Source organism: Streptomyces sp. NPDC086766 (genome assembly GCF_044746005.1).
Lineage (GTDB): Bacteria > Actinomycetota > Actinomycetes > Streptomycetales > Streptomycetaceae > Streptomyces.
In genome coordinates, this window is the sequence record NZ_JBIVBI010000001.1 from 115343 (window position 1) to 171040 (window position 55698).

The 55698-nt window shown below is 72.9% G+C and carries 50 protein-coding genes (1 of these 50 running past the window's edge); 24 read left to right on the forward strand and 26 right to left on the reverse strand.

The window, feature by feature from the left end:
• A protein-coding gene (gene era, locus ACIPM1_RS00500) for a GTPase Era (protein WP_356180936.1) crosses the window boundary here: on the forward strand, window positions 1-736 show its 3' portion. The gene continues 218 nt to the left of window position 1, outside the view; 736 of the gene's 954 nt are visible here — the last part of the coding sequence; the start codon falls outside the window, past its left edge; its stop codon occupies window positions 734-736.
• A 67-nt stretch (window positions 737-803) separates the two neighbouring features.
• Here era and ACIPM1_RS00505 read toward each other — a convergent pair whose 3' ends face one another.
• From ACIPM1_RS00505 to ACIPM1_RS00515, 3 genes are all read right to left on the reverse strand, one after another.
• Window positions 804-2108 carry a GH1 family beta-glucosidase gene (locus tag ACIPM1_RS00505; protein ID WP_402426931.1) on the reverse strand — a complete coding sequence of 435 codons (1305 nt, stop codon included), beginning with the start codon at window positions 2106-2108 and terminating at the stop codon, window positions 804-806.
• 108 nt (window positions 2109-2216) lie between these two features.
• Entirely contained in the window at window positions 2217-2483 is a 267-nt protein-coding gene (locus ACIPM1_RS00510; protein WP_402426933.1) for a protealysin inhibitor emfourin, read from the reverse strand.
• Window positions 2484-2504: 21 nt separating this feature from the next.
• Complete coding sequence (locus ACIPM1_RS00515) at window positions 2505-3575, reverse strand: M4 family metallopeptidase (RefSeq protein ID WP_402426936.1); 1071 nt, start codon at window positions 3573-3575, stop codon at window positions 2505-2507.
• A gap of 358 nt (window positions 3576-3933) precedes the next feature.
• Here ACIPM1_RS00515 and leuA point away from each other — a divergent pair, with 358 nt between their 5' ends.
• The 4 genes from leuA to ACIPM1_RS00535 all read left to right on the forward strand — a co-directional run bounded on the left by leuA (window position 3934) and on the right by ACIPM1_RS00535 (window position 7411).
• Window positions 3934-5655 (forward strand): 2-isopropylmalate synthase, encoded by a 1722-nt coding sequence (gene leuA, locus ACIPM1_RS00520; protein WP_356180949.1) that lies wholly within the window; start codon window positions 3934-3936, stop codon window positions 5653-5655.
• A 184-nt stretch (window positions 5656-5839) separates the two neighbouring features.
• Window positions 5840-6535 carry a TerB family tellurite resistance protein gene (locus ACIPM1_RS00525; protein WP_356180952.1) on the forward strand — a complete coding sequence of 232 codons (696 nt, stop codon included), beginning with the start codon at window positions 5840-5842 and terminating at the stop codon, window positions 6533-6535.
• 172 nt (window positions 6536-6707) lie between these two features.
• Window positions 6708-7088 carry a type II toxin-antitoxin system RelE/ParE family toxin gene (locus ACIPM1_RS00530; protein WP_402426940.1) on the forward strand — a complete coding sequence of 127 codons (381 nt, stop codon included), beginning with the start codon at window positions 6708-6710 and terminating at the stop codon, window positions 7086-7088.
• Window positions 7085-7411 carry a helix-turn-helix domain-containing protein gene (locus ACIPM1_RS00535; protein ID WP_402426943.1) on the forward strand — a complete coding sequence of 109 codons (327 nt, stop codon included), beginning with the start codon at window positions 7085-7087 and terminating at the stop codon, window positions 7409-7411. The genes ACIPM1_RS00530 and ACIPM1_RS00535 overlap by 4 nt, the downstream gene beginning before the upstream one ends.
• A 19-nt stretch (window positions 7412-7430) precedes the next feature.
• Here the strand turns inward: ACIPM1_RS00535 and ACIPM1_RS00540 are convergent, their stop codons facing one another.
• The 3 genes from ACIPM1_RS00540 to ACIPM1_RS00550 are packed head-to-tail and all read right to left on the reverse strand — an operon-like array spanning window position 7431 to window position 9503.
• Window positions 7431-8369 carry a dihydrodipicolinate synthase family protein gene (locus tag ACIPM1_RS00540; RefSeq protein WP_402426946.1) on the reverse strand — a complete coding sequence of 313 codons (939 nt, stop codon included), beginning with the start codon at window positions 8367-8369 and terminating at the stop codon, window positions 7431-7433.
• 37 nt (window positions 8370-8406) lie between these two features.
• Complete coding sequence (locus ACIPM1_RS00545) at window positions 8407-8688, reverse strand: DUF397 domain-containing protein (RefSeq protein WP_402426949.1); 282 nt, start codon at window positions 8686-8688, stop codon at window positions 8407-8409.
• Entirely contained in the window at window positions 8670-9503 is an 834-nt protein-coding gene (locus ACIPM1_RS00550; RefSeq protein WP_402426953.1) for a Scr1 family TA system antitoxin-like transcriptional regulator, read from the reverse strand. Before ACIPM1_RS00550 ends, ACIPM1_RS00545 begins: the two co-directional genes overlap by 19 nt.
• Window positions 9504-9617: 114 nt before the next feature.
• Between ACIPM1_RS00550 and ACIPM1_RS00555 the strand changes: the two genes are divergently transcribed.
• Together ACIPM1_RS00555 and ACIPM1_RS00560 are read left to right on the forward strand one after the other, a co-directional pair.
• The gene (locus ACIPM1_RS00555) at window positions 9618-9833 is read left to right on the forward strand and encodes a hypothetical protein (protein ID WP_402426956.1); all 216 of its coding nucleotides are present in this window, start codon (window positions 9618-9620) and stop codon (window positions 9831-9833) included.
• 32 nt (window positions 9834-9865) lie between these two features.
• On the forward strand, window positions 9866-10054 hold the full coding sequence (locus ACIPM1_RS00560; protein WP_402426959.1) for a hypothetical protein: 189 nt from the start codon (window positions 9866-9868) through the stop codon (window positions 10052-10054).
• 7 nt (window positions 10055-10061) lie between these two features.
• Here ACIPM1_RS00560 and ACIPM1_RS00565 read toward each other — a convergent pair whose 3' ends face one another.
• The gene (locus tag ACIPM1_RS00565) at window positions 10062-10892 is read right to left on the reverse strand and encodes an ABC transporter permease (RefSeq protein ID WP_402426962.1); all 831 of its coding nucleotides are present in this window, start codon (window positions 10890-10892) and stop codon (window positions 10062-10064) included.
• On the reverse strand, window positions 10889-11809 hold the full coding sequence (locus tag ACIPM1_RS00570; RefSeq protein ID WP_402426965.1) for an ABC transporter ATP-binding protein: 921 nt from the start codon (window positions 11807-11809) through the stop codon (window positions 10889-10891). The genes ACIPM1_RS00565 and ACIPM1_RS00570 overlap by 4 nt, the downstream gene beginning before the upstream one ends.
• A 134-nt stretch (window positions 11810-11943) precedes the next feature.
• Between ACIPM1_RS00570 and ACIPM1_RS00575 the strand changes: the two genes are divergently transcribed.
• The 6 genes from ACIPM1_RS00575 (at window position 11944) to ACIPM1_RS00600 (ending at window position 16815) form a co-directional block, all read left to right on the forward strand.
• Entirely contained in the window at window positions 11944-13146 is a 1203-nt protein-coding gene (locus ACIPM1_RS00575; protein WP_402426968.1) for a sensor histidine kinase, read from the forward strand.
• Entirely contained in the window at window positions 13143-13802 is a 660-nt protein-coding gene (locus tag ACIPM1_RS00580; RefSeq protein ID WP_402426971.1) for a response regulator, read from the forward strand. The genes ACIPM1_RS00575 and ACIPM1_RS00580 overlap by 4 nt, the downstream gene beginning before the upstream one ends.
• A gap of 102 nt (window positions 13803-13904) precedes the next feature.
• Complete coding sequence (locus tag ACIPM1_RS00585; protein ID WP_402426974.1) at window positions 13905-14573, forward strand: DUF1266 domain-containing protein; 669 nt, start codon at window positions 13905-13907, stop codon at window positions 14571-14573.
• 45 nt (window positions 14574-14618) lie between these two features.
• Window positions 14619-15368: a DNA repair protein RecO gene (gene recO / locus ACIPM1_RS00590; protein ID WP_402426977.1), complete on the forward strand. Its 750-nt coding sequence runs from the start codon at window positions 14619-14621 to the stop codon at window positions 15366-15368.
• Window positions 15369-15417: 49 nt separating this feature from the next.
• Entirely contained in the window at window positions 15418-16257 is an 840-nt protein-coding gene (locus ACIPM1_RS00595) for an isoprenyl transferase (protein ID WP_402426980.1), read from the forward strand.
• 24 nt (window positions 16258-16281) lie between these two features.
• A complete protein-coding gene (locus ACIPM1_RS00600; RefSeq protein ID WP_402426983.1) occupies window positions 16282-16815 on the forward strand; it encodes a YcxB family protein in 534 nt (177 codons plus the stop codon).
• A gap of 10 nt (window positions 16816-16825) precedes the next feature.
• On the opposite strand, the gene ACIPM1_RS00605 is transcribed toward ACIPM1_RS00600, so the two are convergent.
• The 4 genes from ACIPM1_RS00605 to ACIPM1_RS00620 all read right to left on the reverse strand — a co-directional run bounded on the left by ACIPM1_RS00605 (window position 16826) and on the right by ACIPM1_RS00620 (window position 20056).
• Window positions 16826-17242: a Fur family transcriptional regulator gene (locus ACIPM1_RS00605; protein WP_402426985.1), complete on the reverse strand. Its 417-nt coding sequence runs from the start codon at window positions 17240-17242 to the stop codon at window positions 16826-16828.
• A gap of 125 nt (window positions 17243-17367) precedes the next feature.
• Window positions 17368-18270 carry a metal ABC transporter permease gene (locus ACIPM1_RS00610; protein WP_402426988.1) on the reverse strand — a complete coding sequence of 301 codons (903 nt, stop codon included), beginning with the start codon at window positions 18268-18270 and terminating at the stop codon, window positions 17368-17370.
• Window positions 18270-19082, reverse strand: coding sequence for a metal ABC transporter ATP-binding protein (locus tag ACIPM1_RS00615; RefSeq protein ID WP_402426991.1), 813 nt, complete (start codon window positions 19080-19082; stop codon window positions 18270-18272). Before ACIPM1_RS00615 ends, ACIPM1_RS00610 begins: the two co-directional genes overlap by 1 nt.
• A gap of 17 nt (window positions 19083-19099) precedes the next feature.
• Window positions 19100-20056 (reverse strand): metal ABC transporter substrate-binding protein, encoded by a 957-nt coding sequence (locus ACIPM1_RS00620; RefSeq protein ID WP_402426994.1) that lies wholly within the window; start codon window positions 20054-20056, stop codon window positions 19100-19102.
• A 183-nt stretch (window positions 20057-20239) separates the two neighbouring features.
• On the opposite strand from ACIPM1_RS00620, the gene ACIPM1_RS00625 reads away from it, so the two are divergent.
• Window positions 20240-21622: a glycine--tRNA ligase gene (locus ACIPM1_RS00625; protein ID WP_356180989.1), complete on the forward strand. Its 1383-nt coding sequence runs from the start codon at window positions 20240-20242 to the stop codon at window positions 21620-21622.
• A gap of 135 nt (window positions 21623-21757) precedes the next feature.
• Here ACIPM1_RS00625 and ACIPM1_RS00630 read toward each other — a convergent pair whose 3' ends face one another.
• Complete coding sequence (locus ACIPM1_RS00630) at window positions 21758-22870, reverse strand: endonuclease/exonuclease/phosphatase family protein (protein WP_402426997.1); 1113 nt, start codon at window positions 22868-22870, stop codon at window positions 21758-21760.
• 216 nt (window positions 22871-23086) lie between these two features.
• On the opposite strand from ACIPM1_RS00630, the gene ACIPM1_RS00635 reads away from it, so the two are divergent.
• Entirely contained in the window at window positions 23087-24097 is a 1011-nt protein-coding gene (locus ACIPM1_RS00635) for an aldo/keto reductase (protein ID WP_356180994.1), read from the forward strand.
• 26 nt (window positions 24098-24123) lie between these two features.
• Entirely contained in the window at window positions 24124-24714 is a 591-nt protein-coding gene (locus ACIPM1_RS00640) for a TetR family transcriptional regulator (RefSeq protein WP_402427000.1), read from the forward strand.
• Window positions 24715-24727: 13 nt separating this feature from the next.
• On the opposite strand, the gene ACIPM1_RS00645 is transcribed toward ACIPM1_RS00640, so the two are convergent.
• Window positions 24728-26158: an MFS transporter gene (locus ACIPM1_RS00645; protein WP_402427003.1), complete on the reverse strand. Its 1431-nt coding sequence runs from the start codon at window positions 26156-26158 to the stop codon at window positions 24728-24730.
• A gap of 110 nt (window positions 26159-26268) precedes the next feature.
• Between ACIPM1_RS00645 and ACIPM1_RS00650 the strand changes: the two genes are divergently transcribed.
• Window positions 26269-27159, forward strand: a complete 891-nt coding sequence (locus ACIPM1_RS00650; protein WP_402428123.1) for a helix-turn-helix transcriptional regulator — start codon at window positions 26269-26271, stop codon at window positions 27157-27159.
• 16 nt (window positions 27160-27175) lie between these two features.
• Here ACIPM1_RS00650 and ACIPM1_RS00655 read toward each other — a convergent pair whose 3' ends face one another.
• A complete protein-coding gene (locus ACIPM1_RS00655; protein ID WP_402427006.1) occupies window positions 27176-28621 on the reverse strand; it encodes an MFS transporter in 1446 nt (481 codons plus the stop codon).
• 125 nt (window positions 28622-28746) lie between these two features.
• On the opposite strand from ACIPM1_RS00655, the gene dusB reads away from it, so the two are divergent.
• Complete coding sequence (dusB, locus tag ACIPM1_RS00660; protein WP_356181007.1) at window positions 28747-29901, forward strand: tRNA dihydrouridine synthase DusB; 1155 nt, start codon at window positions 28747-28749, stop codon at window positions 29899-29901.
• Window positions 29902-30006: 105 nt separating this feature from the next.
• On the opposite strand, the gene ACIPM1_RS00665 is transcribed toward dusB, so the two are convergent.
• From ACIPM1_RS00665 to ACIPM1_RS00675, 3 genes are all read right to left on the reverse strand, one after another.
• On the reverse strand, window positions 30007-31701 hold the full coding sequence (locus ACIPM1_RS00665; RefSeq protein ID WP_402428126.1) for a CDP-alcohol phosphatidyltransferase: 1695 nt from the start codon (window positions 31699-31701) through the stop codon (window positions 30007-30009).
• A gap of 853 nt (window positions 31702-32554) precedes the next feature.
• Complete coding sequence (locus ACIPM1_RS00670) at window positions 32555-34492, reverse strand: glycogen debranching N-terminal domain-containing protein (RefSeq protein WP_402427009.1); 1938 nt, start codon at window positions 34490-34492, stop codon at window positions 32555-32557.
• Complete coding sequence (locus tag ACIPM1_RS00675; RefSeq protein ID WP_402427012.1) at window positions 34489-35946, reverse strand: MGH1-like glycoside hydrolase domain-containing protein; 1458 nt, start codon at window positions 35944-35946, stop codon at window positions 34489-34491. The genes ACIPM1_RS00670 and ACIPM1_RS00675 overlap by 4 nt, the downstream gene beginning before the upstream one ends.
• Before the next feature lie 121 nt (window positions 35947-36067).
• On the opposite strand from ACIPM1_RS00675, the gene ACIPM1_RS00680 reads away from it, so the two are divergent.
• Complete coding sequence (locus ACIPM1_RS00680) at window positions 36068-37276, forward strand: ROK family protein (protein WP_402427015.1); 1209 nt, start codon at window positions 36068-36070, stop codon at window positions 37274-37276.
• A gap of 513 nt (window positions 37277-37789) precedes the next feature.
• A complete protein-coding gene (ppdK, locus tag ACIPM1_RS00685; protein ID WP_402427018.1) occupies window positions 37790-40537 on the forward strand; it encodes a pyruvate, phosphate dikinase in 2748 nt (915 codons plus the stop codon).
• Between the two features lie 134 nt (window positions 40538-40671).
• Here the strand turns inward: ppdK and nirD are convergent, their stop codons facing one another.
• From nirD to ACIPM1_RS00700, 3 genes are read right to left on the reverse strand one after another with little or no spacing between them, the layout of a single operon-like run.
• Window positions 40672-41022, reverse strand: coding sequence for a nitrite reductase small subunit NirD (nirD, locus tag ACIPM1_RS00690; RefSeq protein ID WP_402427020.1), 351 nt, complete (start codon window positions 41020-41022; stop codon window positions 40672-40674).
• On the reverse strand, window positions 41019-43631 hold the full coding sequence (gene nirB / locus ACIPM1_RS00695; protein ID WP_402427023.1) for a nitrite reductase large subunit NirB: 2613 nt from the start codon (window positions 43629-43631) through the stop codon (window positions 41019-41021). The genes nirD and nirB overlap by 4 nt, the downstream gene beginning before the upstream one ends.
• Entirely contained in the window at window positions 43631-44860 is a 1230-nt protein-coding gene (locus ACIPM1_RS00700) for an NAD(P)/FAD-dependent oxidoreductase (RefSeq protein WP_402427026.1), read from the reverse strand. The genes nirB and ACIPM1_RS00700 overlap by 1 nt, the downstream gene beginning before the upstream one ends.
• A 243-nt stretch (window positions 44861-45103) precedes the next feature.
• Between ACIPM1_RS00700 and ACIPM1_RS00705 the strand changes: the two genes are divergently transcribed.
• Complete coding sequence (locus ACIPM1_RS00705) at window positions 45104-45886, forward strand: sulfite exporter TauE/SafE family protein (protein WP_402427029.1); 783 nt, start codon at window positions 45104-45106, stop codon at window positions 45884-45886.
• A 148-nt stretch (window positions 45887-46034) separates the two neighbouring features.
• On the opposite strand, the gene ACIPM1_RS00710 is transcribed toward ACIPM1_RS00705, so the two are convergent.
• The 3 genes from ACIPM1_RS00710 to ACIPM1_RS00720 form a co-directional block, all read right to left on the reverse strand.
• Window positions 46035-46649 (reverse strand): class F sortase, encoded by a 615-nt coding sequence (locus tag ACIPM1_RS00710; protein WP_402427032.1) that lies wholly within the window; start codon window positions 46647-46649, stop codon window positions 46035-46037.
• 111 nt (window positions 46650-46760) lie between these two features.
• Complete coding sequence (locus ACIPM1_RS00715; RefSeq protein WP_356181033.1) at window positions 46761-47282, reverse strand: hypothetical protein; 522 nt, start codon at window positions 47280-47282, stop codon at window positions 46761-46763.
• Window positions 47283-47707: 425 nt separating this feature from the next.
• Window positions 47708-49351 (reverse strand): M4 family metallopeptidase, encoded by a 1644-nt coding sequence (locus ACIPM1_RS00720; RefSeq protein ID WP_402427036.1) that lies wholly within the window; start codon window positions 49349-49351, stop codon window positions 47708-47710.
• Between the two features lie 130 nt (window positions 49352-49481).
• Between ACIPM1_RS00720 and ACIPM1_RS00725 the strand changes: the two genes are divergently transcribed.
• Window positions 49482-49895: a gamma-glutamylcyclotransferase family protein gene (locus ACIPM1_RS00725; RefSeq protein WP_402427039.1), complete on the forward strand. Its 414-nt coding sequence runs from the start codon at window positions 49482-49484 to the stop codon at window positions 49893-49895.
• Window positions 49896-49920: 25 nt separating this feature from the next.
• Here the strand turns inward: ACIPM1_RS00725 and ACIPM1_RS00730 are convergent, their stop codons facing one another.
• Both ACIPM1_RS00730 and ACIPM1_RS00735 read right to left on the reverse strand, forming a co-directional pair.
• The gene (locus tag ACIPM1_RS00730) at window positions 49921-52314 is read right to left on the reverse strand and encodes a molybdopterin oxidoreductase family protein (protein ID WP_402427042.1); all 2394 of its coding nucleotides are present in this window, start codon (window positions 52312-52314) and stop codon (window positions 49921-49923) included.
• A gap of 103 nt (window positions 52315-52417) precedes the next feature.
• On the reverse strand, window positions 52418-53122 hold the full coding sequence (locus ACIPM1_RS00735) for a vancomycin high temperature exclusion protein (RefSeq protein WP_402427045.1): 705 nt from the start codon (window positions 53120-53122) through the stop codon (window positions 52418-52420).
• 248 nt (window positions 53123-53370) lie between these two features.
• Between ACIPM1_RS00735 and ACIPM1_RS00740 the strand changes: the two genes are divergently transcribed.
• A complete protein-coding gene (locus ACIPM1_RS00740; protein WP_402427048.1) occupies window positions 53371-54273 on the forward strand; it encodes a sirohydrochlorin chelatase in 903 nt (300 codons plus the stop codon).
• 62 nt (window positions 54274-54335) lie between these two features.
• Complete coding sequence (locus ACIPM1_RS00745) at window positions 54336-55682, forward strand: deoxyguanosinetriphosphate triphosphohydrolase (protein WP_402427051.1); 1347 nt, start codon at window positions 54336-54338, stop codon at window positions 55680-55682.
• Window positions 55683-55698: the final 16 nt, after the last annotated feature.

Genomic DNA, 55698 nt, shown 5'->3' on the forward strand with positions numbered 1-55698 from the left:
GCCGGGTCTGCACAAGCCGCGCACCCTGCTCGGCGAGCGCCTGAACGACGTGGTGCGCACCACCTGGGCGGAGGTCGACGTGATCGGCTTCTGCCTGCCGGCCGACCAGAAGATCGGCCCCGGCGACCGCTTCATCGCCAAGGAGCTGGCGGGGATCAAGAAGACCCCGAAGGTCGCGATCGTCACCAAGACCGACCTGGTGGACCCCAAGGCGCTGGCCGAGCAGCTCATCGCCATCGACCAGCTCGGCGAGGAGCTGGGCATCACCTGGGCGGAGATCGTGCCGGTGTCGGCGACCGCCGGAAAGCAGGTGGACCTGCTGGCGGACCTGCTGATCCCGCTGCTGCCCGAGGGCCCCGCGCTCTACCCCGAGGGCGACCTGACGGACGAGCCCGAGCAGGTGATGGTGGCCGAGCTGATCCGGGAGGCGGCGCTGGAGGGCGTCCGCGACGAGCTGCCGCACTCGATCGCCGTGGTGGTGGAGGAGATGCTGCCGCGCGAGGACCGCCCCGCGGACAAGCCGCTCCTCGACATCCACGCGAACGTCTTCATCGAGCGGCCCAGCCAGAAGGGCATCATCATCGGCCCCAAGGGCAAGCGCCTGAAGGACGTCGGCATCAAGTCCCGCAAGCAGATCGAGGCCCTGCTCGGCACCCCCGTCTTCCTCGACCTGCACGTGAAGGTCGCCAAGGACTGGCAGCGCGACCCGAAGCAGCTGCGCCGGCTGGGGTTCTAGACCGGTTCCGGACCGCCGGCGCGGACCGGGCCGGCGGTCGGCGACCCGCCGCCCGGCCGGCCCGTGGTCAGGGCTGCGTCCGCAGCACGTCCCGGTACCAGGCGTACGACGCCTTCGGCGTCCTCTCCAGCGTCTCGAAGTCCACGTGCACCAGCCCGAACCGGCGTGCGTACCCCTCCGCCCACTCGAAGTTGTCCAGCAGCGACCAGACGAAGTAGCCGCGCACGTCGACGCCCGCCTCGATCGCCCGGTGCAGGGCGCGCAGATGACCGTCGAGGTAGGCGATGCGCTCCCGGTCGTCGAGGCCCTCGTACGAGCAGCCGTTCTCGGTGATCATGAGGGGTGGGAGGCGGTCGCCGTAGCGGTCGGCGAGGTGGGTGAGCAGCTCCGTGAGCCCCTCCGGGACCACCGGCCAGCCGAAGTCGGTGACCGGGCGGTCCTCGATCTCGCGCAGCGAGAAGGGCAGTTCGGCGGGCAGGGCCACACCGCCGACCTCGGTCTCCGCGCCCCGCGGGGCGCCCACCCGCGCCGGGGCGTAGTAGTTGACGCCGTACCAGTCGATCGGCTCGGCGACGGTCCTCAGGTCCGCCTCCACGTCGCCCGGCATCAGCTCCCCGATGCCGTCCGGGTAGCGGCCGAGCAGCAGCGGCTCGCAGAACAGGCGGTTCAGCAGCAGGTCGTAGAAGTCCGCCGCCGCCACGTCGGCCGGGTCCGGGGACGCGGGCCAGGTCGGTCCGTGCGAGTTGGCGATGCCGATGTCCGCGGCCCCGGCCGCGCGCAGCGCCCGGACCGCCAGGCCGTGCGCCAGCAGCTGGTGGTGGGCGACGGGGAGGGCGTCGAACAGCAGCCGTCTGCCGGGCGCGTGCACGCCCAGGGCGTGGCCCAGCAGGGTGTGCTCGGCCGGCTCGTTGAGCGTGATCCACGTCGGGACGCGGTCGCCGAGGCGCTCGGCGGTCACCGCCACGTGGTCGGCGAACCGCGCGGCGGTGTCCCGTTCCAGCCAGTCGAGCTCCGCCGGCAGGTCCCAGTGGAACAGCGTCGGCACCGGGCGCACGCCCACCGCGCACAGCTCGTCCACCAGGCGGTCGTAGAAGTCGAGGCCGCCGGGGGAGCTCACCCGGGGCCAGGACACCGAGAAGCGGTACGCGTTCACGCCGAGGCCGGCCAGGAGCGCCACGTCCTCGCGGTGGCGGTGGTAGTGGTCGCAGGCCACCGCCGCGGTGGAGCCGTCCTTCACCCGTCCCGGCTCGGCCGTGAACGTGTCCCACACGGACGCGCGGCGCTCGTCCGCCGCCCCCTCGATCTGGTGCGCCGAGGTCGACACGCCCCACAGGAAACCGGCCGGGAACTGCGGTATCGGGTCCGTCGCCATGCGCGGATCATCCGTACCGCCGGTAACGGATGTCAACGGCCGTGCGGGAAAAGGAAGTTCAGTCCCAGGCAGGCGCGTGCGGGGCCCGGCGCGGCGGGCGGGGGCCGCTCACGCGCCCTCCTTCAGCACGCGTGCGACCAGCTCGCGCTGCTCCCGCGTCAGCCGGGGGTCGGCGAAGTACACCGTCCTGCCGTCCACGGTCAGCTCGTAGCCGAAGCCGTCCGGTACTCCGAGCGGTGGTGTGCCCTGGCCGTCGGCCAGCGCCTTCTCGGCCAGGGCTCGCCACTCGTCGGCGTCGGGCCGCCCCGAGGTGTCCACCTCGGCGTGGCGCTCGATGCCCGCGAATCCGCCCGTGCGCCTTACTTCGATACGCATGGGTCCCTGTCTAGTACGGAACTACAGCGTGCGCACCCCGACCTGCTCCCAGGCCTTGCGCACGGCCTCCAGTTCCTCGCCCTCGCCGTAGCGCTCCCGCGCCGTGGAGACCGTGAGGGTGGCGAAGTCCGCGAACATCGCGTCCTGCTTGAGCCGGCCGCCGGTCAGCACGTCGTACCAGATCTGCCCGGCCCGCTCCCAGGCGTGGCCGCCGAGCGCGGTGGCCGCGAGGTAGAAGGCGTGGTTGGGGATGCCGGAGTTGATGTGGACGCCGCCGTTGTCCCGTCCGGTGCGGACGAAGTCGTCCATCGTCGCCGGCTGCGGGTCCTTGCCGAGGACGTCGTCGTCGTAGGCCGTGCCCGGCTCCTTCATGGAGCGCAGCGCCTTGCCGGTCACCCGCGGGGCGAGCAGCCCGGCGCCGATCAGCCAGTCGGCCTCGGCGGCGGTCTGGCCGAGCGAGTACTGCTTGATCAGCGAGCCGAAGACGTCGGAGAGCGACTCGTTGAGCGCGCCGGGCTGGCCGAAGTACGTCAGGTTGGCGGTGTACTGGGTGACGCCGTGGGTCAGCTCGTGGCCGATGACGTCGATCGGGAGGGTGAAGTCGAGGAAGATCTCGCCGTCACCGTCGCCGAACACCATCTGCTCGCCGTTCCAGAAGGCGTTGTTGTACTGGTTGTCGTAGTGGACGGTGGCGTTCAGCGGCAGCCCGTTCGCGTCGATCGAGTCGCGCTCGTACGCCTTCAGGTACAGCTCGAAGGTGGCGCCGAGGCCGTCGTAGGCGCGGTTGACGGTCGCGTCCTTGTTGTCCTTCTCGCCCTCGGAGCGGACCTTCGTGCCGGGCAGGTCGGTGCCGTGCCGGAGGTCGTAGATGGTGCGGTGCGGCTTGCCGGCCTCGGCCGCGGCGGGCGCGGCGACGGTCGGGGCGCCGATGACCGTGGTCAGCCGGCGGTGGGTGCGCTCGTAGGCGTCGCGTTCCAGGGTGCGGCGCGCGGGATCGGCGAGCGCGGGGTCCTCGTGCCGCGCGACGCGGTCGAGGACGTGGGGCGGCACGATCGTGCAGAAGACGGGCTCGAAGCCCCCGTTGTGGGTCATGCCCGGCACCATCGCACTCGGTTATGCCAATGTCACTACCCGCAACCATGATTGGTGAAATATCCGGGCACGCGAGGTAACGCTCCGTGGTGAAGCGCCCGGGCGGGGCGGTCGGCGTGATATGGCGCACTGATTGTCCTATTCGTCCCTCTGGTTTCGCATACTGGGACAGGCCCGCGCATCCGGCGCGGCTCGGCTAGGCTGCGGAGCATCATGCGTTTCGGGCTGCTTCTTCTTAGCTGCCGCGGCGAGGGCCTGTAGTCGAGGCCGACTCCCTCCCCGCGGAGTGTGGCGTTGCGCCGTCGGCCGTCCTTCCGGACCCGCGGACCCGCGGACTTTTCGAGGAGCCCACGCCCCCATGGCCAACCGCCAGCAGCCCAGTTCCCTGCCGATCCGCAAGTACGGCCGGTACGAGCAGGTCGACATCCCCGACCGCACCTGGCCCGACCAGCGGATCACCACCGCCCCCCGGTGGCTCTCCACCGACCTGCGGGACGGCAATCAGGCCCTGATCGACCCGATGTCCCCGGCCCGCAAGCGCGCCATGTTCGACCTGCTGGTCCGGCTGGGCTACAAGGAGATCGAGATCGGCTTCCCGGCCTCCGGCCAGACCGACTTCGACTTCGTGCGCTCGATCATCGAGGAAGAGGGCGCGATCCCCGACGACGTCACGATCTCCGTGCTGACCCAGGCCCGCGAGGACCTGATCGAGCGGACCGTGGAGTCCCTGAAGGGCGCCCGGCGCGCCAACGTCCACCTCTACAACGCGACCGCCCCGGTCTTCCGCCGGGTCGTCTTCCGCGGCTCCAGGGAGGACATCCGGCAGATCGCCGTCGACGGCACCCGCCTGGTCATGGAGTACTCGGAGAAGCTGCTGGGCCCGGAGACCGAGTTCGGCTACCAGTACAGCCCCGAGATCTTCACCGACACCGAGCTGGACTTCGCCCTGGAGGTCTGCGAGTCGGTCATGGACGTCTGGCAGCCCGGCCCGGACCGCGAGATCATCCTCAACCTGCCCGCCACGGTGGAGCGTTCGACGCCGTCCACGCACGCGGACCGCTTCGAGTGGATGCACCGCAACCTCTCCCGGCGCGAGTTCGTCTGCCTGTCCGCCCACCCGCACAACGACCGCGGCACCGCCGTCGCCGCCGCCGAGCTGGCCGTGATGGCCGGCGCCGACCGCGTCGAGGGCTGCCTGTTCGGGCAGGGCGAGCGCACCGGCAACGTCGACCTGGTCACCCTGGGTATGAACCTGTTCTCGCAGGGCGTCGACCCGCAGATCGACTTCTCCGACATCGACGAGATCCGCCGTACGTGGGAGTACTGCAACCAGATGGAGGTCCACCCGCGCCACCCGTACGTGGGCGACCTGGTCTACACGTCCTTCTCCGGCTCCCACCAGGACGCCATCAAGAAGGGCTTCGACGCCATGGAGGCCGACGCGAAGGCCAAGGGCGTCACGGTCGACGACATCGAGTGGGCGGTCCCGTACCTGCCGATCGACCCCAAGGACGTCGGCCGCTCCTACGAGGCCGTCATCCGCGTCAACTCGCAGTCCGGCAAGGGCGGGGTCGCGTACGTCCTGAAGAACGACCACAAGCTGGACCTGCCGCGCCGGATGCAGATCGAGTTCTCCAAGATCATCCAGGCCAAGACGGACGCCGAGGGCGGCGAGGTCACGCCGAAGGACATCTGGGCGGCCTTCCAGGACGAGTACCTGCCCAACCCGGAGAACCCCTGGGGCCGCATCCAGGTCAGGACCGGCCAGTCGACCACCGACACCGACGGCGTGGACACCCTCACCGTCGAGGCCACCGTCGACGGCGAGGACACCGTGCTGACCGGCTCCGGCAACGGTCCGATCTCGGCCTTCTTCAGCGCCCTGGAGTCCATCGGCGTCGACGTACGCCTGCTCGACTACCAGGAGCACACGATGAGCGAGGGCGCCTCCGCGCAGGCCGCCTCGTACATCGAGTGCGCCATCGAGGACAAGGTCCTGTGGGGCATCGGCATCGACGCGAACACGACGCGTGCGTCGCTGAAGGCGGTCGTCTCGGCCGTCAACCGCGCGGCCCGCTGACCGGTCCCACCGGGGAATTCGGGGCTCCGGCCGCCCACCGCGGCGGCCGGGGCCCCGTCGCATCTCGGCCATGTGTCCGTGCAGGTCACGGAAAGGTCTCGTCCGGGGTACTGACTCCGCCTCACCGATGTGGCTAACATCACGCCTGCGCGGCAATGTTGCCGTGGGGTTACGGAGGTGCGACGTGCTGCCTGGACGGGGACGAGACGGCCGTGTGGTCCGGCGCGCGTGCGTGCTGGGCACCCGGACCGCGTGGTCGGCCGTCGGCGACGGCGAGTTCTTCTGTCCCGGCTGCGGCGGCGACCGCAACTACCAGCGCCTGAACGGCCGCCGGCGCTTCACCGTCCTCGGCGTGCCCCTGCTGCCGCGCGGGGTGACCGGCCCGGTCGTGGAGTGCGCCGCCTGCCGCGGCCACTTCGGCACCGACGTCCTCGACCACCCCACCACCATCCGCCTGTCCGCCATGCTCCGCGACGCCGTGCACACCGTCGCCCTGGCGGTGCTGGCCGCCGACGGCACCTGCGCCCGCCCCGCACTGGAGACCGCGGCGGCCGCGGTCCGCGCGGCCGGCTTCGAGGACTGCACCGAGGAGCAGCTCGCCGTCCTGGTCGAGGGGCTCGCCGCGGACACCGGACGGGTCCACGGGCAGCCGTGCGGCCCCGGTCTGGCCATAGAACTGCACGAGGCGCTCGACCCGCTGGCCCCGCACCTCGCCCCCGCCGGCCGTGAGTCCGTCCTCCTGCAGGCCGCCCGCATCGCCCTGGCCGACGGCCCCTACACCCCGGCCGAACGCGACGCCCTGACCACGGTCGGCGCGGCCCTGACCATCTGCACGGACGACGTGACCCGGTTGCTGGCGGCGGCACGGACGCCGTCGTGATGGGCCATGACCGGGCCTGACCGGGTTGCGGGCCGCGCGCCCGATCCGGTGGAGGCCGCGTCAGCTCCTGCTACGCAATCGCCCCCGTTCGGATGAAGATCCCGCAGGAACTTCCGCGTCGTCGACCGTCGCGATGTTTAGTGAATGCTAAACTCGCGGAAAGGGTCGAGGGTTGGAAGAGCAGTGGGACGTCTACCTGACGGCTGAGGTGGATCAGTGGTTGCACGATCTCGAGAAGGTCGATGCCGACACGTACGTGCTCGTGAACCAGGCCGTCTGGATTCTTGCCTGCCACGGCCCCGCCGAGGGCCGTCCCCTGGTCGATCGGATCAAGGGATCGACCCTGCACAATCTCAAGGAATTGCGCCCTGGGTCGACAGGGCAGAGTGAGGTGCGGATCCTTTTCATGTTCGACCCCTGGCGCTCCGCGATCCTGCTCGTGGCAGGGGACAAGGCCGGCCGCTGGAGCGCTTGGTACGACGAGGCGATCCCCTTGGCCGAGCGCCGTTATGCGGAGTACCTGGCCGATCGGAAGAAGGAGTCGGGGAAGTGAGCGGATACACCGCGTGGTCGGGCACCGGCGGCCACCGCGAGCGGGCGGAGGGGCTGGCCGGCGGCCCGGATGCGTTTCTTCAGGGGGCCCAGCATCTGCTGTCCGAAGCCCGGGCTTGGCGACTGGTCGAGATGCGCCAGGAACGGGGATACACCCAGGCGCAAGTGGCCGAGCGCATGGGCGTGAGCAAAGGCCGTGTCTCACAGATCGAGAGCGGCCAGGTCTCCGGAACGGATGTCGTGGCCCGCTATGTGGAGGCGCTGGGAGGCAGCCTTGTGATGGTCGCCGTCTTCGCTGACGGAGAGTTGCGCAAGGTCGGTTGATCCGCTGAGACGGATGCCCCTAGAGCAGCCCGGCGGCCGCCAGGTGTTTGCCCACCTGCTCCGTCTCCTCCGGCGACAGCGGGATCTGCGGGTCCGCCGTGGCCGGGCAGGCGATGACGCCCCGCAGGTGCAGCGCCGCCTTGAAGGCGCCGATCGCCGAGGAGCCCGGGCCCATGCGGCCGGCGTCGCCGGCGCGGGTCATGCCGAACAGGGCGCACAGGCGCTCCTGTTCGGTGCGGGCGCCGTCCCAGTCGCCCGCGCGGGCGAGGCGGTAGAGGCGCACGTAGCCGTGCGGGTCGACGTTGGCCAGGCCCGGCACCGCCCCGTCCGCGCCCACCGCGAGGGCGGCGTCCGTGATCAGCTCGGAGCCGGTGAGCACGCTGAAGGCGGCGGTCGCCGGGTCGGTCCGGGCGCCCGTGACCACCTCCCGGAAGCCCCCCAGGTCGCCGCTGGAGTCCTTCAGCCCCGCCAGGACCCCCTCGGCCGCCAGCTCCAGGACCAGGGCGGCAGGAAGCCGGGCGGGCACCGACACCGGGATGTCGTAGGCGAGGACCGGCACCGGGCTGCCGGCCGCGACCCGGCGGTAGTGGCGGGCGATCTCCGCCGGGTGGTGGGTACGGGCGTAGAACGGCGCGGTGACCACGACCCCCTGCGCGCCCGCCGCCGTGACCGCCGCGACGTGTTCCAGCACCCGCGCGGTGCTCATGTCGATCGCCCCGGCCATGACGGGAAGCTGCCCGCCGACGTGCGCGACGACCGCCTCCACCACCTGCCGCCGCTGCCCGTCCGTCAGGAAGGCCGCCTCGGACGTCGAACCGAGCAGGAACAGCCCGTGCACCCCGCCCTCCACCAGATGGCCGACCAGCCGCAGCAGCGAGGGCACGTCCACCTCGCGGTCGGGGGTCAGGGGCGTGCACACGGGCGGGACGACACCGGTCAGCGGGGTGGGAAGAGTCATGAGGACTTGTATAGCCGCCCCGCCGGGCCGGAACACGTCACAGACGCGCGCTCCTCACGGCCCCGACGAACTCCGCCCAGGCCGGCCCCGCGACCACCAGCACGCCCCCGTCCGGCACCTTGCTGTCCCGGACGGGGACGACTCCGGGGGCTCCGTCGGCTACCTCGACGCAGTTACCGCCCTCGCCGTTGCTGTAGCTGCTCTTGCGCCAGCGGGCGGCGCCGGGGAAGTCGTATGCGGCCTCTACACAGCTGCCGCCGTTGCCGTCGCTGTGGCTGCTCTTGCGCCAGCGGGCGTTGCTCAGGTCGTACTCGCGCATCGTCCGAAGTCCTCCGCCGCCGATTCGATCAGGGCCAGGGACGCCTCAGGCGACAGCGCGGCGGCCCTGATCTGATCGTATGCCGCGCGGGAACGCTTGACCACGGCCGGATCGTCCAGCAGATTCCCCGAATACACCGCTTCTGTATAGGCGGTTGGCGGGGCTTCGTCGAACTCCATGAGCACCAGCATCCCGTTCATGAGGGCGTACGCCGCCGCCGTGTAAGGCAGCACCTGCACGCGCACCGTCCGCTCCCGGGCGAGCCGCGCGACGTGGCCCAGTTGCTCCGCCATGGCCCCCGGCCCGCCGACCGGGATGCGCAGTACGTTCTCGTGCAGGACCACCCAGTACAGGGGGCGGGCGGCGTCCTTGAGGATGCGGGCGCGTTCCAGGCGGCCGGACACCTTCTCCTCGATGTACGCGTCCGTCGCGAACGGGTTCGTCGCCACCGTGACCGCCCACGCGTACGCCCGCGTCTGCAGCAGCCCCGGCACCAGGGCGGGTGCGAACTCGCAGATGTCCGTCGCCAGCGTTTCCAGCTCCGCCGCTCTCGCGAAGTAATCCGCGTACCGGGGATCGTCAATCAGCTTCCTGCACAACCGCTCGAAAATACCGTCGGTTTGCAGGATCTCGTCCATTCGCTGGGCCACGTCCAACTGAGGTTTCCGGATGGCCTGCTCGAACTGGCCGATGTAGCCGCCGGAGACGAAGACGCGGGCCCCCAACTCGACCTGCGTCAGCCCCGCGCCCTCCCGTCGCCGCTTGAGTTCCGCGCCGAAGAACTCCCACGCCGCCTGACGTGAACCGTTGGCCATCGCCAACCCCCTTGCGCTGCCTCGCTCCTGTAGGGACTGAAGCCCTTTCCGAGCGTAGACGCGGAAAGTCACCCTGGAGACACGAAGCGTGAAAGAGGAAAAAGGGAGCGAACAGTGGCAGTACGGAACCCGGTCCACTCGGCGGTCTGCGTGCGGGAGGCGGAGGAGACCCTCACCGAATTGCGGGCCGTACTCGAAAAGGCCGGAATCACCCTGCCCTCGCTGCGGCTGGACCCGGCCGGGCTCGCCCGCGAGGCGCCCTGCCCGCTGGTCGAGCTGGGGCGCTGCTCGGTGGAGACGGCCGCCCGGCTCGTCGCGGTGCTGCGGTGAGCCCGGTCCGTCCACCGGTCGGGTCGTACGCCATGGACACCGGTACGGGCCGGGTCGGTGTCGTCATGGGCCACGAGGGGCCGTACGTGCAGCTGCGGCCCCTCGGCGGCGGCCGGGAGTGGGACTGCGCGCCGGAGCTGGTGCGGGCCGCGACCCCGGCCGAGCGGCTCAGCGCGGCCACGGCCTACACCAACGCCCGCAGCCGCGGCGAGGTGCCATGAGCCTTCCTCACACGTCCCGACGGTCCACGGCCACGACCGCGACGACGGCGGCGACCGCGGCCCACACGGCGTAGACGGTCCAGCCGCCCGCCACCGTGGTCGGGTAACGCGGGGAGAGGGTGAACACCTGGTGGCCGTACTCGACGTTCACCAGGCGGATCCAGGCGTTGAAGGGCAGCGCGTTGCGGACGCAGGCCGTCCAGTGGTAGCGCTCGGTGACGAAGCTGGGCAGAAGCAGCAGCACCCCGGTGGTCACCACCATGGTGGTCGCGCTGTGCCTGATCAGCGCGCCCAGTCCCATGCCGGCCAGCGCGGCCACCGGGGCGAGCAGTGCCGAGGCGGCGACCACGCGCAGCGCGCCGGGGTGACCGATCGGCACGCCCTGGTCCCGGCCGGACAGGATGGCCTGAGTGGCGGCGAAGGACGCCCCGGCGATGACCGCTCCGTACACCGTCATCACGGCGGCCACGACGGTCACCTTGGCGGCCATCAGCGCCCGCCGGTCGGGGACGGCCGTGAACGTCGTACGGATCAGTCCGGTCGCGTACTCCCCGACGACGGTGATGGCGCCGATGCTCGCCGCCGCCAGGATCAGGATCATCGCGGCGCCTGCTGTGAAGGCGTCGCGCAGCGCCCAGGAGAGGAAGTGCGCCTGGATGACGTGGCCGTAGTGCGGGTAGTTCGTGTAATCGGCGCGGGCCGCGTTCGCGTTGAAGGCGACGACCGCGAGGGCGGTCGCGCCGAGCGCCCAGTAGGTGGATCGCAGGGACCGGAGCTTGAGCCATTCGGCGGCCAGGAGGTCCGTGAAGCGGGGGCTCGGTGCGGTGATGGCCGTCATCGGGACACTCCGTCCTTGGCGAGGTATTCGACACTGTCGGCGGTCAGTTCCATGAAGGCCGTCTCCAGGGAGGCCGTCTGAGGCGTCAACTCGACGAGCGACACGTGGTGTTCGAGGGCGAGTTGGCCGATGCGGGCGGCGTCGGGTCCGGTGACCTTCAGGGTCCGCTCGTCACAGGCGGCCACCGCGGCGCCCTCGGCCCTCAGCACCCGGGCGAGCCGCGCCGCGTCCGGTGACCGCACCGTGACGGCGGGCCGCGTCCCGCGCGCCGCGAACTCGGCGAGGCTCTCGGCGGCGATCAGCTCGCCCCTGCCGATGACGACCAACTGGTCGGCGGTGTGTTCCATCTCGGACATGAGATGACTGGAGACGAAGACGGTACGCCCTTCGGCGGCCAGCTTGCGGAACAGCCCGCGCACCCACGACACTCCCTCCGGATCGAGCCCGTTGAGCGGCTCGTCGAAGAGGAGGACCGGCGGATCGCCGAGCAGTGCGGTGGCGATGCCCAGCCGCTGCTTCATGCCGAGCGAGTAACCGCCGACCCGTCTCCTGGCGGCCGCGCCCGCCAGCCCCACCTCCTCCAGCACCTCGTCCACCCGCCGCCGCGGGATGCGGTTGCCGCGCGCGAGGGCGTGCAGATGGGCCCGTCCCGACCGTCCGCCGTGCACGTCTCCGGCGTCGAGAAGAGCGCCGACGTGCCGCAGTCCGCGCGGGTGCCGCCGGAAGACGTGCCCGCCGACGGTGGCCGAACCGGACGTCGGCTCGACGAGGCCGAGCAGCATCCGCAGGGTCGTGGTCTTGCCCGCTCCGTTGGGACCGAGGAAGCCGGTGACGTGGCCGGGGCGGACGGAGAAGGACAGGTCGCGCACGGCGGTCGTGGGGCCGTAGCGCTTGGTCAGCCGATTGACTTCGATCATGCCGTCCACGGTCGCGCGTCAGGCCGGTCCCGGGCATCGCCCGGCCGCGGACACTTGACCGGCGCCGGTGTCGACCCTGGTTGTACGACCCGCGGCCGATGCCCTCCGCGGGAGGCTGCGCCTACGCTCACTGCATGTCCGCCACCGTGCCGTCGCCCCTGATCAAACGTGTGCCGCCCGGCGGCTGGGTCGCGCTCGCCTGGTGCGCGAGCACGCTCCTCACGCTCCTGGCGCGGGTCAGGCTGCCCGGCGAGACGTACCCGGACCAGTGGCCGGCGGTCCAGCTGTACCGCTGGGACGGCCTGGTCTTCCACGGGGTGTCCGCCGCCCTGGCACTGTGCGGCGCCCGGCTGCTCGAACGCCGCCCGCTCAGGGCGCTCACCCTGCTGATCCTGGCCGCGATCGTCGAGACGACCACGCTCGGCGTCGGCGAGCTGCCGATGGCGCAGTACCTCCCACCGATCGTGGCCTTGTACTTCGTCGCCGCGCACACGCCGCGCCGCACCTCGATCACCGCCCTGGTCACGGCAGTCGGCACCCTCGGGGCCTACATCGCCGTTCGGCTGCTGTGCGGTTGGGTGGTCGGCACCTCGGCGGAGCTGGCGGTGGCCCTGGTCACGGTGATCGGCTGGCTGCTCGGCAACTCCACGCACCAGGCCCGGGTGCACGCCGAACGGCTCAGCGCCGAACGGGCCGCCCGGGCGGTGAACGCCGAACGGCTGCGCATCGCCCGCGAGATGCACGACACCGTCGCCCACAGCATCGGCATCATCGCCCTCCAGGCGGGCGCCGCGGGCCGTGTCGCGGCCACCCGCCCGGAGGCGGCGCGGGAGGCGATGCGGGCGGTGGAGAACGAAGGGCGGCGGACGCTGGCGGGACTGCGGCGGATGCTGGTCGCGCTCCGGCGTGCGGACGAGGGGACGGGGCCCCCCGAGCACGTCATGGTCGTGGCCGGTCTGGACGACGTCGAGCGGCTGGCGGCCACGACCACCGCGGCAGGGGTGAAGGTCGAGATCGAGGTGCGGGGCGAGCGGCGGCAACTGCCGCCGGACCTCGACCTGTCGGCGTTCCGGATCGTCCAGGAGTCGGTGACGAACGTCGTGCGGCACGCGGCGGCCGGCTCCTGCCGGGTGACACTGACGTACGGTGACGGCGAACTCGCCCTGGAGATCACCGACGAGGGGCGCGGGCGTGGCACGGGCACGGACACCGGGTTCGGGGTGGCGGGGATGAGGGAGCGAGTGGCCTTGTTGCACGGGGAGTTCTCGGCGGGACCGAGAGCGGAGGGCGGCTTCCGGGTGGCCGCCCGGCTGCCCCTCCCGGCGGCCGTGCGATGAGCGTGCGCGTGCTGCTCGCCGACGACCAGCCGCTGATCCGCACGGCCCTGCGGTTGGTGATGGCCGACCTCGACGACGTGGAGGTGGTCGGCGAGGCGGAGACGGGCGCGGAGGCCGTGGGGCTGACGGAGGAACTCCGTCCGGACGTCGTGGTGATGGACATCCGGATGCCGGGAATGGACGGCATAGAGGCGACCCGCCGGATCTCGGGGGCGGTGCCGGAGACGCGGGTCGTCGTCCTGACGACGTTCGACGACGACGACCACGTGTACGGCGCCCTGCGCGCGGGCGCCTCCGGCTTTCTGGTCAAGGACATGGGCCTGGACGACATCATCGGCGCGGTACGCGTCGTGGCGGCCGGCGACGCCCTGATCGCGCCGAGCGTCACCCGCCGCCTGATACAGGACTTCGCCGCCGCGGGGTCCCACGGGCGGGCGCGCGGACGCCGGGACCTGACGGCCATCACGGAGCGGGAGCGCGAGGTGCTGACCCTCGTCGGTACGGGCCTGTCCAACACGGAGATAGCCGCCGAGCTGTGCATCAGCGTGGCCACGGCGAAGACGTACCTGACCCGTCTGCTGACCAAGCTGGACGCGAGGGACCGGGTCCAGCTGGTGATCCTGGCCTATGAGGCGGGGCTCGTGTCGGTGTCCTAGAGGCGGCGGTCCACGGCGTACGCCGACGCGCGCAGCCGGGGTGAAGGTTCCTTGAGGATCACATGGACATGAGTCCGCGCTCCTGCCGTAGGGTGCGGGCGCATGGGTTCGTGGAACGTGTCGACCTTGCTGAACATGTCGCGGCTGTCGAGGTGGAGGAGGCCGCGGGCCAGTCGCCGCTATCCGGTCCCGCTCACCCGGCACCAGCTGTGGATGGTCTCGCTGAGCGCGCCGGTGAGCCGTAGCCCGGAGGCCTCGCGGACCACGCTCTACCCGCTGCGGCGGATCGACGACGACAGCTCCCGGCGGTGGCTGGCCGACCAGTGGGAGATCACCACCCACGGGGAGCTGGCCGACCGGCTCGACTGGCTGGCGGGCGCCGGCTACCGCGCGCGGGCGCACCGGCTGCTCGGCGTCGCGCCGCTGGCCTGGGACGCCGCCCTGTACGCCGACATCTCCCGCCGGGGCTTCGCCGCCGGGCTGATCACCGAGGCCGACGCGTGGACGGCGCTCAAGAACATCGTGCCGTCGGTCGCGGGGACGTACGGCTCCTGGCGGGAGTACGCCGACCACTATCTCCTGGGGCGGAAGGTGTGGCGGGACGACCTCAGGGGCCGCAGCGGCGCCGTCGGTGCCGCCGACGACGGTCTCCCCGCTCCGCAGGCCGTCGCGGACGCCCATCTGCGCTCCCTGCTGGACCCGGGGAACCGGGCCAGCCCGTGGAACCTCGCGCCCTGGGACGCCATACGTCACCCCGACCGCCCACGCTGACCCCGTACGCGACACCACGCCGGCCCCGTACGCGACAATGGGGCCATGAGTCTGTTCCGGGACGACGGCATCGTCCTTCGTACCCAGAAGCTCGGCGAAGCCGACCGGATCATCACGCTGCTCACGCGCGGGCACGGACGGGTGCGGGCCGTGGCGCGCGGGGTGCGGCGGACCAAGTCCAAGTTCGGCGCCCGGCTGGAGCCGTTCTCGCACGTCGACGTGCAGTTCTTCGCGCGGGGGAGCGAGCTGGTGGGCCGCGGGCTGCCGCTGTGCACGCAGAGCGAGACCATCGCCCCGTACGGCGGCGGGATCGTGGCGGACTACGCCCGCTACACCGCCGGGACGGCCATGCTGGAGACCGCCGAGCGGTTCACCGACCACGAGGGCGAGCCGGCCGTGCAGCAGTACCTGCTGCTCGTCGGCGCGCTGCGCACCCTCGCCCGCGGCGAGCACGCCCCGCACCTGGTGCTCGACGCCTTCCTGCTGCGTTCGCTGGCCGTCAACGGCTACGCCCCGAGCTTCGGCGACTGCGCCAGGTGCGGAATGCCCGGTCCGAACCGGTTCTTCTCGGTGGCGTCGGGCGGCTCGGTCTGCGTCGACTGCAGGGTGCCCGGCAGCGTCGTACCCTCACCGCAGACCCTGGAACTGCTGGGCGCGCTGCTCACGGGAGACTGGGAGACCGCGGACGCCTGCGAAGCGCGGCACGTCCGGGAGGGCAGCGGGCTGGTGTCCGCCTATCTGCACTGGCACCTGGAGCGCGGGCTGCGCTCCCTGCGCTACGTGGAGAAGTCCTGAACGACACGACGTCCTGACACGGTCCTGACACGAAGGAGACGAGAGACACATGGTGGTAAGCGGGTTCCTGGGACGCCGGCGCCGCGAGTACAGGGCGCCGGAGCCACACCCGTCCGGTGCCCGCCCGCCGAAGCTGCCCGGCGAGCTGGTCCCCGACCACGTGGCGATCGTCATGGACGGCAACGGCCGCTGGGCCAAGGAGCGCGGCCTGCCCCGCACCGAGGGCCACAAGGTGGGCGCCGAGCGCGTGCTGGACGTGCTCCAGGGCGCCGTCGAGATCGGCGTCCGCAACATCTCCCTGTACGCCTTCTCCACGGAGAACTGGAAGCGCTCGCCCGAAGAGGTCCGCTTCCTGATGAACTTCAACCGCGACTTCATCCGCAAGACCCGCGACCAGCTCGACGAGCTGGGCATCCGGGTGCGCTGGGTGGGCCGTATGCCCAAGCTGTGGAAGTCGGTCGCCAAGGAGCTCCAGACCGCCCAGGAGCAGACCAAGGACAACGACCGGCTCACCCTCTACTTCTGCATGAACTACGGCGGCCGGGCCGAGATCGCCGACGCCGCCCAGGCGCTCGCCGAGGACGTGAAGGCGGGCCGGCTCGACCCGTCGAAGGTCAACGAGAAGACCCTCGCGAAGTACCTGTACTACCCGGACATGCCGGACGTGGACCTGTTCCTGCGCCCGAGCGGCGAGCAGCGCACCTCCAACTACCTGCTCTGGCAGAGCGCCTACGCCGAGATGGTCTTCCAGGACGTGCTGTGGCCGGACTTCGACCGGCGCGACCTGTGGCGGGCGTGCCTCGAGTTCGCCTCCCGCGACCGGCGCTTCGGCGGAGCGATCCCGAACGAGGAGCTGCTGGCCATGGAGGGCCGCGGCGAAGACAGTTGATCACTGCCGCTACGATCCCGCCTCATGGTCATGGACATGGGGCGGGACGCCGGGCAGGACGTGGTCGAGCTGGCGTACCGGCCGACGGTGAAGGACTTCACGGCCGCGCTGCGCCAGCGCGGCCGGATCGGGCGGGCGGCGCGGAGACAGAAACTGGTGGTCGTCCTGGCGGCCGTCGTCTTCGCCCTCGAGGCCGCCCAGGCGCTGACCGGCGGGGGCGTCCACTGGTTTCCGCTGGTCTGGGCCCCGTGCTTCGCACTGCTGCTGGTCGCCGCGCCGTGGTTGCAGGGCCGCCAGTTCATGAAGCTCGCCGCACGCAACGGCGTGTACCGCGTCACCGTGTCGGACGCGGGCGTGACGGTGGCCACCGACCACAGCTCCTCGGCGGTCGGCTGGGCCGCCCAGCCCCGCTACCGGGAGACCCCGGAGATCTTCGTGACCTTCAGTGACGACAAGAACGCCAGCTGCTTCACGGTCCTGCCCAAGCGGGGCCTCGCGGACCCCGCCGACGCCGACCGGCTGCGGGAGATCCTGGACCGCCACCTGACCCGGGCGTGAGGTGCCGGGTTCAGGTGCCGGACGCCGCGCACTCCGCGCAGGTGCCGAAGATCTCCACGGTGTGGGCGACGTTGACGTAGCCGTGCTCCGCGGCGATCGCCTCGGCCCACTTCTCCACGGCCGGTCCCTCCACCTCGACGGCCTTGCCGCAGACGCGGCAGACGAGGTGGTGGTGGTGCTCGCCCGTCGAGCAGCGGCGGTAGACCGACTCGCCCTCGGAGGTGCGCAGCACGTCGACCTCGCCGGCCTCGGCGAGGGACTGCAGGGTGCGGTAGACGGTGGTGAGCCCGACCGAGTCGCCCTTGTGCTTGAGCATGTCGTGGAGGTCCTGCGCGCTGCGGAACTCGTCGACCTCGTCGAGGGCCGCCGCGACTGCGGCACGCTGCCGGGTGGCGCGGCCCTTCACGGGCGGTCCTGCGGTCGTCACCGGATGCCTCCTTCTCGATGGCCCGTTCGCCTGCGGGGTGCGCCTCGCGCCGGCACGCCCCGTCGGCTCCCTCTCGGCCACGTCTGCGCCTGCCGGGCCATTGTGCCAGCCCGGACCGCGCGCGGTCAGACGCCGACCTCGTCCGCGGCGCCCCGGGTGGCCGGAATCGCGCACTCGGCCGGTTCCCCGGCGGGCCGCCCGGCGTCGAGCGCCCGCGCGCGCCGCCGGGCCAGCGGTGCGGCCAGCGCCGTCAGCGCGACGAAGGCCGCGATGGTCAGCAGCACGATCGTCGCACCGGGTGGGACGTCCTGGTAGAAGGAGGTGACCGTGCCGCCGATCGCGACGACGACGCCGATGCCGACGGCGATGGCGAAGGTGGCCGCGAAGCCGCGGCTGAGCTGCTGGGCGGCGGCCACCGGGACGACCATCAGCGCCGACACCAGCAGCAGCCCGACCACCCGCATCGCCACCGACACCGTGACCGCCGCCGTGACGGCCGTGAGCAGGTTCAGGGCGCGCACCGGCAGGCCGGTCACCCGCGCGAACTCCTCGTCCTGGCTGACCGCGAAGAGCTGGCGGCGCAGGCCCACGGTGACCACCACGACGAAGGCGGCGAGCAGGCAGATCGCCGTCACGTCGGATTGCGAGACCGTCGACAGCGAGCCGAAGAGGGACGACATCAGGTTCGCGTTGGAGCCGCCGGGGGCGAGGTTGACGAGCAGGACGCCGCCGGCCATGCCGCCGTAGAAGAGCATCGCCAGGGCGATGTCGCCGCGGGTCCTGCCGTACCAGCGGATCAGCTCCATCAGCACCGCGCCGAGCACGGAGACGGCCGTCGCCATCCACACCGGGGAGGCGGACAGCAGGAAGCCGAGGCCGACGCCGGTCATCGCCACGTGGCCGATGCCGTCGCCCATCAGGGCCTGGCGGCGCTGCACGAGGTAGATGCCGATGGCGGGGGCGGTGACGCCGACCAGGACGGCGGCGAGCAGCGCCCGCCGCATGAAGTCGTAGTTCAGGATGTCCATCAGCTCAGCAGTCCCGTCCGGATCGGATCGGCGCCCGGGGCGTCGTGCGGGTGTACATGGTCGTGGCCGGGCTGGGGGTACCCCCTGCTCGAAGAGCTTGGGGGAGTGCTGGCCGCCGCCTTCGGCGGCGGGCCGTCGTGCAGGACGCAGCCGTCGCGCAGGACGACGGCCCGGTCGATCAGGGGTTCCAGGGGTCCCAGTTCGTGCAGGACGAGCAGCACCGTCGCCCCCGCCGCGACCTGCTCCCGAAGGGTGCGCGCGAGCACCTCCTGGCTGGCCAGGTCGACGCCCGCCATCGGCTCGTCCATGATCAGCAGTTCGGGTTCGGCGGCCAGCGCGCGGGCGATCAGCACGCGCTGGTGCTGGCCCCCGGAGAGGGCGTGCACCGGGTCCCCGGCGCGGTCCGCCATGCCGACCTGCTCCAGGGCACGCCGTACGGCCGTGTGGTCGGCCTTGCGGAAGACGCCGAAGCGGGTGCGGGAGAGCCGCCCCGAGGAGACGACCTCGGTGACCGTCGACGGCACCCCGCCCGCGGCGCTGGTGCGCTGCGGGACGTACCCCACGCGCGCCCAGTCGCGGAAGCGGCGCAGCGCCGTGCCGAACAGCTCGACCTCGCCCGCGCTGACCGGCACCTGGCCGATGGCGCTGCGGACGGCCGTCGACTTGCCGGAGCCGTTCGCGCCGAGCAGCGCGACGACCTCGCCGCGGCGCACGGTGAGGTCGACGCCGCGCAGCACGGGGCGCGACCCCAGTTCGGCGCGGACGCCGCGCAGCGCCACGACGGGCTCGTCCACGACGTTCTTGGCGTCCATGACGCCCTCCTTCACGCTCACTTGGCGCCCAGGGCCTTGCGCAGGGCCTGGAGGTTGGCGTCCATGACCTGGATGTAGTCACGGCCGCGGGACTTGCCGGTGATGCCCTCGACCGGGTCGAGGACGTCCGTCCGCAGCCGGGCGTCCCGGGCGACGGTCCGGGCGGTGCCGTCGTTGACGAGCGTCTCGTAGAAGACCGTGGTGACCCCGTCGGCCTTCGCCATCCGCTCCAGCTCCTTGACCCGCGCCGCGCTGGGCTCCGACTCGGGGTCGAGGCCGCTGACGGCCTCCTCGGTCAGGCCGTAGCGCTCGGCGAGGTAGCCGAAGGCGGCGTGGGTGGTCAGGAAGACCCTGGTCCTGGTGTTCCCGAGCCCGGTGGCGTACCGGGTGTCGAGGGCCTTCAGCTCCTTGACCAGGGCGGCGGTGTTCTCGCGGTAGTCGGCCGCGTGGTCCGGGTCGGCCTTCTCGAAGGCGCTGCCCACGCCCTCGGCGATGCGCGCGTAGCGCACCGGGTCGAGCCAGACGTGCGGGTCCTTGGCACCGGACCCCTCGCCCCCGTGCGTGTCGTGGGCCTCGGCGTGCCCGCCGACCTCGGTGCCGTGCTCCTCCAGCGTGGTCAGCGAGGTGGCGTCGATCTTCGTCCCGATCTCCGACTGCGCGACGGCGTCGTCGACGGACGGCTGAAGCCCCTTGAGGTAGAGGACCGCGTCGGAGTCCTGGAGCTGGGCGGTCTGCCGGGCGCTGATGTCCAGGTCGTGCGGCTCCTGGCCGGGCTGGGTGAGCGTGGTGACGTGCGCGTGGCTCCCGCCGATCCGCTCGGCGAGGAAGGCCATCGGATAGAACGAGGCGACGACGTCGAACTTGCCGGTGCCCCCCGCGGCGCCCGCGGTCGAGCAGGCGGAGAGGGCTCCGAGGCCGAGGGCGGCGGCCGCCGCGGCCGCCGCCCCGGATATGAGGCGTCGTCGTACGTTCATGACAGTCATTTTCATCAAAAATGGAAACCGTTGTCAACAAGGCGGGTCGGAGCCCCGCCGGAGGCCCGCATTCCGCCCGCACCCGGCACCGATTTGATTGAGGGGGAGCCCCCGCCGGTACGCTGAAGCATTCGCTGTGAAGCGTCTCGCTTCGTCGCCCGTCGTCGTAATGAAGAGAGCACCGTGGCCGCCGACAAGATCGACACCATCGTCAGCCTGAGCAAGCGCCGTGGCTTCGTATTCCCCTGCAGTGAGATCTACGGCGGCCAGCGCGCCGCGTGGGACTACGGGCCGCTGGGTGTCGAGCTCAAGGAGAACCTCAAGCGCCAGTGGTGGCGCTACATGGTGACGTCGCGCGAGGACGTGGTCGGTATCGACTCGTCCGTGATCCTTGCCTCCGAGGTTTGGGTCGCCTCCGGTCACGTCGCCACCTTCACGGACCCCCTCACCGAGTGCACCGCGTGCCACAAGCGGTTCCGCGCGGACCACCTGGAGGAGGCCTACGAGGCCAAGCACGGCCGCGTCCCGGAGAACGGCCTCGCGGACGTCAACTGCCCCAACTGCGGCAACAAGGGCCAGTTCACCGAGCCCAAGCAGTTCTCGGGCCTGCTGTCCACCCACCTCGGCCCGACCCAGGACTCCGGCTCCGTCGCCTACCTGCGCCCCGAGACCGCCCAGGGCATCTTCACCAACTTCGCCCAGGTGCAGACCACCTCGCGCCGCAAGCCGCCCTTCGGCATCGCGCAGATGGGCAAGTCCTTCCGCAACGAGATCACGCCCGGCAACTTCATCTTCCGCACCCGCGAGTTCGAGCAGATGGAGATGGAGTTCTTCGTCAAGCCGGGCGAGGACGAGAAGTGGCAGGAGTACTGGATGGAGCAGCGCTGGAACTGGTACACCGGCCTGGGTCTCCGTGAGGAGAACATGCGCTGGTACGAGCACCCGAAGGAGAAGCTCTCCCACTACTCCAAGCGCACCGCCGACATCGAGTACCGCTTCCAGTTCGGCGGCAACGAGTGGGGCGAGCTGGAGGGTGTGGCCAACCGCACCGACTACGACCTCGGCGCGCACGCCAAGGCCTCCGGCCAGGACCTCTCCTACTTCGACCAGGAGGCCGGCGAGCGCTGGACGCCGTACGTCATCGAGCCCGCGGCCGGTGTCGGCCGCGCGATGCTCGCCTTCCTGCTCGACGCCTATGTCGAGGACGAGGCGCCCAACGCCAAGGGCAAGATGGAGAAGCGCACCGTGCTGCGCCTGGACCACCGCCTGGCCCCGGTGAAGGTCGCGGTGCTGCCGCTGTCCCGCAACCCGGAGCTGTCCCCGAAGGCCAAGGGCCTCGCCCAGGCCCTGCGCCAGAACTGGAACATCGAGTTCGACGACGCGGGCGCCATCGGCCGCCGCTACCGCCGCCAGGACGAGATCGGCACGCCGTTCTGCGTGACGGTCGACTTCGACACCCTCGAGGACAACGCGGTCACCGTCCGCGAGCGCGACTCGATGAAGCAGGAGCGCGTCTCGCTGGACCAGATCGAGGGCTACCTCGCGAGCCGCCTGCTCGGCTGCTGAGGCCCCCTGCCGCTCGTCACGCCGGTGCCGGGTCCCTTCCGGGGGCCCGGCACCGGCGCGTCGGCGCCCCGGCCGCGGTGAGCCGGGGCGAGCCCGTCCCGGCCGATCCGTGACCGGCCGCGACGGCGCCGCCGGTCACAGATCGAGGTCCGCGTACAGGGCGGCGTGGTCGGAGGCCTCGTCGGCCTTCGACGTCACCGTGTCGAAGGACTTGATGGCCGGCGGCGCCCAGACCCCGCGCCGCTCCACGCCGACGTGCTGCACCCGGTCCCACAGCGGCGGCGGGAACAGCAGGTAGTCGAGCTTGTCGCTCGGCCTGGTGCCCGAGCCGTGGGTGCCGGGGTCGCCCCGGTAGGCGGGGTGGCTCATGGCGTCCCGCAGGCCGGCGTCCGTCAGCGTCCTGATCGGCGGGCTGTCCAGGAAGTCGTTGAGGTCCCCGGCGACCAGCACGTTCGGGGACCGCTCCGCTGCGGCCCGGTAGATCCTCACGACCTGCTCCGCCTGGGCCAGGCGCAGCTCCGGGTCGTCGCCGGCCTTGCTCTTGAAGTGGTTGCCGAGGACCCACAGGGGCGTCCCGTCCAGTTCGATCTCGAACTCGGGGCAGTCGCGGCTGAACACGGGACCGCCCGGGTGCTCCGGACTGGTGTCGAAGATGTGCGAGCGGACGGACCGGATCGGGTGCCGGCTGAGGATGCCGACGTCGATACCGCGGCTGTCGTTGCCGTCGATCAGCATGTTGAAGGGGTAGGCACGCCTGCCCAGCACCCCGCTCAGGACCTGCGTGTTGAAGCGGTCCAGGGTGAGCCGGTCCTCCACCTCGACGGTGAGCAGGACGTCGGCGTCGATCTCGGCGATCACCCGGCCGGTGTTCTTCACGGCGGCCCAGTCGAGGTCGCCGCGCACGAGTTCGGCCCAACCCGCCCAGGCGCCGCGGCCCTTGGCGACGACGTGGATCTCCGGATCGCGCGGGTCGCCGCTCCTGCGGAAGAGCGCCGCGGCGCCGCCGCGGGTCTGGTTGACGTAGATGGGCGGCGGGTCGTGCGGATCGAGGTCGTAGGCCCGGTGCTTCCTGACGAGTGCGGCGATCCGCGCCTTGTCCGCCTCCTGGTAGTCCGCCTTGCCGAGCAGGGAGACCAACTCGTCGAAGTCGTCGAGGACTTCCTTGCGGTGGGCGTCGTCCGGGAGACCGAAGGCCTGGGGGCGGCGGAACAGGTTCTCGGCGTTGAAGGTGGCGATGCGGATGGTCATGGCGCGCCTCCTGCGGCGGCGCATGGGATGCCGCGTGGCCGGCGGCAGGCGCCGCCGGGGTGACTGCTCGCCGACAACACCCATTCTCCGAGCCGGGGCGGACCGTGTCGAACGCGGCGGCGCCGACGGGCTTCGTCGCCGACCGGGCAGCCGGACGCTGACAAGTAACGACTGACAGATATTGAAATCTGTCAGTCGTTATGCCAGGGTAGGCGCATGACGATCCAGACCCGCCCCCTCGGAACCACCGGACCCCAGGTCTCCGCCCTCGGCCTCGGCTGCATGGGCATGTCCGCGCTGTACGGCGACGCGGACCGGACCGAGTCCCTCGCCACCGTGCACGCCGCCCTGGAGGCAGGCGTGACCCTGCTCGACACCGGCGACTTCTACGCCATGGGCCACAACGAGATGCTGATCGGCGAGGCCCTGCGGACCGCCCCCGCGGCCCTGCGCGAACAGGCGCTGCTCAGCGTCAAGTTCGGCGCCCTGCGCGACCCGGACGGCGGCTGGAGCGGAGTCGACGGACGGCCGGCGTCCGTGAAGAACTTCGCCGCGTACTCGCTCCAGCGCCTCGGCGTCGACCACATCGACGTGTACCGGCTCGCGCGCCTCGACCCGGACGTGCCGATCGAGGAGACCGTCGGCGCGATCGCGGAACTCGTCGAGAAGGGGTACGTACGCCACATCGGCCTGAGCGAGGTCGGCGCCGAGACCGTTCGGCGGGCCGCCGCCACCGCGCCCATCGCGGACCTGCAGATCGAGTACTCGCTCATCTCGCGCGGCGTCGAGGACCGCATCCTGCCCACCACCCGCGAACTGGGCATCGGCATCACGGCGTACGGCGTGCTCTCCCGCGGCCTGATCTCCGGGCACTTCGGCCGCGACCGGCAGCTCGCCGCGCACGACTTCCGGGCCCACTCCCCGCGCTTCCAGGGCGAGAACCTCCAGCACAACCTGAACCTCGTCGACGCGCTGCGCAAGGTCGCCGAGCAGAAGGGCGTGACGGTCGCGCAGATCGCGATCGCCTGGGTGCTCTCCCGCGGGGAGGACATCGTGCCGCTGATCGGCGCCCGCAGCCGGCAGCGGCTCACCGAGGCGCTCGGCGCGCTGGACGTGACCCTGGACGAGGGCGACCTCAGGGCGATCGAGGAGGCCGTGCCGGCCGACGCCGCCGCGGGCGCGCGCTACCCCGAGGCGCAGATGGCACACCTCGACAGCGAGCGCTGACCCGGGCGCCGGGTACGGTCTATGCCATGGCCACCACCGCCGAGACCCTGACCGCCGAACGCATCCTCGAAGCGACCGAGGAGGTGCTGCGCCGCCACGGCCCGGCGAAGGCCACCGTGGTGGACGTGGCCCGCGCGCTCGGCGTCAGCCACGGCAGCGTCTACCGCCACTTTCGCACCAAGGCGGTGCTGCGGGAGGCGGTGACGAAGCGATGGCTGGACCGCACCTCCGAGGCGCTGGCCGGCATCGCGGCCGACGAGGACCGCGACCCCGAGGCGCGGCTGCGGGACTGGTTCGCGACCCTGTTCGAGGCCAAGCGCCGCAAGGCGGGCGACGATCCCGAGCTGTTCGCCACGTACTCGGTCCTGGCCGGAGAGAACGGCGCGGCGGTCGGCGAGCACATCGCCGACCTGACCGCCCAGCTCACCCGGATCGTCGCCGCGGGCGCCGACGCCGGCACCCTCACCGCCGCCGACCCGGCCGCCACCGCCCGCGCCCTCTTCCACGCCACGGGCCGCTTCCACGACCCGTGCTACGCGCCGGAGTGGGAACAGGCGGGCGTCGAGGACGAGTTCAAGGCCGTGCTGGACCTGGTCCTGCGAGGACTGCGGACCTGACCCCGCGGCGGGGCTACCCCACGGTGCGCGGCAGGCGCAGGCTCAGCAGCGCCGTCAGCGCCACGCCCACGAGCTGGACGAGGAGCGTCGCCACCAGGGCGTCTCGCATCCCCAGGCCCGGGACCAGGGAGAGGAACAGGGTGCCCAGCGTGGCCACGCCCAGCGCCAGCGACGACTGCTGGGTGGTCACCATCACCCCGCTGCCGACACCGGCCCGCGCGGCCGGCACCTCGGAGAGGACGATCCGGAAGAGCACCGGCAGCTGGAGCGCCTGACCCGCGCCGGCCACCGCCGCGCCGGGCAGCAGTGCGGCCGGCCCGAGGCCCGGCCAGTCCCGCCAGGCGGCCAGCGCCAGCAGTCCCACACCCACCGCCTGGATCAGCGCGCCCGCGGTCACCACGCGCGTGCCGTACCGGGCGACCAGCCGCGGCCCGGCGAGCGAGACGAAGAAGAACACGACCGCCATGGGGGCCAGCGTCAGCCCCGCCGGGACCGGACCGAGGCCCGCGCCGCGCTGCAGGGCCACCGCGACCACGAACATGAAGCCGCTGAACCCGATGGAGAACGGCACGATGATCACCAGCCCGCGCCGCAGCGAGGTGAGCGCGAACAGGCTCGGCGGCACCAGCGGCGTACGGCCCTGCCGGTCCGCCCGGCGCTCCACGGCGTAGAACGCGGCCGCCAGACCCGGGAACGCGGCCAGCGACAGCCAGGTCCACAGCGGCCACCCCGCCGCGCGGCCCTCGGTCAGCGGGACCAGCAGCGCCAGCAGGGATGCCGCCAGCAGGAGGGTGCCGGAGCCGTCCACCGGCTCCGGTCGCGGGGAGCGGGTCTCCGGGACGGCCCGGGCCCCCAGCACCAGGCCCGCGATCACGAACGGCACGTTCACCAGGAACACCGAGCGCCAGCCGGTGCCCGCGACATCGGCGGCGACGAGGACGCCGCCGAGGATCTGCCCGGCCATCATGGACAGGCCCGCCGTCGCGCCGTACAGGCCCATCGCCCGGGCCCGGCGGGGGCCCGAGGTGGCCGCCTGGATGGTGGCGAGCACCTGCGGCAGCATCGCGGCGGCCGCCGCGCCCTGCGCCACGCGGGCCGCGACCAGCGACCAGGCGTCGGGGGCGAGCCCGCACGCCAGCGAGGTCAGGCCGAAGGCCGCCATGCCGCCGAGGAAGAGGCGGCGGCGCCCGAACAGGTCGCCGAGCCGGCCGCCGAGGACGAGCAGGACCGCGTACGCCACCCCGTACCCGGCGACGACGAGTTCCAGGACGGCCTCGCCCGCCCCGAGGTCCCGGCCGATGGTGGGCAGGGCGACGTTGACGATGAAGAAGTCGATCAGGGGCAGTGCCGCGGCCAGCAGCACCGTGAACAGTCCGAGTCCGCGGAGCGCGGGTGGCGCCACGATGGACCGGACGGTGCGTGAGGAGATGGTTTCGGTCGTCACGGTCACGAGCCTGCGCCCGCCCCCAGGGTGGTACCAGAGTCTTCTTGTCCTGGTAGCGGGAGTACCTGGAAACAGGCTGCGGGTGCGGGCACTGTGGAACCATGACGACCATGGCCCAGGAGACGCCGGTACGAGAACCCCAGGCCCCGCGCGCCCCGGAGGCGGCCGCCTCGGCGATCCGGCGGCACGAACTCGCCGCCTTCCTGCGGCACCGCCGCGAGCACATCAGCCCCGAGCGGGTCGGCCTGCCGCGCGGCAGCCGGCGCCGGACGCCTGGGCTGCGCCGCGAGGAGGTCGCGCATCTCTCCGCCGTCGGCGTCACCTGGTACACCTGGCTCGAACAGGCCCGGAACATCCAGGTCTCCGTGCAGGTGCTCGACGCCCTCGCCCGCACCCTGCTGCTCGACCCCAGCGAGCGGGCCCACCTCTTCCAGCTCGCGGGCGCCACGGACCCGACCCCGGCGACCACGTGCCCGTCGGTCACCCCGGCCCTGCGCGCCGTCCTGGAGCAGCTCGAACCGATCCCGGCCTGCCTGCAGAACAGCCGGTACGACATCCTCGCCTACAACCGCACGTACTCCCTGCTGCTGTGCGATCTGGACGCGGTGCCGCCGGAGGACCGCAACTGCATGATCCTCTCCTACACGAACGAGGACTGGCGCTCCTCGATCGTGCGCCTGGAGGAGACCACCCGGCTCATGGCCGCCCGCTTCCGCGCCGCGATGGCCGGGCACCTCGGCGAGCCCGCCTGGAAGATGCTGCTCAAGCGGCTGCGCACGGAGTCGGCGGACTTCCGCGCGGCCTGGGACCGGCACGAGGTGGTCGGCGCCCGTACCAAGCGCAAGGAGTTCCGCAACGCCCACGTCGGCCGCCTCGTCCTCGACCACACCGACCTGTGGCTGAGCCCCGAGGTGGGCCCGCGCATGGTCACGTACGCACCGGCCGACGAGGAGACACGCGAGCGCCTGGAGAAGCTGCACGCCATCGCCCTGGCGAGGTGACCCGCTCCGCCGTGTCCTAGGCCGAGACGCCGGTCGTCTGCCGGATCTCCGCCGACTCCAGGCGCCGGGCCGTCCGCTCGGCGGTGTGCCGGGCCCAGCGTCCGGAGGTCACCGCGCCCAGTGCCAGGACCGCCGCCCCGCACGCCACCAGGACCCACCAGCCCGGCCGCGCGGCCGTCACGAACGTGTCCGCGTACGAGGACGAGCCCACGCCCGCTGCCAGCAGGGCCCCGACCACCGCTACCCCGAGCGTCTGCCCGAGCTGCCGGCTCGTCGAGGCGACCGCCGCGGCGACCCCGGCCTGCGCCCGCGGCATACCCGAGACCGCGGTGTTGGTGATGGGCGCGTTGACGAAGCCGAAGCCGACGCCGAACAGGACGTAGCCGACGAAGAGCGTCACGTTCGACGTCTCGGCCTCGAAGACCGCGAAGAGCACCGCGCTCGCGGTCATCGCGCACCCCGCGACCACCAGCGGCAGCCGCGGCCCCCGGCTGCCGACCAGCCGTCCGGACAGCGGCGCGCACAGGAACGTCGGCACGGCCATGGGCAGCATCCACAGGCCCGCGTGCAGGGCGTCCAGGCCGCGCACGTTCTGCAGGTACAGTGTGGACAGGAACAGGAAGCCGCCGAGCGCCGCGAACGCGCTGACCGCGATCACGGTGGCCCCGCTGAACGGCGCGGAGTGGAAGAAGCGCAGGTCGATGAGGGGTTCGGCGCGGCGCGGCTCGTACCACAGCAGGGCGAGCAGGGCCGCGAGCGCCACGGCCGCGAAGGGCAGCACGGTGCCGGGGCCGGCGTCCGGCGCCTCGATGATCGCGTAGGTCAGCGAGCCGAACAGGGCGATCACCAGCACCTGCCCGACCGGGTCGGGGCGGCGGGGCTTCGGCGCCCGCGACTCGGGGACGAAGCGCAGGGTGAGCAGCAGTGCCGCGAGAGCCACCGGCAGGTTGACCCAGAAGATCGAGCGCCAGCCGACCGACTCCACCAGCAGCCCGCCCACCAGCGGACCGGCGGCCATGGATATGCCGACCACGGCGCCCCAGACGCCGATCGCGCGGGCGCGCTCACGCATGTCGGTGAAGGTGTTGGTGATGATCGACATGGCGACCGGGTTGAGCATCGAGCCGCCGACCGCCTGGACCATGCGGAAGACGACCAGCAGCTCCAGATCGGGTGCGAGGGAGCACAGCAGCGAGCCGACGCCGAACACGACCAGGCCCGCCGTGAAGACGCGCCGGCGGCCGATCCGGTCCGCGGTGGAGCCCGCGAGCATCAGCAGCGAGGCCAGGACCAGGGTGTACGCGTCGATGGTCCACTGCAGGCCGGAGGTGGCGGCGTGCAGCTCGCGCTGCAGGGAGGGCAGGGCGACGTTCAGGACGGTGTTGTCCAGGCTCACGATCAGCAGGCTCATGCAGCAGATCGCGAGCACCAGCAGCCGTCGTCGGTGGCTGAGCTCGGGCATGGGGACCATGGTACGCGGTTCAATAGTGCGGTTAACTAATGACTGATACATGATCTTTGCCCGGTGCCTGTCCGGTTGTCCACAGGCCGGGGGGAGCATCCGCCGGCGTACGGGACAATGGAGCAATGTCCACGCCGACCACCACCCTCGTGTCCCCGTTGCAGATCGGCCCGCACACGGTGCGGCCGCCCGTCGTGCTCGCACCGATGGCCGGGATCACCAACGCGCCCTTCCGCACCCTGTGCCGGGAGTTCAGCGGCGGCAAGGGGCTGTTCGTCAGCGAGATGATCACCACCCGCGCCCTGGTCGAGCGCAACGAGAAGACCATGCAGCTGATCCACTTCGACGCGACCGAGAAGCCGCGCTCGATCCAGCTGTACGGCGTGGACCCGGCCACCGTCGGCAAGGCCGTCCGCATGATCGCGGAGGAGGACCTCGCCGACCACATCGACCTCAACTTCGGCTGCCCGGTCCCGAAGGTCACCCGCAAGGGCGGCGGCTCCGCGCTCCCGTACAAGCGGAACCTGCTGCGGGCGATCCTGCGCGAGGCGGTCGGCGGCGCCGGTGACCTGCCGGTCACGATGAAGATGCGCAAGGGCATCGACGACGACCACATCACGTACCTCGACGCCGGCCGCATCGCGGTCGAGGAGGGCGTGACCGCCATCGCGCTGCACGGCCGCACCGCCTCCCAGCACTACGGCGGCACCGCGGACTGGGAGGCGATCGCCCGCCTGAAGGAGCACGTTCCGGAGATCCCGGTGCTCGGCAACGGCGACATCTGGTCGGCCGAGGACGCGGTGCGGATGGTCCGGGAGACCGGCTGCGACGGCGTGGTCGTCGGCCGCGGGTGCCTGGGGCGGCCGTGGCTGTTCGCCGATCTGGTGGCCGCCTTCGAGGGGCGTACGCAGGACGTCGCACGGCCCACGCTGCGCGAGGTCGCCGACGTCATGGTCCGGCACGCCACGCTCCTCGGCGAGTGGATCGGCGACGAGGCACGGGGCGTCATCGACTTCCGCAAGCACGTCGCCTGGTACCTCAAGGGCTTCGCGGTCGGCTCCGAGATGCGCAAGCGGCTGGCCGTCACCTCCTCGCTGGCCGAGCTGCGCGCCGGCCTGGACGAGCTGGACCTCGGCCAGTCCTGGCCCACCGGCGCCGACGGGCCCCGCGGCCGCACGTCCGGCAACAACCGCGTGGTGCTGCCGGACGGCTGGCTGAAGGACCCCTACGACTGCTCGGGCGTCTCCGAGGACGCCGAGCTGGACACGTCCGGGGGCTGAATTCCCCTACGGGTGGGTCCGAGCAGTCAGGGGGCCGGTTGCCGGGCCGAGCACTCAGCGGGCTGGACCGGCCCGCGGCCCGGCCCCCTGGCGGATCCGGCGCGGTCAGCGCTTCGTCGGGTGCGGCGTGGAGCCGTACGCGGTCAGGAACCGGTCGCGGAAGGCGCTCATCTTCCACACCGGGGCGTCGTGCGCGGGGCGCAGCCCGTCCGACCAGCCCCAGCCGGCGATCTTCCGCAGCACCTTCGGGTCCTTGGCGACGATCGCGCAGGGCACGTCACGGCTGGCGTGGTCGCCGCTGACCCGGGCGATGGGCTGGTGGTCGCCGAGGAAGACCAGCACCGTGTTCTCGTTGCCGTACCGCTCCAGCCACTGGGTGAGGGCGGTCACCGAGTACTGGACGGACTTGCCGTACTCCTCGCGGGAGCGGGTGGGGTCGGTGATGATGTCCGCCGGTTTGGTGCCCGCCGCCTCGATGCCCTTGTAGACCGAGCCGTCGCCGAGCTGGTCCCAGCCGACCGTCTTCGGGATCGGCGCCCAGGGCTGGTGGCTGGAGGTCAGGATGACGAAGCCCATCAGCGGCTTGTCGCGCTTGCGGCCGTGCTCCAGGCGCTGGAAGGACTCCAGGGCGTACTGGTCCGGCATGGTGGACCAGCTGAACTTCGGTCCCTTGTAACCCAGTTGGAAGGCGTTGTAGACCTTGTCCAGGCCGTACCACTTCGCCTCCGGCCAGCCCTTCTGCACTCCCGGCATGACCCCGACCGTGTCCCAGGCGCCGGTCTTCTTGAAGGCGTCGGTGAGGGTGAGGTGGTCCCCGGCGGTCACCGTGCGGTAGCGGTACTGGTTATCGATCCACAGGCCCGACATGAACGTGGAGTGCCCGAGCCAGCTCCCGCCGCCGTACGTCGCCGACGTCAGCCAGCCGCTCTTGGCGTGGAAGCCCGCCCTGGCGAGCGCCTGGGTACTGGTGTCGAGCGTACGGTCGACACCGGGCGCCATGATCGGGTCTTCCACGGCGCTGCGGCCGTAGCTCTCGATGAACGTGAAGATCATGTCCTTGCCGCGCAGGTCGGGCACCAACTCGCTGCCCGGGGTGCCGCCGAACGCGTCCGCCCGCGCCGTCCTCGCGAACTCCCGCTCGTCCCGGATCGTCGAACGCAGCGCCTGCTCGTGGTACTTGAGCATCGCCACCGTGTGCTCGGCGGCCAGCGGGACCCCGCGGACCTCCAGGTTCAGGGACGCGCAGGTCATCCAGAGCGCGCAGAGCAGCAGCAGCCCGCGGGTGGAGCGGGCCCGGTGACGCCCCAGCCAGGTGCCGACGCGGACGACCGCCAGGGCCATCAGGGCGAGCAGGGCGACCACCAGGACGACCACGCCGGCGGTGGCGAGCAGCGCCACCGTCCGGCCCATCGTGTCGACCAGGTACGACTGGGCGTCGTCGAGGAGTTGCCAGTCCAGGATCACGTTGAAGCTGCGGCCGAGGTACTGGTTGAACTCGATGTCCGTCAGGTTCAGCACCGTCAGCACGCCGAGCGCCACCCCGCCGAGGGCCGCCACGACCGTACGCGCCCGCCGCGGCAGCGCGATCAGCAAGGCCGCGCCGAGCAGCGCCTCCACCGGGACACGGGTGAACTCCGCTATCCGGAACTGCTCCCTCTTGTTCGGCAGCAGCAGTGCGACGAGGACCACGGCCAGGGCCAGTCCGGTGAGCGCGAGGGAGAGCCCCCGGGCGGCCACCGGATGCGCGGCCTTCCACCCACTCCACGCCCGCCGGACGGCCCGGGGCCGGAGCGCGCGCAGGAAGCGGAGGGGGAGGGCGCGGGGGGCGTCGGCCGGGGCGGCGTCGCCTCCGGCCGCGTCGGCCGCATCGGCCGCGCCGGGCTCGCTCTGGGCTTCGCCATCCGGAGCGGGCTCGCCTTCGGTTCCGTCGGCCACGCGTCGCCCGCCGTCCGGTCCGTCGTCCGGGGCGGGTTCGCCGTCCGGCCCGTCGGCCGGGGCGGGGCCGCCTTCCGCGGCGTCGGCCGCGCCGGGCTCGCCGTCGGCTTCGCCGCTCGGCGCGGGCGTCCTCCCGGCCGCGTCGCCCGATGCGGCGGACGCGTTTCCGGCTGCCGGGGCGGCGGACGCCTCCCCGGTCGCCGGGGTGGCGATCTCGCCCCCGGTCGCCTCCGTCTCCGGCCCGGTCGCCCCGGTCGCCTCCGTCTCCGGCTCGGTCGCCCCCGTCGCCCCGGTCGCCTCCGCTTCCGGCCCGGTCGTCTCTGCCGCCCCCGCCGTGACGGTCGTTTCGGCCTTCTCGGCCGCGTCGGTCGTCGCGGCCGTCTTCGCTTCCGGTTCTCCGTCCGCCTCCGCTTCCCGCGCCCGGTGATCCGGCGCCCCGCCTGCCGGGCTTCCGTCCGCAGGTTTCCCGTGCTCCGGTTTCCCGCCCGTCGGCGGCTCCTCCGGTGGCAGGACTTCGGCCTCGCCCGCCCCGGCCGTACCCGATGACTGGCGTGTACTCGTGTGCTGAGGCACCCCGGAGGTCCTTCCGTGCGCGACGTGGCGAAGCGGCGGGCCACGCTGGGGAGGAGGGGCCCGCCGCACTCCCGTACGGCCTGCCCGCCTCCCCTGTTCACGGCACTCGGCAAACACCCGGCAAACCACCGGCCGATCGTGAGAACTACGCCCCTCCCACCGCCGTGAGCAGGGCCAGGGGGGCCGAGGCCGAGCGGGCCTCGCGGACGCAGGCGTGCGGGTAGGGGACCGGTTCGGCGTGCGTGTCGCGGCCGTAGCCCGCGAGCACCTCGGGGAGGCGGTGGCCGGTGGCGGCCGCCGCGTCCACCAGGCCGTGGGCGACGGCGCGCGCCTCGTCGTGCAGGCCGTAACGGGCGAGCCCCAGCGCGATCAGCGCGTTGTCGTGCGGCCACACCGAGCCGCGGTGGTACGACAGCGGGTGGTACGCCGGCTGCCCGGCGGCCAGTGTCCGTACGCCCCACCCGGAGAAGAAGTCCGGCTCCAGCAGCCTGCGCCCCACGGCCTCCCCGTACTCCTTGTCCAGCAACCCCGACCACAGCAGATGCCCGGCGTCCGAGGCCAGCGCGTCCACCCGGCGGCCCTGGCCGTCCAGCGCCAGCGCCGGGAAGGACCGGTCCGGCATCCAGAAGTCCCGCTGGAAGCGGTCCCGCAGATCACCGGCCGCCTGTTCGAGAAGCGCCGCGTAGACCTCGTCCTCCCACGCCGTGCGCGCGATCCAGGCGGTGCGGCGCAGCGCGTCGTACGCGTACCCCTGGGCCCCCGCCGCCATCACCGGGCCGCAGGCACGGGTGCCGTCGGCCGAGCAGATGGCGCCGGGGGAGTCCTTCCAGTTCTGGTTGGCGAGGCCGCCCCGGTCGGCGCGGTAGACGAGGTAGCCGCGCGAGGTCAGTCCGCCGTGGTCCAGCATCCAGCCGATCGCGGCGCGGGCGTGCGGTTCCAGGCGGCGGGCCAGCGCCGTGTCGCCGGTCCGCTCCACGTACGCGCCCAGCAGGACGAGGAACAGCGGGGTGGCGTCGACCGAGCCGTAGTACCGCCCGAACGGCACCTGGCCGAAGTGCGCCAGCTCCCCGTGCCGCACCTCGTGCACGATCTTCCCCGGCTGGGCCACCGGCCCGGTGCTGGTCTCCCCGGCCTGGGTGGCGGCCAGGGCGAGCAGCGTGGCGGCGGCCGGCCGGGGGTGGTGGGGCAGCACGAACAGCGAGGTGAGCAGGGCGTCGCGGCCCAGCAGGGTGAGGAACCAGGGGGCTCCGGCGGCCGGCACGCGCAGCTCCTCGCCGTCGGGGCCGGACGCAGGGACCTGGAGCGCGGCCAGGTCGGCGAGGCCGCGGGCGCAGGCCGCCGCCAGCTCCGGCCAGCCGGTCGGGAAGGCCACGCCCTCCGCGAACGCGCCCTCCAGAGAGCGGAGTTGTCCGGCCACGGCGGCGGGGGAGCGCGGCACCCGCACGGCCCGCCGGTCCCCGTGCGGCCGGGCCATCACCCGCAGTGTCAGCCCCGCCGTGCCGTGCGGCGCCAGCTCCAGCGTCCAGACCAGGCGGCGGGCGCCGGTGCCGGTCTCCTCCACGCCGTCCGGGGCGGGGGCGGCGGTCACCGTCGTGCAGGACCGCCATTCGCCGCGCCGGTAGCGGAACTCCACCCCGTCGGACAGGATCTGACGGGAGCGCACGACGCCGGTCTTGGCGTAGGTGCGGTGGTCGGCGCGCAGCTCGAACTGGTCGGCGAAGTCGGCGTCGGCGGTGACCGCGAGGCGGACCGTCGTGGCGACCGGGCGGTTGCTGGTCACCCGCAGGCACTCCACGAACGCGCTGTCGGCGACGGCCTGTTCGCGGAAGAGCGTGCACGCCGGCGGCTCGCTGCGCCCGCCGCGCGGCACCAGCACGCAGCGCGCGGCGTCCCCGTCCCCGACCGGCGCCAGCGTCTGCGGGACGGCCCCGTCGACGGTGAGCTGCCAGCGGCTCAGATGCCGGGCGTCGCGCACGAACAGCCCGTCGGGGGAGCTGCCGCCGCGTACGCCGCTGATGTCCCCGCCGTCGCCCACGGCGGCGAACGTCGTCCCGTGCACGAGCAGATGATGCCGGTCCGTCATCCCCGGTCCCCTCCCTTGACGTCCTGGGCTGCCCCGTCGTGCCCGCCGGACATGCCGGCGCCCGTGGGGGGCCCGGCGTGTCCCAGGGGCTCGTGCAGCAGGTCGAGCGTGAGCGCGGCGGTCCAGCCGAAGCCGAGCGCCCCGCAGGCCTCGCCGGTGTACGGGTCGACGTACTCCGCGAAGCCGGTCGCGTCCGCGGTGCGCAGGGCCGCGTCCCGCAGCGCGTCGGCCGTCTCCCCCTCGCCGTGCACCCGCAGCCCGCGCTCCACCAGCCAGCACGTGTTGAACCAGGCCGGCCCCCGCCAGTAGCGGTGCGGGTCGAAGGCCTCGCCGAGCAGGTCGTAGCTCGGGACGAGGCGGGTGCCGGCGCCCAGCCCGAAGTGCGGCCCGCGCAGGGTGCGCACCAGCGCGGCGGCGACCGCACGGGGCAGGTCCGGCAGCAGCAGGGGGACCAGGCCGGAGACGCCCCGCTCGGGGATCGGCCGCCCGGTGCGCACGTCCCGGCAGAGGAAGATGCCCTCGGCCGGGTCCCACAGCCGCTCGATCAGCGCCGCGGTCAGGCGCTCGGCGCGCGCGTGCCGGGCCGTGCCGGTGGCGCCCAGTTCGCGGGCGATCCGCGCCAGCGCGTGTTCCGAGGCGATCAGCAGGGCGTTGAACGCCGGGTCCTCCACCGCGAAGGCGCCCGCCCCGTCGGCGTAGGCCCGGTCCCGGTAGTCCGCCGCCAGCCGCACGTACCGCCCGTAGTCCAGGTCGGTGGGCCGGTCCTGCGGGGCGCCGTGGTCGAGGTCGGCGCGGCGGAAGGAGCGGGCCGGGGCCGGGGCGACCCGGGAGAGCGGGGCGTCCCAGCAGGGGCTGTTGTCCATGCCCTGCTCCCAGGGGTGCACGACGGACGCGAGCCCGCCGCCGCCCAGGTCGCGCCGGTGCAGCAGATAGCGGTGCCAGGCCGCGAGCCGCGGGTGCGCCCGGGCCAGGAAGCCGCGGGCGCGGGAGAGCCCCGGGTCGGCGCAGTGCACCAGCCAGGCCGCCAGCGCGTGCACCGGTGGCTGCACGATGCCCGAGGTCTGTACGGTGCGCGGGGCGCCCGCGGTGCGCCCCGCCGTCGACGAGCGCCAGAAGTCGGGGCTCGGGAAGTAGGCGTCGAGGGGCACGGAGGGGTTGAAGACGATGTGCGGGATCCGCCCGTCGCCCCACTGGGCGTCCAGCAGCGTCTCCAGTTCCGTCTGGGCCCGTAACGGGGAGATGTGCCGCAGGCCGACGGCGATGAACGCGGAGTCCCAGGACCACTGGTGCGGATACAGGCCGCGCGAGGGGACCGTGGAGCCGCCCGTCCAGTTGTCCTCCAGCACCCGGGCGGCCCTGACGTGCAGCGGGTCCGGGGCGGAGGGGGGATCGTATGCGACGGCGGGCGCGGTGTGCCCGCCGTGGCGGGCGGTGAGTTGTGCGGTGCGATCCACTCGGGGCTCCCCGACAGACGTCCGGCCCGACCGGTTCGGTCGCGGCCACCGTAGAGTTACGTCTATTTAACACGCAAAACCCAATATGTAATGCAGGGTTGGGAAACACAAGGGGGTGCGCATGACGGGACGGAGCACGGCTCGGAACCAGGTCGGCGCCGGCGACCTGCTCGAACTCGTGCGCAGCGGCCGGGCCATCACGCGCGGCGCGCTCCAGCAGGCCACCGGTCTGTCCCGGGCGACCGTGGGCCAGCGGCTGGACCGGCTGTTCCGCGCGGGCTGGCTGCGCGAGGGCGCCGGCGGCCCCGTCGACTCCCCGCTGGGCGGACGCCCGTCCATCACCCTGGAGTTCGACGACGCCCACGCGGTCGTCCTCGCCGCCGACCTCGACACCCGGCACGCGCGCGCCGCCGTGCTGTCGCTCACCGGCGAGATCCTCGCCGAGCACGGCGGCACCCTGGTCGTCGAGGACGGCCCGGAGGCGGTGCTCGGCGAACTCGGCTGCTGGTTCGCCGAGTTGCTGCGCGGGACCGGCCACCGCCCGGACGAGGTGTGCGGCATCGGCCTGGCGGTGCCGGGGCCGGTGGACAGCGAGACCGGCCGGGTGGTGCAGCCGCCGATCATGCCGGGCTGGGACGGCTACGACATAAGAGGCCGCCTGGCCCGGGCCTTCACCGAGCACACGGGCGCCCCGCCGGTGCCGGTGCTCGTCGACAACGACGCCAACCTCCGGGCGTACGGCGAACAGCGCACGGGCTACCCCGACTGCTCGGCCTTCGTACTGGTCAAGGTGTCCACCGGGATCGGCGCGGGCGTCGTGGTCGGCGGCTCGATCTACCGCGGCGTCGACGGGGGCGCGGGCGACATCGGGCACATCCGGGTGGGCGCCGAGGCGCTGTGCCGGTGCGGGTCCCACGGCTGCCTCGCCGCCGTCGCGAGCGGCGGCGCCGTGGCACGGCGGCTCGCGGAGGCGGGGGTGCCGGCCGCCTCCGGCTCGGACGTACGGGACCTGCTGGCGGCCGGGCACCCTCAAGCCACCGCGCTCGCGCGCGAGGCCGGGCGGCTGGTCGGGGACGTGCTGGCCACGGTGGTCACCCTGCTCAACCCCGGGGTGCTGATGATCGCGGGCGACCTGGCCGGCACACCCTTCGTGACCGGCGTACGGGAGCTGCTGTACCAGCGGGCGCTGCCGCGCTCCACGGCGCATCTGGCCGTGGTGACCTCGCGGCTCGGCGAGCGGGCGGGGCTGGTGGGGGCCGGGGCGCTGGTCGTGGAGCACCTGTACGCGCCGGAGCGGGCGGAGGAGCGGCTGCTCGCGCTCGGTGTGTGAGCGGCCGCCCTGGTCCGTGCCGTCGTCCGGCTCCGTGCCGTCGTCCGGGTCCGTGCCGTCGTCCGGGGCCGTGCCCGCCGCCCGCACCGGCCTGTGACCCGCGGTTTCCTCTCCGGCACCTGTCCGAACGCGCGTCCGGATGGTGAAATCCGCGTCCGTGTGGCAGCGTGATTCTCGCCACCCCTGATAAGGGTTGCGCTCAGATGAGCGGATCTTGAGCGGCTGCACTTCTCCAAGGGGTGGCACTCAGTGCCACCCCTTGATCGTTCATCGATCGAACTCACTCGTAACGTATGCCGCTCATGTGAGCGAAAAGGCGGGCTCAATGGCCATGATGCGTTCAAGAAATGAAAACATCGAGCCCCGACTCTGTGCCCTGCCTTGACTTTCGATCTGCTGGCTGACGATCGGTTACAGGCACATGACGCGCGAGTGGACGTACCCATGCGCCTTCGATCTGGGTATGTTCCTCGCCGTCAGGGCAGCCACCGCGTCCTCGAGGAGTCGAGACCCGTGTCGGAAAACAAAGATCCCCAGGTAGCCGGGCAGGGCACCAGCGTTGAGGGGGTGAAGTTCGTCTACGACTTCACCGAGGGCAACAAGGACCTCAAGGACCTGCTGGGCGGCAAGGGCGCGAACCTCGCCGAGATGACGAACCTGGGGCTCCCCGTCCCGCCCGGCTTCACCATCACCACCGAGGCCTGCAAGGTCTACCTCGACAGCGGCGAGGAGCCGGTGGCACTGCGTGACGAGGTGAGTGCGCACCTCGACGCCCTCGAGCAGAAGATGGGCAAGAAGCTCGGCCAGCCCGACAACCCCCTCCTCGTGTCGGTCCGCTCCGGGGCGAAGTTCTCCATGCCCGGCATGATGGACACCGTCCTGAACATCGGCCTCTCCGACAAGTCCGTGCAGGGACTGGCCAAGCAGGCCGGCGACGACCGGTTCGCCTGGGACTCCTACCGCCGCCTCATCCAGATGTTCGGCAAGACCGTCCTCGGCGTCGACGGCGACCTCTTCGAGGACGCGCTGGAGAAGGCCAAGGAGGCCAAGAAGGTCACCGTCGACACCGAGCTGGACGCGGCCGACCTGAAGAAGCTGGTCACCCGGTTCAAGAAGATCGTCAAGACCGAGGCCGGGCGGGACTTCCCGCAGGACCCGCGCGAGCAGATGGACCTCGCCATCAAGGCGGTCTTCGACTCCTGGAACGGCGAGCGCGCCAAGCTCTACCGCCGTCAGGAGCGCATCCCGCACGACCTCGGCACCGCCGTCAACGTCTGCTCGATGGTGTTCGGCAACCTCGGCCCGGACTCCGGCACCGGCGTCGCCTTCACCCGCGACCCCGCCTCCGGCCACCAGGGCGTCTACGGCGACTACCTCCAGAACGCCCAGGGCGAGGACGTGGTGGCGGGCATCCGCAACACCGTCCCGCTGGCGGAGCTGGAGCAGATCGACAAGAAGTCGTACGACCAGCTCATGCAGATCATGGAGACCCTGGAGAACCACTACCGGGACCTCTGCGACATCGAGTTCACCATCGAGCGCGGCCAGCTGTGGATGCTGCAGACCCGCGTCGGCAAGCGCACGGCGGGCGCCGCCTTCCGCATCGCGACCCAGCTGGTGGACCAGGGCCTGATCGACGAGGCCGAGGCGCTCCAGCGCGTCTCCGGCGCGCAGCTCGCGCAGCTGATGTTCCCGCGGTTCGACGACGGCGCGAAGGTTGCGCAGGTCGGCCGGGGCATCGCCGCCTCGCCGGGCGCGGCGGTCGGCAAGGCCGTCTTCGACTCCTACACCGCGGTGAAGTGGTCCCGCTCCGGCGAGAAGGTCATCCTGGTCCGCCGCGAGACCAACCCCGACGACCTGGACGGCATGATCGCGGCCGAGGGCATCCTCACCTCCCGCGGCGGCAAGACCTCCCACGCGGCCGTGGTGGCCCGCGGCATGGGCAAGACCTGTGTCTGCGGCGCCGAGGAGCTGGAGGTCGACACCAAGCGCCGCCGGATGACCGTGCCCGGCGGGCACGTCGTCGAGGAGGGCGACGTCATCTCCATCGACGGCTCCACGGGCAAGGTCTACCTGGGCGAGGTCCCGGTCGTGCCGTCGCCGGTCGTGGAGTACTTCGAGGGCCGGATGCACCCGGGCGCCGACGACGCCGACGAGCTCGTCGAGGCCGTGCACCGGATGATGGCCTTCGCCGACCGCAAGCGCCGGCTGCGGGTGCGCGCCAATGCCGACAACGCCGAGGACGCGCTGCGCGCCCGCCGCTTCGGCGCCCAGGGCATCGGCCTGTGCCGCACCGAGCACATGTTCCTCGGCGACCGGCGCGAGATGGTCGAGCGCCTGATCCTCGCCGACACCGAGGCCGAGCGCGAGAAGTCCCTCAAGCAGCTCCTGCCGCTGCAGAAGCAGGACTTCGTCGAGCTGTTCGAGGCGATGGACGGCCTGCCGGTCACCATCCGCCTGCTCGACCCGCCGCTGCACGAGTTCCTGCCCGACATCACCGAGCTGTCGGTCCGCGTGGCGCTGGCGGAGTCCCGCCAGGAGCCGCACGAGAACGAGCTGCGCCTGCTCCAGGCGGTACACCGCCTGCACGAGCAGAACCCGATGCTGGGCCTGCGCGGCGTACGCCTCGGCCTGGTGGTGCCCGGCCTGTTCACCATGCAGGTCCGCGCCATCGCGGAGGCCGCCGCCGAGCGCAAGGCCGCCAAGGGCGACCCGCGCGCCGAGGTCATGATCCCGCTCGTCGGCACGGTCCAGGAGCTGGAGATCGTGCGCGAGGAGGCCGACCGGGTCATCGCCGAGGTGCAGGAGGCGACCGGCACGGAGCTGAAGCTGGCGATCGGCACGATGATCGAGCTGCCGCGCGCCGCGCTGACCGCCGGCCAGATCGCCGAGGCGGCCGAGTTCTTCTCCTTCGGCACCAACGACCTCACCCAGACGGTGTGGGGCTTCAGCCGGGACGACGTGGAGGCCTCGTTCTTCACCGCGTACCTGGAGAAGGGCATCTTCGGGGTGTCGCCGTTCGAGACCATCGACAAGGACGGCGTCGGCTCCCTGGTGAAGTCCGCCGTGAAGGCCGGGCGGGAGACCCGCCCCGACCTGAAGCTCGGCGTCTGCGGTGAGCACGGCGGTGACCCGGAGTCCGTCCACTTCTTCCACGAGGTGGGCCTGGACTACGTCTCCTGCTCGCCCTTCCGCATCCCGGTGGCCCGCCTGGAGGCCGGCCGCGCCGCGGTGAGCGCCGAGGGCAGCGACCACCGGTAAGGACCCCGGGGTCCTCGTCGTTGTCCCCGACCCTCACCACCGACGCGACGAGGACTCCGGCGCACAGAGAGAAGGGGCGGCACCCTTGTGCGGGGGTGCCGCCCCTTCGGCGTGCGCCGACGTGGTGCCGGGGGTCAGCCGGCCCGCACCTCGTACGCCGTCACCCGCACCCCCTCGTCGTCCAGGCACTGGCCGGAGACCAGGTCGAAACGCTGCTTGAGCAGGGGGGAGGCGACGAACGGGCGTCCCCGGTGGGTGCCGGTCAGGCCGCGGGAGAGGACTGCCGCGCCGGTGAACGGGTCGCGGTTGTCGATGCCGTACAGCCGGCCCGACCGGTCGCGGAACAGCGCCGCCTGGCGGCCGTCCGGCAGCAGGGCCGCCACGCCGCGGCCGGGGAGCAGCGCGCTCAGGTCGCAGACGGTGAGCCAGCCGGCGTCGAGCTGGAGCCGGACCTTCAGGTCGGTGGTCTCTGGGGCCAGGGTCATCGCTGGGCGCTTCCTTCCAGGACGTCGTGGGCAGGGCGGCTGCCGATGGAGAGCAGTGGCAGGTCGGGCTTGATCTGGTCGCGCTCGGGGACGAAGCCGACGACCGGGTCCGGGGTGTCGGGGGCGTTGACGAAGGACACGAACCGGGCGAGCTTCTCGGGGTCCTCGATGGTCTCGGCCCACTCGTCGCGGTAGTGCGCCACATGGGCGGCCATCAGCGACTCCAGCTCCTCGCAGATGCCCAGCGAGTCGTGCACCACCACGTCCCGCACATGGTCGAGGCCGCCCGGGATCCGCTCCAGCCACACCGAGGTGCGCTCCAGGCGGTCGGCGGTGCGGATGTAGAACATCAGGAACCGGTCGATCAGCCGGACCAGTTCGGCGTCGGACAGGTCCTGCGCGAGCAGGTCCGCATGGCGCGGTGTGGCGCCGCCGTTGCCCCCGACGTACAGGTTCCAGCCGCTCGCGGTGGCGATCACGCCGAAGTCCTTCGACTGCGCCTCGGCGCACTCGCGGGCGCAGCCGGAGACCGCCGACTTGAGCTTGTGCGGCGACCTCAGTCCGCGGTAGCGCAGCTCCAGGTCGATCGCCATCCGCACGGAGTCCTGGACGCCGTAGCGGCACCAGGTCTGCCCGACGCAGGACTTCACCGTGCGCAGCGACTTGCCGTAGGCGTGGCCGGACTCGAAGCCCGCGTCGACCAGCCGGGCCCAGATCAGGGGCAGTTGCTCCACCCGCGCCCCGAACAGGTCGATGCGCTGACCGCCGGTGATCTTGGTGTAGAGGCCGAAGTCCCGGGCGACCTCGCCGATCACGATCAGCTTCTCCGGGGCGATCTCGCCGCCGGGGATGCGCGGCACCACCGAGTACGAGCCGTTCTTCTGGAGGTTGGCGAGGAAGTGGTCGTTGGTGTCCTGCAGGGCGGCCTGCTCGCCGTCCAGGACGTAGCCGTCGGCGCCGATCGCCGGGGCGAGCGAGGCGATGACCGAGGCGACGGCCGGCTTGCAGGTCTCGCAGCCGTCGCCGCCGCGGGCCCCCTCGCGGCCGTAGCGGTCCAGCAGGTCCTGGTAGGAGGTGATGCGCAGGGCGAGGACGATCTCGTAGAGCTCCTCGCGGGTCTGCGGGAAGCAGCCGCACAGCCCCTTGTCGATCTCGACGCCGCCCGCCTCCAGCTCGTCGTTGACCAGCTGGGTGAGCACCTTGACGCAACTGCCGCAGCCGGTACCGGCCTTGGTGCACTTCTTGACCGCCGGCACGGTGGTGCACCGGTGCTCGGTGACCGCGCCGCGGACGGCCCCCTTGGTGACGTTGTGGCAGGAGCAGACCACCGCCTCGTCCGGCAGCGCGGACGGGCCGAGCCGGTCCGGGGCGCCCGCGCCCGCCGGGAGGACCAGCTGCTCCGGCGAGATCGGCGGCACCGAGCCGGTGAGCGCGCGCAAGGTGCCGTAGGCCTCCGCGTCACCGACCAGGATGCCGCCGAGCAGCGTGCCGTCCCGGCCGATGACCAGCTTCTTGTACAGACCCGCGCGGGAGTCGGAGTAGACGACGTCCAGGCAGTCCTCGGTGGTGCCGTGCGCGTCGCCGAAGGAGGCGACGTCGACGCCGAGCAGCTTGAGCTTCGTGGACAGGTCGGCGCCGGTGAAGGAGGCCTCGTCCTCGGCGATGGTCGCGGCGGCCGTCTCCGCCTGCTCGTAGCCGGGGGCCACCAGGCCGTACACCCGGCCGTCCGACGCCAGCGCGCACTCGCCGATCGCGAACACGTGCGGGTCGCTGACCGTGCGGCACTGCTCGTCGACGGTGATGCCGCCGCGCTCGCCGACCGCCAGCCCGCAGTCCCGGGCGAGCTGGTCGCGGGGCCGCACTCCGGCGCTGAACACCACCAGGTCGGTGGCGAGTTCGGATCCGTCGGACAGCTTCATGCCGGTCACGGCGCCCGAGGCGTCCGTCACGATCTCCTGGGTGCCCACGCCGGTGTGCACGGTCAGGCCCATGTCCTCGATGGTGCGCAGCAGGGCCGCGCCACCGCCCTCGTCCACCTGCACCGGCATCAGGCGCGGCGCGAACTCGACGATGTGGCTGGTGAGCCCCAGGCCCTTCAGCGCACCGGCCGCCTCCAGTCCGAGCAGGCCGCCGCCGACCACCGCGCCGGTCGTGGCGCGGGCCCGCGCGTACTCCTCGATCGCGAGCAGGTCCTCGATCGTGCGGTAGACGAAGCAGCCCTCGGCCTCCTTGTTGGGGACGGGGGGAACGAAGGGGTAGGAGCCGGTCGCCAGCACGAGGACGTCGTAGCCGACGACGAGCCCCGAGCGGGCGGTCACCCTGCGCGCCTCGCGGTCGACCGTCTCCGCCGGATCGCCCACGTGCAGCTCGATGCCGTGCTCCCCGATGAACCCCATGTCGGTCACGGAGAGGTCCTCGGGAGTCTTCCCCGAGAAGTACGAGGTCAGCTGCACGCGGTCGTACGCGGGCCGTGGCTCCTCGCACAGCACGACCACGCGGTGCGTGGCGGTCAGGCCGCGCTCGGCGAGCGCTTCGAGGAAGCGCTGGCCGACCATGCCGTGGCCGACGAGCACGATCGTGGGGCGGGGCCGGGCGGCCGTCGTGGACATCAGGAGCCTCCGTCGTTGGTGAGCAGATGGAGCAGGGGGCCGCCGTTCGAGGGGAGCGGCTCCGCCCCCTCCCAGGCGCGGGCGAGCGCGCCGACGGTGCCGAGTTCGCCGACGAGGACCCCGCCGACCAGGCGGTCGTCGCGGACGACGACCTTGCGGTAGGTGCCGCGGGTGGCGTCGGCGAGCCGCACCACGTCGTCGCCGGGCAGCGGCTCGGTCTCGCCGAACGCGGCGAGGTCGAAGGGCGCGTCCCGCCCGGCCAGGGTGAGCCGGGTCAGGGAGCGGGTGCCGGTGTAGCGGGCGGCCGGGCCGTCCGTGTCCCCGGCCAGCGACTCGGCCAGCGCGTACGCCTGTTCGATGGCGGGCGCGGCGAGGCCGTACACCGTTCCGTCGTGCTGGGCGCAGTCGCCGACGGCGTGGACGCGCGGGTCGGACGTCCGCAGCGCGTCGTCGACGAGGACGCCCCGGTGCACCGCGAGCCCGGCGTCCTCGGCGAGCCCCACCCGTGGATGGACACCGCAGGCCAGGACGACGAGGTCGGCGTCGAGCGCGTAGCCGTCGGCCATCTCCACCGAGCGGACCGCGCCGCCGGCGCAGCGCACGTCCCGCACCCGGCACTCGGTGTGGACCTCCACGCCCAGGTCCGTCAGGTGCCGCAGCACCAGCCGCGACGCCTCCGGGTCCAGTTGCCGTTCCATCAGCCGCTCGGCCTGCTGGGCGAGCACCACCTGGGCGCCGCGCACCGCCAGCGCCCGCGCCGCGGACACCCCGAGCAGACCGCCGCCGATGACGACCGCCCGCACTCCCGGCCGGACCGCCTTGGACAGGCCGAGGCAGTCGTCCATGGTCCGAAACGCGTGCACGCCCTCGGGCAGTTCGTGCCGGCCGGTGGTGAACAGGCCGCGCAGCGGCGGCAGCACGGGGTTGGAGCCGGTCGCCAGGACCAGCCTGTCGTATGCGATCTCCGTGCCGTCCGCGCACCGCAGCCGCCGTGCGGCGCGGTCGATGCCGGTGACCCGGGCGCGGACCAGACCGGCGGGCGCCGGAAGGGCGATCACCTCGGGGGCGTACCGGCCGGCCAGCACTTCGGCGAGCAGGACCCGGTTGTACGGGCGGTGCTCCTCCTCGCCGACGAGCAGCGCGGGCGTGCCGAGCTCGGCCAGCCGCCGGGCGAGCGTCACACCCGCGAGTCCGGCGCCGATCACCACCACACGCGTATTCGAGGTCATGTACCGCAGCGTGCGGCGTCGACGTTACCCGGCCGCATCACGTCTGTTTCCCCCGAGGAACGCTGCCCTCAGCGGGAGCGGGGATCAGGTGTGAGGGGTGCGCGGGCGGCTGGGGCGGGGCTGTGAGGGGTGCGCGCGGGCCGGGACGGTGCCGTTGAGGGGTACGGGGTGCGCGGGCGGCGAAGCTCTGAAGTCCCTCAGGTGCGTGGACGGCACACGCATCGCGTCCCTAGGGTCGCGATCATGCCCGAGATATCGCCGACCGTGGTCGCCCTGCTGTGCCTCGCCGCCCTCGCGGCCGGGTGGATCGACGCCGTGGTCGGCGGCGGCGGGCTCCTGCTGCTGCCCGCGCTGCTGCTCGGGCTGCCCGGCGGCACCCCGGCCGCGTACGCGCTCGGCACCAACAAGGCGGTCGGCATCGTCGGCACCACGGGGGCGGCCGTGACGTACGCCCGCCGCGCGCCCGTCGACGTGCGCACCGCCGTCCGCATCGGTCTCGCGGCGCTGGCCGGGTCCGGCGCCGGCGCCTTCTTCGCCGCCGGGATGAGCACCGAGGTCCTCAAGCCGCTGATCATGGTGGTGCTGCTCGCGGTCGCGGCCTTCGTGATCCTGCGGCCCGCGTTCGGCACCGCCCCCGCGCCCGGCCCGGCCCCCCGCCGCCAGGTGCTGGCCGCGATCGGCCTCGCGGGTCTCGGCATCGGCTTCTACGACGGCTTCGTCGGCCCCGGCACCGGCACCTTCCTGGTGCTGGCGCTCACCGCGGTCCTGCACCTCGACCTGGTGACCGCCTCCGCCACGGCCAAGATCGTCAACTGCTGTACCAACGCGGGCGCCCTGGCCACCTTCGCCTGGCAGGGCACGGTCCTGTGGCAACTGGCCGCGCTGATGGCCGTGTTCAACCTGGCGGGCGGCACCCTGGGCGCGCGCACCGCGCTGAAGAAGGGCAGCGGCTTCGTCCGCGTGGTGCTGCTGACGGTGGTGTTCGCGCTGGTGGCGAACCTGGCGTACGAGCAGTGGGTGGCCTAGGGCCCGAGCCCCGGGCGACCGGGCGTCGGCCGCGGTGGCCGCGGTGGGGGTGGCCGGGGTGGCCGGAGTGGACGGGACGGCCGGAGGCGCGGGCCGGTCGGCGGCGCGGACCGTTCGAGGGGGGACGGGCGGCGCGGCGGCTGCCGGGTCAGCTGCTCCCGGTCAGATGGGCGAAGACGACCACGTTGCCCTGGTACCCGGTGCTCCGCGAGTAGCCGCCGCCGCAGGTGATCACCCGCAGCTCGGGGCGCTTCGCGGCGCCGTACACCTTGTCGTCGGGGAAGTTCTTCGCCGCGTAGACCTCGACCGCGTCCACGGTGAAGCGGGCCACGGAGCCGTCCCGCCGGTCCACCTCGATGGCGCTGCCCTTCCTCAGGGCGCCGAGGTCGTAGAAGACGGCCGGTCCCTCGGTGTTGTCGACGTGGCCGGCGACGATCGCGGTGCCGGTCTCGCCCGGGGTGGTGCCGGCCTCGTACCAGCCGGCGAGGTTCTTCTCCCTGGCGGGCGGGACGTCGAGGCTGCCGGAGCTGGTGAGGCGGAGGCCCATGAGCGGGGCGTTCACCCGGATCGAGGGGATGCGGATGCGGTCCGGCGGGGACGGCGGCAGCGCGGGGGCCGTGAGCCGTGCCTCACCGGGGTCGGGCAGGCCCTCGGCCACGGAGGGCTGGGGCGGGGCGTGCCCGGCGCCGTGCAGCAGCCAGGCGCCGCCGCAGAGGGCGGCCACGGTGACGGTGGCTATGGAGGTGTTGCCTATCCTGCGCATACGCACTCTCTCCCGGACTCGGTGCCCCTGCCCCCTCCCGGCCACGAGGGGCGTCGGACCCGGAGGGGCAGGGGCGTGCGGTACCGGCGGACGGACAGCGGAGGGCGCCCGTCAGATCCCGTCGCCTCTGGCCCGGCGATGCAGGAGCCAGGTACCGCCCGCGGCGGCGACGGCGAGAGCCGCCACGCCGGCCGCGGACTGCACGGGGTCGGGGCCCAGTGCCCCACCGACCCCCGTCTTCACACTTCCTCGGGGCAGCACCTGCCCGCGCACCGCGGTCAGCGTGACCACCAGGTCGCCCCTGACCTCCTTGCCGCCCTCGGCGCACCGCACGACGATCTCGTACGTCCCCTGCTGGGCGCTCTCCGGCACCCGGAACTGGCCGATCGCGTCGCCCTCGTGCGCGCTGGGCGCCAGCGTGAAGGGCCCGGCGCCGACCGCGCTGGCGTCGCCCGCCGCGGTCGCCTTCTCGCCGCACGCCTTCGTGTTCACGGTCACCTGACCGCCCGGCACCACCGAGGACGGGTACACCTCCAGGCCGGCGGTGTCCGCGGCGTACGCGGGCGCGGCGAGGCCGCTCGCGGCGGCTACGGCGAGCGCGGCCCCGGTCAGCGGACGGGCGGGTCGTCGCATCGGTGCTCCTCCGAGCTCTGCGGTGGGGTCGCGGCCCGCGGCATCTCCGTGTGCCGCCGTGTCGGTCGCGCCCCTGCCCTTCCGAGATAAGCCGCCCCGGGGCGGGATCGCCTTTCGACAAAGAGTCAGAAAGTAGGATGAATGGGTGTCCGCGAGGCGGCCGGAGGGGCCGGGCGGAGCAAGTTTGGGCAGGTCACGGCGGTCATGCTGACGGCCCGTCGAAAACAACCCGAAGGGTGCGGGCCACGGGGGTGAACGGGTGACCGGTCCGCCGTGGTGCGCCGGGCCGCCTCCGTGGCGCTCACTCCGGTGCCGTACACGCGCGAGAGGCCGGCCCCCACCGGGGCCGGCCTCCTTCACGCGGGGTGGCGCGTCGTCCGCTCAGGGCGGTACGTCATGCGCAGGGGGTGGTGCGTCGTGCCGGGTCAGCCGACCTTGACCGCGCTCCAGGCCGCCGCCACCGCGTTGTACTCCGTGCTGCCGGCGCCGTACAGGTCCTTCGCCGCGTTGAGCGTCGCGGTGCGCGCGCCCGCGTAGTTCGTGGACGACGTCATGTAGACGGTCAGGGCGCGGTACCAGATCTTGCCCAGCTTGTCCCTGCCGATGCCGGTGACCGAGGACCCGTTGCAGGTCGGGGAGTCGTAGCTGACGCCGTTGATCGTCTTCGCGCCGCTGCCCTCGGCGAGCAGGTAGGCGAAGTGGTTGGCGACGCCGGAGGAGTAGTGGACGTCGAGGTTGCCCACCGAACTGCTCCAGCAGTCGGCCGAGTTGCCGTCCTTGGACGGCTTGTCCATGAACCGCAGGGCCGCCTTGCCGAAGCCCGAGCGGACGATCTCCTCGCCGATGAGGTAGTCACCGGGGTCGGAGGAGTTGTTGGCGTACCACTCCACCAGGGTGCCGAAGATGTCCGAGGTGGCCTCGTTCAGGCCGCCCGACTCGCCCGAGTAGGTGAGCGCCGCGGTCTTCGACGTCACGCCGTGCGACATCTCGTGCCCGGCCACGTCCAGGGCCACCAGCGGCCCGAACGTGCTGCCGTCGCCGTCGCCGTACGTCATGCAGAAGCAGCTGTCGTCCCAGAAGGCGTTGTTGTAGTTGCTGCCGTAGTGGACGCGGTTGTACGAGCCCTTGCCGTCGCCCGCGATGCCGTTGCGGCCGTGGACGTTCTTGTAGTAGTCCCAGGTCGCGTCGGTGCCGTACTGCGCGTCGACGGCCGCCGACGCCCGGTCCGACGTCGTGCCCGTGCCCCAGTGGTTGTCGGCGTCCGTGAACAGCGTCGCGGGGGCGCGCTGGAAGCAGATGCCGAGGAAGCAGAGGTCGGTCTTGTTCGCGGCGTCACCGGTGTAGGTGTTGCCGCGCGTCGGGTCCTTCAGCTGGTACGTCGATCCCGACAGGGTGGTCTCCAGCGGCACCGTGCCGCTGTAGAGCCCCTTGCCGTCGCCGGTGGCCGTCTCGATGCTGTCCCAGCTGTCGATCTGCGCGCCGGTGCGCGCGTCGGTCAGCACCGTACGGGCGACCGGGTTTCCGCTGGAGTCCTGCGCGACCGCGTCGGTGCGCCAGGCCAGGCGCGGGGTGCCGTGCAGGGCGTCGACGACGAGGTGGGGCTTGGCCGTGACCCGGCGCAGGGTCTCGCCGAGGTTGGCGGCGCGCAGCGCGTTCACCGCGAGGTCGGCGGCCTTGGGCGCGCTCACCTTCGGGGTGACGCTCTGGAGGGAGATGGCGCTCCTGGTGGCCCGGTTGGCGCTGCGGTAGGCGCCGTCGGGGGCCAGGTGGACCACGAAGTCACCGCCGAGGACCGGGAGCTGCTGGTACGTCCGGTCGTAGCGGACGTGCTGGGTGCCGTCCTTGTCGACGACCACGTCCCGTACGGTGGTGTCCTGGGCCGCGGTCAGGCCCAGGGCGGCGGCGTGGTCCGCGAGCGCGGAGGCGGCGTTCTGGATGGCGGTGGACCGGGTCGGTCTGTCGACCGCGTGCGCGGCGGGGGAGAGTGCGGCGGCCAGCAGGGTGGCTGCGGTGGCGGCTATGCCGGCCGTGGCGAGACGGGAGCCTCGGGAGTGCCGTGTCCGACTCATCGTTCTCCTTGAGCGCGGGCGCCCTCGGGCGCGTGGGGGTGGCGCTGGTGATGACTGAGATTTAAGGGGCCATGACATGTCATGTCCATAGCGCAGGCGGGGGGATGTGTGAGGGGACAGAATCGTTTCTGTGACTCTCCCGTTCTTCGTCTACGGCACTCTTCGCCCAGGTGAGACCAACCACGACCGGTTTCTGCGCGGCCGCACCGCCTCCGAGGAGCCCGGCAGACTGACCGGATCCGTTCTCTACGACGGGCCCGGTTATCCGTACGCCGTCGACGAGTCGGGCGGCGTGGTGCACGGTGAGCTCGTCACCGCACGGCCCGGGGAGTACCGGGAGTTGCTGGCCGTCCTGGACCGGCTGGAGGAGTACGCGCCCGGCGACGCGCGGAACCTGTACGAACGGGTGGAGCGGGGGGTCGTCCGCGCGCGCGACGGCCTGGTGGTGCAGGCCTGGGTGTACGTCGCCGCGCCGCCCGTCGCGGCACGGCTGCGGGCGGGCGGGAATCGGATCGAGGGCGGCGACTGGCGGATCCGGCGCTGACGGAGGCTCAGCGCCCGTCCGGTCCTCAGGGCTTCACGGCCTCCAGCCGTACCGCGCACACCTTGAACTCCGGCATCCGCGAGGCCGGGTCGAGCGCCGGGTTGGTCAGGGTGTTGGCGCGTCCCTCACCCGCCCAGTGGAAGGGCATGAACACCGTGTCCGGCCGGATGCCGCTGGTGATCCGCGCGGGGGCCACCGCCCGCCCCCGCCGTGAGACGACCGCGACCGGGTCGCCCTCGGCCGCCCCGAGCCGCGCCGCCAGCCGCGGGTGCAGCTCGACGAACGGGCCGGGCGCGGCGGCGTTCAGCTCGTCGACCCGCCGGGTCTGGGCGCCGGACTGGTACTGGGCCACCACCCGCCCGGTCGTCAGCAGCACCGGGTACTCGTCGTCCGGTTCCTCCGCGGCCGGCCGGTGCGACACCGCCGCGAACCGGGCCCGACCGTCCTCGGTGGCGAACCGGTCGAGGAACAGCCGGGGGGTGCCGGGGTGGGCCTCCGGCCCGGGGGCGCGGGACGGGGCGCCGGGCCGGCGGGCGCCGGGACCGGGACGGCCGGTCGAGGCGTCGCAGCGGTGGGCGCCTGACGGGGCTCCGAGCGGCGGGGGAGTGCCGGAGACGTCGTCGCGCGCCGGGTCGTCCGGGGCGACGTCCAGGCAGGCGTCCTCGCCGTCCGCCGCGGAGGCGGTGGGCGCGGTGGAGGCGGCCGTGGCGGTGGCGGTGGCGGTGGCGGTGGCGGTGGCGGTGGCGGCCGGCGTGGCGACCCCGTCGCCCCCGCCGCCGTTTGCGTCCTCCGCGCCCTCCGCGTCCTCGGCCGGCGCGGGGCAGGGCCAGAACACGCCGTTCTCGTCCGCCAGCCTGCGGTAGGTGATCCCCGAGTAGTCCGCCGGGCCGCCCGCGCTGGCCCGGCGCAGCTCCTCGAAGACCTCCTCGGGGTCGGTCGGGAAGCCCTTCTCCACCCCGAGGCGCGCCGCGAGTTCGTGCAGCACCTCCAGGTCGCCGCGGACCCCGTCCGGCGGGGTGAGCGCGCGCCGCCGCAGCAGCACCCGCCCCTCCAGACTGGTCGTCGTGCCCGTCTCCTCGGCCCACTGCGTGACCGGCAGGACGACGTCCGCGAGGGCCGCCGTCTCGGACAGCACCACGTCGCACACCGCCAGGAAGTCCAGCGACCGCAGCCGCTCCTCCACGTGGGCGGCGCGGGGGGCCGAGACCACCGGGTTGGACCCCATCAGCAGCAGCGTGCGGATGTCCGTGCCGAGCGCGTCCAGCAGTTCGTACGCGCTGCGCCCCGGACCCGGCAGCGTGTCCGGGTCCACGCCCCACACCTCGGCCACGTGCCGCCGCGCAGCCGGGTCGGTCAGCTTGCGGTAGCCGGGCAACTGGTCGGCCTTCTGGCCGTGTTCGCGTCCGCCCTGCCCGTTGCCCTGCCCGGTCAGGCAGCCGTACCCGGACAGCGGGCGGCCCGCGCGCCCGGTCGCCAGGCACAGGTTGATCCACGCGCCCACGGTGTCGGTGCCCTTGGACTGCTGCTCGGGGCCGCGCGCGGTGAGCACCATCGCGGCCTCCGGCTCGCAGAACAGCCGTACCGCATCGCGCAGTTGCGGGACCGGCACCCCGGTGATCCGCTCCACGTGCTCCGGCCAGTGCGCCATCGCCGCCGCCCGCGCCTCCTCCCAGCCGGTGGTGCGCTCGCGGATGTACGCCTCGTCGGCGCGGCCCTCGGCGACGACCAGGTGCAGCAGGCCCAGCGCCAGCGCGAGGTCGGTGCCCGGACGGGGGGCCAGATGGAGGTCGGCCCGCTCGGCGGTCCGGGTGCGGCGCGGATCGACGACGACGAGTGTGCCGCCGTTCTCGCGCAGCTCGTCGAAGTACCGCAGCGACGGCGGCATCGTCTCCGCCGGGTTGGAGCCGACCAGGATCACACAGCCCGTCCGGGGGATGTCCTCCAGCGGGAACGGCAGCCCGCGGTCCAGCCCGAACGCCTTCGTCCCGGCGGCCGCCGCCGACGACATGCAGAAGCGGCCGTTGTAGTCGATCTGCGAGGTGCCGAGCACCACCCGGGCGAACTTGCCGAGCGCGTACGCCTTCTCGTTGGTCAGACCGCCCCCGCCGAACACCCCGCAGGCGTCCGGCCCGTGCGCGGTCCGCGCCCGGGAGAGCCCCTCGGCGATCCGGTCCAGGGCCTCCTCCCAGGTCGCGGGCGTGAGCGTGCCGTCGCCGGAGCGCACCAGCGGGGAGGTCAGCCGCACCCGGGAGGAGAGCACCGCCGACGCCGTACGGCCCTTGCCGCACAACGCGCCCCGGTTCACCGGGAAGTCCGCGCGCTCGGTCACCTCGACGCCGCCGCCGGGGACGGGCGTGAGATTCATCCCGCACTGCAGGGCGCAGTACGGGCAGTGCGTGGGCGTCGCGGAGGTCTGCATGCCGCCCAGCGTGCGTCGGGCGTGTTACGGGCCCGGGCGGCCCGCTGTTACACGGCCGGGACGGTGACCTCCCCGTCCGCCCCCGCCCGCCGTGAGGTGGAGGTCAGCGGCCGTCGGCCAGGGCGCGGGCCACCCCCGGCTCCTTCGGCCCGAGGAACCTCGGATCGGGCCGGAACAGCACGTCCAGGGCCGCCTTGCCCGCCGCGAAGACCTCGCGGGTGCCCCCGTAGTACCAGGTCACGTCGTGCTTGTCCTGCACGCCGACGCCCCAGGAGGCGACGCCCGCCGCGTCGCACAGGGCGACGGCCCGGCGGATGTGGAACGCCTGGCTGATCAGCACCGCCCGGCGCACCCCGAAGATCTTCCTCGCCCGCACGCAGGAGTCCCAGGTGTCGAAGCCGGCGTAGTCGGTCACGATCCGGGTGCCGGGGACGCCGTGCCGGGTGAGGTACGCCCGCATGGCGTCCGGCTCGTCGTAGTCGTCGCGGCTGTTGTCGCCGGTGACCAGGACGGCCCTGATCCGGCCCGCGCGGTACAGCCCGGCCGCCGCGTCCAGGCGGTGCGCCAGGTACGGCGACGGCTCGCCGTCCCACAGGCCGGCCCCGAACACGACGGCGACCTCGGTACGCGGCACGTCCGCCGTGGTGCGCAGGCGGTCGCCGGTCACCGTGTACATCCAGGTCGCCGGAAGCAGTGCCAGCACGCACCCGGCCACCAGGGCCTGCACCAGGCGCCGCCGCCCGTCCCGCGTGCGCGGCAGGCGCGGCAGACGTGGCAGGCGCGCTCGTGGCGGCTTCGGTCGGCGCATCGGACGTCCCCTCCCCGGGCGGCCCGCCCGGGCCTGCCCCGGTCATGGAGGACGCGGCGCGCGGCCCACGGTTCGCCTCCCGCGCACACCCTTCGCGACGGCCCGCGCACGGCGGACACCGACGCCCGTACGCCTCGTACGCGCCCCCGCGCTCCCTCACACCTCCTCGCGCCGTCCGGTGATCCCCTGGAAAACACCTGTCACGGCCACGCAACGGCGGCGCAATCCGCGGCCGGGAGAATCCCTGCATGACGGCGTCGAACCCTCCTCGCGACGAGTCCTTCCAGCGCCCCGGCGGCCCCCCGCCCGGTCGCGTCCACCTCGACAGCACGGCGCAGATCATGAACAGCATCAGCAGTCACCTGGCCGGCCGGCTCAGCCTGGTCGCGCTCGACGGCAGGCGCCACCCCGGCCCGCCCGCCCTCGTCCTCGTGGCGCACGGCAGCCGCGACCCGCGCGCGCTGACCACCGTCCGGGCCCTCATGGACCGGGTCCGCGACCTGCGCCCCGGGCTGCCCGTGCGCCTCGGCCACATCGAACTGAACGAGCCGCTGCTCCCTGACACCCTCGCGGACCTGGCGGGCGCCCCCGCCGTCCTGGTGCCACTGCTGCTCAGCCGCGGCCACCACGTCAAGCGGGACATCCCCGAGACGGCGGCGGCCGCCCCGGTGCACACGCGCGTGGCCGCCCCGCTCGGTCCGCACCCGCTGCTCGTGGAGACCCTGCACGACCGGCTGGTGGAGGCCGGCTGGCGCCCGGGCACGGGCAGCGCCGCCCGGCGCGCGAGCGGGGTGGTCCTCGCCGCGGCCGGCTCCCGCGACCCCGAGTCCGCGGCCGACACCGGCACCACCGCACGGCTGCTGGCCGAGCGCCTCGGCGTGCCCGTCGTCCCCGCCTACGCCTCCGCCGCCACGCCCACCGTCCCGGACGCCCTGCGCGCCCTGGCCGCCCGGGGCCGCCACCGCGTCGCCGTCGCCTCCTGCTTCACCGCCCCCGGCCGCTTCGCCACCCAGTGCGCGCAGGCCGCGCCCGGGATCGCCGCCGCCCCCCTCGGCGACCACCCGGCGATGGCCCGCCTGGTCCTGCACCGCTACGACCAGGTCCTCGCCACGCCGGAGACCGCGGCCGGACCCGCGCTCGCCTCGGCCTGAAAGCGCCACGGGAAACGGACGCCGACGTCCCCGATGTCACTGCCTGCGCTTACTGTCGAGGCATGGAAGGCATCGCTCCCGGGGCACCGCGGACGTACGAGACGGAAACGCAGACCTACGAGAACCACGTACCACCGGTCGGCTACGCGGCGTCGGCCGTCGAGCGCTGGGCCCCCGAGCCCGACAAGCGGCCCGGCCGCACCGCCTTCCAGCGCGACCGCGCGCGCGTGCTGCACTCCGCCGCCCTGCGGCGCCTGGCCGGCAAGACGCAGGTCGTCACCCCGGGGGCGCGCAGTCAGGTCTGGGACGCCAGCCCCCGCACCCGGCTCACCCATTCGCTGGAGTGCGCCCAGGTCGGCCGCGAGCTGGGCGCCGCCCTCGGCTGCGACCCCGACCTGGTGGAGGCGGCCTGCCTCTCCCACGACCTGGGCCACCCGCCCTTCGGGCACAACGGCGAACAGGCGCTCAACGAGTTCGCGCGCGACTGCGGCGGCTTCGAGGGCAACGCGCAGTCGCTGCGGCTGCTCACCCGTATCGAACCCAAGCGGTTCGTCCGCGACCCGGAGACCGACAGCCTCGTCAGCGTCGGCCTCAATCTCACCCGGGCCACCCTCGACGCCGCCACCAAGTACCCCTGGCCGCGCGGCGCCCACCCCACCGACCCGGCGTCCGGCAAGTTCGGCGTCTACGAGGACGACCGGCCCGTCTTCGACTGGGTCCGCAAGGACGCCCCCGGCACCCGCACGTGCTTCGAGGCCCAGGTCATGGACTGGTCGGACGACGTGGCGTACTCGGTGCACGACGTGGAGGACGGCCTGCACGCCGGCCACATCGACCCCAACTGCCTGCACGCCGAGCCCGAGCGGCAGGCGGTCTTCGAGGTCGCCGTCGGGCGGTACGTGCCCGCGGACACCGACCCGGAGGAACTCGCGGAGGCCCTGGACCGCCTCCTGGACCAGGAGTGGTGGCCGCACGGCTACGACGGCTCGGCGGTCGCCCAGGCCCGCCTGAAGGACGCCACCAGCCAGCTCATCGGCCGCTTCTGCCTGGCCGCCGAGGGCGCCACCCGGGAGGAGCACGGCAGCGGCCGCCTCACGCGGTACGGCGCCGAGCTCGTCGTCCCGCGCGCGGCGCGCATGGAGTGCGCCGTCCTCAAGGCGGTCGCCGACCGGTACGTGATGCAGCGCGCCGAGCAGGAGCGGCTCCGCGCCGACCAGCGGATCGTGGTCGCCGAGCTGGCCGAGGCCCTCACCGCCCGCGCCCCCGACGGCCTCGACCCGCAGTTCCGCGCCCTGTTCGACGAGGCGGGCGACGACCGCGCCCGCAAGCGCGTCGTCGTCGACCAGATCGCCTCCCTCACCGACGCCTCGGCCCGTTCGCTTCACGCCCGTCTGACGGGGCACATATGACACTGGCGAGGGCCCC

Bases quoted from the DNA above. Each gene is read 5' to 3' on its own strand.
- ACIPM1_RS00640 (WP_402427000.1), top strand. From the start codon at position 24,124: ATGGCCACCACCGCCGAGACCCTGACCGCCGAACGCATCCTCGAAGCG.
- ACIPM1_RS00720 (WP_402427036.1), bottom strand. From the start codon at position 49,351: ATGAGTCGGACACGGCACTCCCGAGGCTCCCGTCTCGCCACGGCCGGC.
- leuA (WP_356180949.1), top strand. From the start codon at position 3,934: ATGGCCAACCGCCAGCAGCCCAGTTCCCTGCCGATCCGCAAGTACGGC.
- ACIPM1_RS00655 (WP_402427006.1), bottom strand. From the start codon at position 28,621: ATGCCCGAGCTCAGCCACCGACGACGGCTGCTGGTGCTCGCGATCTGC.
- ACIPM1_RS00580 (WP_402426971.1), top strand. From the start codon at position 13,143: ATGAGCGTGCGCGTGCTGCTCGCCGACGACCAGCCGCTGATCCGCACG.
- ACIPM1_RS00730 (WP_402427042.1), bottom strand. From the start codon at position 52,314: ATGCAGACCTCCGCGACGCCCACGCACTGCCCGTACTGCGCCCTGCAG.
- ACIPM1_RS00630 (WP_402426997.1), bottom strand. From the start codon at position 22,870: ATGACCATCCGCATCGCCACCTTCAACGCCGAGAACCTGTTCCGCCGC.
- ACIPM1_RS00545 (WP_402426949.1), bottom strand. From the start codon at position 8,688: ATGCGCGAGTACGACCTGAGCAACGCCCGCTGGCGCAAGAGCAGCCAC.
- ACIPM1_RS00570 (WP_402426965.1), bottom strand. From the start codon at position 11,809: ATGATCGAAGTCAATCGGCTGACCAAGCGCTACGGCCCCACGACCGCC.
- ACIPM1_RS00600 (WP_402426983.1), top strand. From the start codon at position 16,282: ATGGTCATGGACATGGGGCGGGACGCCGGGCAGGACGTGGTCGAGCTG.
- nirD (WP_402427020.1), bottom strand. From the start codon at position 41,022: ATGACCCTGGCCCCAGAGACCACCGACCTGAAGGTCCGGCTCCAGCTC.
- ACIPM1_RS00585 (WP_402426974.1), top strand. From the start codon at position 13,905: ATGGGTTCGTGGAACGTGTCGACCTTGCTGAACATGTCGCGGCTGTCG.
- dusB (WP_356181007.1), top strand. From the start codon at position 28,747: ATGTCCACGCCGACCACCACCCTCGTGTCCCCGTTGCAGATCGGCCCG.
- ACIPM1_RS00700 (WP_402427026.1), bottom strand. From the start codon at position 44,860: ATGACCTCGAATACGCGTGTGGTGGTGATCGGCGCCGGACTCGCGGGT.
- ACIPM1_RS00540 (WP_402426946.1), bottom strand. From the start codon at position 8,369: ATGACTCTTCCCACCCCGCTGACCGGTGTCGTCCCGCCCGTGTGCACG.
- ACIPM1_RS00565 (WP_402426962.1), bottom strand. From the start codon at position 10,892: ATGACGGCCATCACCGCACCGAGCCCCCGCTTCACGGACCTCCTGGCC.
- ACIPM1_RS00515 (WP_402426936.1), bottom strand. From the start codon at position 3,575: ATGACCCACAACGGGGGCTTCGAGCCCGTCTTCTGCACGATCGTGCCG.
- ACIPM1_RS00735 (WP_402427045.1), bottom strand. From the start codon at position 53,122: ATGCGCCGACCGAAGCCGCCACGAGCGCGCCTGCCACGTCTGCCGCGC.
- ACIPM1_RS00505 (WP_402426931.1), bottom strand. From the start codon at position 2,108: ATGGCGACGGACCCGATACCGCAGTTCCCGGCCGGTTTCCTGTGGGGC.
- ACIPM1_RS00550 (WP_402426953.1), bottom strand. From the start codon at position 9,503: ATGGCCAACGGTTCACGTCAGGCGGCGTGGGAGTTCTTCGGCGCGGAA.
- nirB (WP_402427023.1), bottom strand. From the start codon at position 43,631: ATGTCCACGACGGCCGCCCGGCCCCGCCCCACGATCGTGCTCGTCGGC.
- ACIPM1_RS00575 (WP_402426968.1), top strand. From the start codon at position 11,944: ATGTCCGCCACCGTGCCGTCGCCCCTGATCAAACGTGTGCCGCCCGGC.
- ACIPM1_RS00650 (WP_402428123.1), top strand. From the start codon at position 26,269: ATGGCCCAGGAGACGCCGGTACGAGAACCCCAGGCCCCGCGCGCCCCG.
- ACIPM1_RS00705 (WP_402427029.1), top strand. From the start codon at position 45,104: ATGCCCGAGATATCGCCGACCGTGGTCGCCCTGCTGTGCCTCGCCGCC.
- ACIPM1_RS00740 (WP_402427048.1), top strand. From the start codon at position 53,371: ATGACGGCGTCGAACCCTCCTCGCGACGAGTCCTTCCAGCGCCCCGGC.
- ACIPM1_RS00595 (WP_402426980.1), top strand. From the start codon at position 15,418: ATGGTGGTAAGCGGGTTCCTGGGACGCCGGCGCCGCGAGTACAGGGCG.
- ACIPM1_RS00680 (WP_402427015.1), top strand. From the start codon at position 36,068: ATGACGGGACGGAGCACGGCTCGGAACCAGGTCGGCGCCGGCGACCTG.
- ACIPM1_RS00510 (WP_402426933.1), bottom strand. From the start codon at position 2,483: ATGCGTATCGAAGTAAGGCGCACGGGCGGATTCGCGGGCATCGAGCGC.
- ACIPM1_RS00715 (WP_356181033.1), bottom strand. From the start codon at position 47,282: ATGCGACGACCCGCCCGTCCGCTGACCGGGGCCGCGCTCGCCGTAGCC.
- ACIPM1_RS00635 (WP_356180994.1), top strand. From the start codon at position 23,087: ATGACGATCCAGACCCGCCCCCTCGGAACCACCGGACCCCAGGTCTCC.
- recO (WP_402426977.1), top strand. From the start codon at position 14,619: ATGAGTCTGTTCCGGGACGACGGCATCGTCCTTCGTACCCAGAAGCTC.
- ACIPM1_RS00710 (WP_402427032.1), bottom strand. From the start codon at position 46,649: ATGCGCAGGATAGGCAACACCTCCATAGCCACCGTCACCGTGGCCGCC.
- ACIPM1_RS00670 (WP_402427009.1), bottom strand. From the start codon at position 34,492: ATGACGGACCGGCATCATCTGCTCGTGCACGGGACGACGTTCGCCGCC.
- ACIPM1_RS00615 (WP_402426991.1), bottom strand. From the start codon at position 19,082: ATGGACGCCAAGAACGTCGTGGACGAGCCCGTCGTGGCGCTGCGCGGC.
- ACIPM1_RS00620 (WP_402426994.1), bottom strand. From the start codon at position 20,056: ATGAACGTACGACGACGCCTCATATCCGGGGCGGCGGCCGCGGCGGCC.
- ACIPM1_RS00560 (WP_402426959.1), top strand. From the start codon at position 9,866: ATGGACACCGGTACGGGCCGGGTCGGTGTCGTCATGGGCCACGAGGGG.
- ACIPM1_RS00610 (WP_402426988.1), bottom strand. From the start codon at position 18,270: ATGGACATCCTGAACTACGACTTCATGCGGCGGGCGCTGCTCGCCGCC.
- ACIPM1_RS00745 (WP_402427051.1), top strand. From the start codon at position 54,336: ATGGAAGGCATCGCTCCCGGGGCACCGCGGACGTACGAGACGGAAACG.